Origin of the sequence: Pseudoalteromonas sp. SWXJZ94C, assembly GCF_015864385.1 — a bacterium.
GTDB lineage: Bacteria > Pseudomonadota > Gammaproteobacteria > Enterobacterales > Alteromonadaceae > Pseudoalteromonas.
Genome location: NZ_JADYXF010000032.1, coordinates 1 through 57,671, shown reverse-complemented (window position 1 = coordinate 57,671; position 57,671 = coordinate 1). Strand labels below are relative to the sequence as shown.

Sequence of the window (57,671 nt, the reverse complement as noted above, 5' to 3'; positions counted from 1 at the left end):
ACCTATTGATGACAACAGTATTCCATTTGAAGAGGCAGCTGCTGTTAAAAATAGTTGCTTTGACTTTACACAGGCTAAACCAGTGGGTGGTGCACTGTCACAAAATCATCCACAGTTAGACGCAGGTTTTGGGTTTGATCATTGTTATGTATACAAAAATGACAACAAACTTAAGGCAATGGCTAAATTAACATCTACACTTACCAATATTAATTTAGCACTGTTTAGTACCCAGCCTGGTATGCAGCTTTACACGGCTAATTTTGTTGATTTACCTTTTAAAGCACGCCAAGCGCTATGCTTAGAAGCGCAAAATTGGCCTGATGCTCCAAACCGTGAAAATTTTCCAAAAGCTAATTTATTACCTGATGAAGTATATAACCAGACTATTATTTACGCATTTTCATAACAAACTCAATGTTTTGATGTTAATTTAAAGAAAACAAAAAGAAAAAATATAGTAATTAAAAGCTACTCAAACTTGAGTAAAAGGTTGCACTTTTTATCAATTTAAAGTATTTATAATATAAATAGTATTTGAAGCTATTTACACCACACAACGACACAATGACTACACACAATCAGGAGTTTTTAAAAATGATAATTAACAATACGTTATCGTTCAACAAGAAAACCGTACTCAGTATTGCTATCACCGGCATATTGGCAAGCGGGAGCGTTGCAGCCCAAGGAGCTGAAGGCGACACACCTACAGTAGTAAATGAAGATGTTGAAGTTATCGCAGTAACGGGTATCCGCAGCAGTTTACGTTCGTCAATGTTAGATAAAAAAGCGTCTAATGTTGTAACCGACGGGATAAAAGCAGAGGACCTTGGTAAATTTCCTGATTTAAATGTAGCAGAATCACTACAGCGTATTACGGGTGTTGCAATTGACCGTAGTGGTGGTGAAGGGCAAGCCGTAACTATTCGTGGTTTTGGTCCACAATTTAATACTGTATTAGTGAATGGTCGTCAATTAGCGACTGATAGTTCAGGTCGTGAATTTAATTTTGATGTATTAGCAGCCGACCAAATTACCGGTGCTGATATTTATAAAAGTAATAGCGCAAAATTACAAGAAGGCGGTATTGGCGGTACGGTTAACGTAACCACAGCACGACCTTTTGATTTTAGTGGCTTACATGTAATTGGTTCTGTTAAGGGAATGTATGAAACCTTATCTGAAGAAACCTCTCCATCAGCTTCGTTTTTAATTAGTAATACATTTAATGAAGATAAGCTGGGCGTACTTTTTGCTATTACGAATCAACAACGCAAACTACAAAACAACCAAATATTGACAGCAGGTTGGCGTGGTGGTCAAACAATTTCAAACTCTCGTGATGGTGTATTGTTTGAAGACGCTTATATCCCTCGTAACTGGGATCAAGTAGTTGATGAGCAAGACCGTGAACGTACTAACGCAAGTTTAGTATTGCAATACGCACCATCTGAAGACGTAACAGTAACTGTTGATGGTCTAATTTCTAAATTTGAAGTTGACTCAACAGTACGCGATTTAGCATCTTGGTTTGAACCAGATCGTGTTGGTAGCGCAACGATTGACCCAGAAACAGGCACTCTTTTATCGTTCACACAAGAAATTGGTTTAAGTTCAGGTAGTGGCGATCCGGCATCTGACTTTGTATCGCATACACGTAATTCACGCGATGTAACTAATAAAGCGTACGGTATCAATGTTGATTGGCAAGTAAATGAATCGCTAAAAGCAGTTTTAGATGTATCGCATTCTACAGCTGAAAATAACCGTGCGGGTCAAGACCGCTTCAACGTAGTTGGCATTATTAATAGCTATAGTTTTGATGGGACAGGAAGTGTACCTTCAGTAATACATGATGGTTTTGAAAATGGTTCATTGCCAGATCCGAGTCTTGCGCGTCTTCACTATAACGAAATTGGTAATCAATTTACTGACGAAGATGAAATTACAGAATTTAAAGCTGATTTTGTATACGTACCAGACAGAGGACCACTTGAGGCAATAAACTTTGGTGCATACCGTCAAGAACGTGAAAAAGCGAGCTTTCAAGTATTTGGTAGCCAATGTCAATTTTGTGGTTACGGAACAGAAGCACCACTTGATGCAATTGATTTTGAAGCCTATACAGCAAGTAACTATTTTCCAGGTTTAATTGATACATTTTACAGCTACGATGGCGATAAAATGCTTGATTACCTAGCGGATCAAGGCTTCCCTGTTGAGCCAACTCTGCAAAATAACCGTTATAAAATTAACGAAGACGTTACTAGTTTATACATGGACTTTACGCTGGGCTTTGACTTAGCCGATATGCCTGTAACAATTAACTTTGGTGCGCGTTACTCTGAAACTGATATTGAAGTAGCGGCAGTACAAAGTTTTATCTCTGATATTGTTCCAACATCTGATGCAACATTATTTGCAAACGTATTTGGCCCGGCTACAGATATTGCTGAGGGAACTAGCTACTCTAATTTACTTCCTTCAATGAATGTTAAATTTGAACTACAAGATAATATGATTTTACGCTTTGCTGCGTACGATAGTATTACTCGTCCAACGATGTCTCAGTTATCGCCAGCAACTAACTTTAACGAACCTCGCCGTCAAAACTTAACAGCAAGTGGTGGTAATCCAAACCTTAAGCCGTTCCAATCAGAAAACTGGGATATCTCTTATGAGTGGTATTACAACGACGCTAACTTGTTTAGCTTTGCTGTATTTAGTAAAGAAGTTGACGACTTTATTGTGACGTTAACGAACGACGAAACATACAATATTACTGATAGAACAGGTCCAGATTTTAACTGTAGCACTGCAAACTCAGATTTATGTTCAAGCGATGTGGTTGCTTCAACTGATGAGCTAAATGGTAGTTCAGAAGTATATAACGTAACACGCCCTCAAAATGGTGAATCAGCTAAGGTTACTGGTTACGAAATTGGTGTAACGCATATCTTTGATAATGGCTTTGGTATTATTGCTAATGCAACTGTAGTTGATAGTGACATTAGTATTTCTGAAGATTCTACAGAAACATTTGCACTTGAAGGTTTAGGCGACTCACAAAACTTAATTTTGTTTTATGAGCAAGATACCTGGCAAGCACGTATCGCATTTAACAACCGAGAAGGCTTTTTACGCTTAGTTGATAATGGTTTTAATGGTGAACCAGTGAACGTTGATACATACGGTCAATGGGATATTAGTGCAAGTTACGATATTAACGAGAACTTTACGGTTTTTGCTGAAGGTATCAATATTACCGAAGAAGAGTTAGTGCAAACTGGACGCTTCGATAATCAAATTTACTCAGTAGAAGATAACGGTTCACGTTACGCATTTGGTATTCGCGGAACGTTTTAATTGATAAAAAGAGGTTAGGGCATGTTTATCTTTCGAGATTAAATTTGCGGATGCGTGTTTTGCTTTTAGGCAAAACACGCCCTAGTTAGCCTTTTAGTTTTCATTGCAGTCCTCATGAGGTACTGCTACTAATAAGGTTGCTCTCACATTAAGTGTGTAGTTAATTAAATTTGTTTTAATGAAAGCTATTTTAGCAAGTGCCCAAAAGGGCACTTGTTACATAAAATATTATCAATAAATACTCAAAGAGTAGCGCACTATGAATAAAGCAGTAAAAACAGTAGCAGTAATAGGTGGTGGCACAGCTGGTTGGTTAAGTGCTGCTATTATTGCTTCTTATCACCAAAGCCAATCTGGTGAAGGTTTAAAGGTAATGCTAGTTGAGTCTTCTGATATTCCAACTATTGGAGTAGGCGAGGGCACATGGCCAACAATGAAAAATACACTTCAGCAAATTGGTTTGCGCGAAGTTGATGTATTTAAAGCCTGTAACGCAACTTTTAAGCAAGGTGGTAAATTTGTAAATTGGACTCATGGAAATGATGACTTTTATTACCACCCATTTACTGTACCGCTAGGCTATGGCCGAATAGATTTAGCCCCTTATTTAGATAATGTTGAAAACTTTGCACAGCAAACCAACTTTCAGCATGACATTTGCGAATCCAGCTTAGCTCCTCGTGGAATTACTCAGGGTGAATATCAAGGTAATTGTAATTACGCATATCATTTAGATGCAGGCGCTTTTGCTGAAATGCTTAAACAGCATTGTAAAAGTAAGCTTGGCGTAGAGCATATTATTGGCACTGTTGATCACGTTAAGCTTGATGACGATGGCGCTATAAATCACCTTACCTTAAAAGATCAAACTCACATTATAAACGCCGATTTATTTATAGACTGCACCGGCTTTTCATCTTTGTTATTGGGTCAAGCGCTCAACGTACCATTTAAAAAAATGGACCACGTGCTATTTAACGACAGCGCACTCGCTATGCAAGTTCCTTACGATGAAAACGAGCGTACACTTGCCAGTCATACCATTGCAACGGCGCAAAATGCAGGTTGGATTTGGGATATTGGTTTAACTCACCGCCGTGGCGTAGGGCATGTATATTCAAGCAAGTTCTTATCAGATGACGAAGCTGAGCAAAACCTACGACATTACTTAGGCGATGCTGCAAAAGGTTTAACTGCGCGAAAAATCAGTTTTGAATCAGGGTACCGTGAAAAGTTTTGGCATAAAAACTGTGTTGCTATAGGTATGTCGGCAGGATTTGTTGAGCCACTTGAAGCGACGGCTATTATGCTTGTTGAAATTTCAGCGCGCTTTGTTGCAGAGCATATGCCAGCCGATACACAAGTAATGCCTATTGTTGCTAAACGCTTTAACGAGCAAATGGGTTACCGTTGGCAGCGTATTATTGATTTTTTAAAGCTGCATTACATGCTAACTAAGCGTTCAGAACCTTATTGGCAAGCACATGTTAAACCCGACACTATTCCACAAAGCTTACAAGAAGACCTGTTGGTTTGGGGGAGTCGCGGTCCACTTATTCAAGACTTTCATGGCGCATTAGAGTTATTTCCCGCCGCTAGTTATCAATATGTTTTATACGGCATGGGCTTTAAGCCAGATTTTACTAAGCAAGCGTATTTACATACACAGCATACGCAAGCAAAACAAATTATTGAACGTAACAGCCAGCTAACACAGCAGATGTTGCAAACTTTGCCGCCGCACCGCGCTTATATAGAGCAGTGGTTGGCAGCTAACCCAGTTTAAGGATGTGTGAAGATGGCAATTAAAGAATTATCAAACACAGAGCACAAAGCATTAAAAATTAGTCCCGATGCGGCAGCTATTTACGCTTCAACTCAGCATTTACTTAATTTAAGAGCAACTGAAGTAGCTAAAATGACGTGCGACCTCCCTGTATTTTTTGCACGTAATGCACAAAATGGTAGCTACACACTGTCGGCGCTAACTAGTTTTAATGCAAATCAAAATTTATTGGTAAATAACACAAAATGGCAGGCACTTTACACACCAGTGTGCATGCAATCCTACCCACTTTATTTATTAACGCGCGAAGCTAATAGCAGTGATTACTTTGTTGCTATAGATGAGCAAAGCTCAGTAGTAAATACAACTCAAGGTGAAGCGTTATTTGATGGAAACGCAAACCCAAGTTTATTTTTAAGCGCACAACAAAAGCTACTTGAGGGCGATTTAAAAAATGACTACCTCACTTATCAATTTACACAAGAGTTAGCACGTTTAGGACTCATAAAAAATATTGATATTGTTTTGCAGTTTGAACAAGGCGAAACCCAAACTATTCAAGGTTTGAGCACTGTTGACGAAGACAAACTGCAAACGCTCGATAACGACACTATTGTTAGCTTACAAAAGCAAGGTTACTTAAATGTGCTAAATAGCATGTTAATTTCACTTTTTCAGCTCAATGCCTTAGTAAAACTTCATAATCTGCATCCAGAACTTAAGCCTTTAAAGCAAATTAAATTAGAACTAAGTCGGGATGCGCACGCGCTATAGCGTGTCTATTTTCACACACATATAAGAGACACACACATGTCAGATAACATTTTACAGTTGGTGGTTTTTGTTTTTGTCACCGCTTTAATTGGTGGCCTTACTTATTGGAAATGCCGAGGCCAAAATCGTAATAACGGACAAAGCCAAACCAAAGAGTATTTTTTAGCAGGCGGTGGCCTTACTTGGATGTTTGTTGCAGGTTCAATCACATTAACTAATTTAAGTACTGACCAACTTGTAGGTATGAATGGTAACCAAATGGCTTTGCTTGTTTGGTGGGAGCTTGCAGCAATTATAGGTTTGATTATTTTAGCCAAAGTGTTCATTCCTGTTTATTACAAATACAACTGTACAACCACCACGGAGCTTTTAGAAAAGCGCTATAACAACAAACATATTCGCGCTGTTATTGGGGGGTTATTCTTTTTAGGTAATGCGCTTATTTATATGCCGGCTGTAATTTATTCTGGTGCGCTATTTATGCAAACCATGTTTAAGGTGGATATTCCGCTAATGTACATTGCCACTGCATTTGCCATTGTTGGTGCTGTTTATGCGTTTTTTGGTGGTTTACGTGCAGTTGCAGTGTCTGATACTTACAACGGCTTGCTTGTACTCGGTATGGCAGTTTTAGTGGTGTTTTTGGCACTTAATGCCATTGATTATGACTTTACGGGTATACCACAGGAACGTTTAACATTAATTGGCGATGCTGATTCACCTATTCCGTGGCCAACACTTTTAACCGGCATGATCTTTATTCAAATGTATTACTGGGGTACTAACCAAACAATTACACAACGAGCAATGGCTGCACCTAATGTTAAAGAAGCGCAAAAAGGTATATTTGCAGCAGCGGGCATTCGCTTTTTAATCGTACCTGCAATTGTAGTATTACCGGGTATTATTTCTTTTAAACTTTATGGCGATATTGGTGACGCTGCTTATGGTCGAATTGTTGGTGACGTAATGCCAACATGGTTGACTGGTGTATTTGCAGCAGCAATGGCAGCAGCTGTTCTATCTACTTACAACAGCTTATTAAACTCAGCAACGGCATTGTATGTGTGTGATATTCACGAAGCTTACTTTAATAAAGAGCCAAGTGTTGTAAAGCTAAGTGGTTACGTAACATTGCTACTAACAAGCTTAACGCTTGTACTTGTGCCAATTTACCAGCAAGCCGATAGTATTATTAACTTACTACAACAATTAAATGGCTTATTAAGTATGCCGATATTCTCTATTTTTGTAGTGGGCTTATTATTTAAAAATGTTGATGCGCGTGCGGGTATTGCAGCGGTAATTTTAGGTGTGGCTATGTACGGTATGCTTACGTTTGCAAATTCACCACTACATACTGATATTCATTACATTCACTTAATGCCAATTACCCTCATTGTATGTGTGGCTTTTGCATTAATAGTAAATAAAGTGGTGTTTGGTTTAAACGCGCAGTGGGCAGGTAAAACACCGGAGCTAGATAGCGCAGCGCAAGTACAAAAATAGATTAAAGATAATTTAAGCTGACAAAATCGGTCATAGGAATTCCTTGGCCGATTTTTTATATATATCAAAAAGCAGTAACTGTACTTTTGAGTTAAGGTTAATTTAATACTTTTTATTGCAGTGGTACTTCCAGTGAGTTTATCTGACTATTTGTGATGTAAAGACTATTAAAACCTAATTTATATGATATATACTATTATTATTGAAAGTCACTGTCTGACCGATCGTGTCTCAAGCAATAATAAATGAGTTTACACACAAAATCACTGACTCACACACTCGCATTATTTAACTCGTAATAGATTAAGAGGATAGGAGAATTATGGCCGACATTAAACCATTCTTTCGATTAGACAGCGCTAACAGCACCGTTATTTTCGACTGCCAGAGCAAAACACCGGCGTTACTGTATTTTGGTAAGCGCCTATCTGAGCAAACAACAGAAGCAATGCTAACTCAGCTTGCTACTCGCCAAGAAGTTAAATGTGCAGTTGTTGAAGAGGCACCTATTTCTCTTTCTCCATTATTGGGCGAAGGCTTTACTGGCGCACCAGGTCTTGAACTAGTAAATGACTCAATCGCATGGTCAGCAGGTCCAACGCTTAAAGAAGTTCGCCAACCTACCAGCTCAACTGTTGAGTTTGTAAGTGTTGATGAGTTACGTGGTATTGAACTTGTGCATAGCATTACACTCGACTACAACAGCGATGTACTGAGTGCGCATACGGTATTAACTAACTTAAGCGATTTACCGCTACAAGTTAATTACTGTGCAGCACCTACTTTTCAGTTACCAGATAGCGTAAGCAAAATAGTGAGCTTTGAAGGTCGTTGGTCAAACGAGTTTCAACGTCAATCGGTTGATTTATTTTTAGGAAGTTTTGTACGCGAAAACCGTAAAGGCAAAACATCACACGATGTATTCCCTGGCTTATTAGTGCATAACGAAAATGCAGGCGAGCAGCACGGCGAGTGTTATGGTTTTCACTTTGGTTGGAGCGGCAATAATAAACTACGCGCAGAGCTTTTAGCTGAAGGTCGTCGTTACGTGCAAATGGGCGAGTTATTATTACCTGGTGAGCTTACGCTTGCTAAAGGTCAAACATATCAAAGCCCAAGTATTTATGGCTCGTTTTCGAGCGAGGGTTTTAGTGCGCTTTCTCGTAATTTTCATCGTTTTGTTAAAGCTAATTTACTTAGCCAAGCGCAACGTGAAAAAACACGCCCTGTGCATTACAACACGTGGGAAGGCATATACTTTGATCACGACGTAGACACGCTTAAGCAACTAGCCGACAAAGTAGCCCCGTTAGGTATTGAGCGTTTTGTACTTGATGATGGTTGGTTTAAGGGTCGTCGTGGCGACAATGCGGGGCTGGGTGATTGGACAGTAGATTATGAAATTTACCCCGATGGTTTATCACCAATTATTGACCATGTAAATAGCTTGGGTATGGAGTTTGGTATTTGGTTTGAACCAGAAATGGTCAACCCTGATAGCGATTTATACCGTGCGCATCCAGATTGGGTTTTAGGCTCTGAAAACAACGAACAATTGAGCTTTAGAAATCAGTTAGTACTTGATTTAACTCGCTCTGAGGTTGTTGAGTACTTATACAAAGCAATTGACGATATTTTAGTTGAATATCCAACTATTAAGTACATTAAGTGGGATATGAACCGTGATATTAACCATGCAGGAAACTTTGCAGGTAAACCAGCGGTGCACCAGCAAACATTGGCGCTTTATCGTTTAATTGACCGCATTAAAGCCGCGCACCCAGGGCTTGAAATAGAAAGCTGTTCGTCTGGTGGTGCGCGCGTAGATTATGGTGTACTGGCACACACAGACCGTGTATGGACGTCAGATTCTAATGATGCGCTAGATCGCCTTGAAATACAGCGTGGGTGTTCGTTCTTTTTCCCATCGTCGGTAATGGGCGCTCACGTAGGTCCGCGAGATTGTCATATTACAGGGCGTAACGTCAGTATTGAAATGCGTGCTGCGGTATCACTGTTTGGTCATATGGGGATAGAAATGGACCCACGTGAACTGAACGATCACGAATACAATGCACTTAAAGCGGCAATAGCACTTCACAAAGAGCATCGCGACTTTATTCATAGCGCCGATTTATACCGCCTTGATAGCGACGATTTATCAATTAACTTTGGTTTAATTGATGAGCAAAAAACAAAAGCGTTATTTGCGTATAACAGTGTTCGTGAAACACCGCGTACAGCGCCTAATAAATTGCGTTTTGTTGGTTTGGATACTGATGCGCAGTACACACTCAATTTAGTGTGGCCGGTAAAATTTGAAGAATATCGTCCCTCTTCTATGACTGCGGTAAATGGTCAAACGTTTACAGGTGAAGCGCTAATGCAGTTTGGTTTACAAATGCCAATCTCATTCCCACAAACATCACTTATTTTTGAACTTACAAAAGCTTAGTTTTTAACGTAGGCAGCAAAAAGGGAGCTAATTAGCTCCCTTTTTTAATCTGTTAAAAGTAACTTTTTACTACACCAGCTTTGATTCAATAAGCTCAAGTGCTTCTTCTAAAATAGTTTCTACCGCTTTTTTTGCACGCTCAGGATTACGCGATTTAATTGTATCTAAAATATCAGCATGTTTTGCTACATCAGCACCTGGCACACCTTTAATATGGTTAGTGTAGCGAATACTTACGCGTAATGCGGTGCTAATAAATTCAGTTAATTGTACAAAAAAGCGATTGTTACTTGCCACTAATATGCTGGTATGAAAAGCAATATCTGCTTCAAGAGGATCGTCTAATCCTTCATCGGCATCAGCCATGCGTGCAAGGGCGTTATCAATTTCAGCTAATTGCTCTTCAGTTGCGGTCATTGCAGCAAGCGCTGCGGCTTGTGGCTCTAAAGCAACACGGACCTGAGTAAATTCTTTTAATAATGAAAGTGACGGTTTGCTGCTTAAAATCCAACGCAGTACGTCGGTATCAAACATGTTCCAGCTGCTTTCTGGCAATACGCGAATACCTTGCTTAGGGCGTGATGAAATTAACCCTTTAGCAGAGAGCATTTTTACAGCTTCGCGAGTGGCGCTGCGGCTCACATCGTATTTAATACATAAGTCAGCCTCTGATGGCAGACCTTCACTTACAGGATAAACGCCACGCACAATAGCAAAACCCAAATCGTGGGTTAGTTGGTGTGTTAAGTTTTGGCGAGGTTGGCTTTTCATTGTGCGAATTTCCGAGTTCATTATTGCTTGGTTATATATCATATATCATATTAATGTACGTAAGGATATGATATAAACTTTTTATTAGCTAAATATTTTAACACAGCAATAACAACTTAGTTTGGCTCTTTATACTGTAAATGTAAGTTTATAAAGAGTTTAAATAAAATTGAAAATGCGCTGTATGGAGAGTTGAATTTGAACACCCTAGCTCAATATCATAGTCTTTCTGGTAAAGTTATTTTTATTACTGGTGGTGCTTCTGGCATCGGAAGAGCAATGGTCGAATCATTTGCTAAGCAAAAGGCTAAAGTTGCTTTTATTGATATCGACGATGATTCTGCGCAGGCGCTCATTAACGATCTCCCAAATGCTAACATATGGTACAGGCAAGTAGATGTAACCGACTCTCATGCTTTGCAGCAATCATTAGTTGATGCGTGTGCAGCCCTTGGAAGCGTAAATGTATTAGTTAACAACGTAGCTAACGATCGTCGCCAAGCAAGTGAAGACGTTACCGTTCAAGATTGGGATCAGTGCCTGAAAATTAATTTAAATCCAGCTTTTTTTGCCTCGCAAGTTGCTATGTCGTTTATGCAGCAAGAAGGTGCCGGTAGCATAATAAACTTTAGCTCTATTAATGCCATTATGGGGCAGCCTCAAATGGCGGGTTATGTAACGGCTAAAGCTGGGCTTATAGGTATGACCAAAGCATTAGCACGTGATTATGGCGAATTTGGTATTAGGGTAAATGCTATTTTACCTGGTTGGGTTGCCACCGACCGCCAATTAGCAAGCTGGTTTACCCAAGCCGAGCAGGTTAAATGGATGGAAGCCATGGCACTTAAAAAGCTCGTTACTCCAGAAGATGTTGCTAACTTAGCGATGTTTTTAGCGGCGGATGAAAGCAGTATGATCACCGGGCAAAGTATTAAAATTGACGGTGGGAGACTCTAAAGTTTGACTACTTCATCTCTTTTTATAGCCGTAGATTGGGGGACCAGTCATTTGCGCGCCTATTTGTGCCGTGTTAACGCACAACAACCACTCATGTTGCTTGAGCAACGAGACGGACCTGGTGTTGTAAAATCTAGCCAAAATTTTGAGCAAACTCTCCTCAATACTATTGAGCCTTGGAGTGAGCAATACGGAAAAGTACCTGTTTACATTGCAGGGCAAATTACCTCAAGTATAGGTTGGCATGAAACGCCTTATTTAGAATGCCCTATTAATCCAGAAAGCTTACTTGATGCTGCTATTAGCTTTGATTGTGCAGGGCATACTATTAAAGCGTTACCGGGCACAAAATGCACCTTACAAAATACGTTGTTTGATGTAATGCGCGGTGAAGAGCTGCAAATATTAGGGTTTTTAAAACAAAATCCAGAGTATCAACAGGGTAAAATATTACTGTGTTTACCAGGTACACATACTAAGTGGGTACTTATAAACCATGGTGAAATAATCTGCTTTAAAACCGCAATGACGGGCGAGTTATACGATTTACTGTGCCATCAAAGTGTTTTAATACCAAGCGACTGTGAAGAAGGCTGTTTTGATTGGAGAGCATTTGAACAAGGCTGCGAGCTTACTCTTGGTAGTGATAGCGGTAATTTAGCGCATGGTATTTTTAGTGTGCGTACTCGTCAGCTTTCAAAAGAGTTAACACCGGTGCAAGCTAAAGCTTATTTATCGGGCGTGTTAATTGGCAGCGACGTACGAGCAGCTCGCCATGCAAGCGAGTGGCAGCTACTAAGTGATACCCAAGTTGTAGTAGTGGGGACTAAACAGCTCAATAAATGTTTTTCTACTGCGCTTAATCAAATAGGCGTTAAGTGTGCTGAGTTTGATATTAAAGCAGCCACATTGAGCGGTTTTAACTTTTTATATAACCGAGAAAATAAAACCCCTTTATAACGCTTAAGCTATAAAGGGGTTTTACGGGAAGTTATTAAAAATTATTAAAGATTATTAAGCGCTTTTAGCTGCTTTGCTTTGTTCAATATAATTATTAAGCGATGCAGTTTGGGCTTCATTAAAGCGCAAACCTAACTTTGTACGGCGCCATAATATGTTATATGCGTTTTCTGCCCATTCTTCGTTTAATAAAAAATCGACCTCTGCTGCAAATAAATTATGACCAAAGTCTTGCCCTAAATCGCTTAATTGCTTTGCGTTACCTAAAACATTTTCAGCTCGTGTACCGTAAGTACGTAAAAAGCGGTTTAACAGTATTTGTGGTAACCAATTATAGCGGGTTTGCAATTGAGCTTTGAGTGCTTTTACCGAGCTAAAATCGCCACCTGGTAAAGCGCTATGCTTAGTCCATGCTTCGCTCATTTGTGGGTAAAAATCTTCAAGCTTATTAACCGCAGCTTCTGCAAGTTTACGATAAGTGGTAATTTTTCCGCCAAATACGCTTAGTAATGGCGTGTGTTTACCTTCGCTAGAAAGCTCTAGTTTATAGTCGCGAGTAACTGCTTGTGCATTAACTGATTCGTCATCAAGTAATGGGCGTACACCCGAAAAAGTATGCACTATGTCTTGGCGTTTAATTGGCGTTTTAAAGTAGTTATTAGTGATATCGATAAGGTAATCAATTTCTTCTTCACTAATTTTTACATCCTGTGGGGCACCTTTGTGCTCAACATCGGTTGTGCCAATAAGTGAGAAGTCATCTTCAAACGGAATAACAAATACAATACGCTGATCTTTGTTTTGTAAAATATAAGCTTGTGGCTCGTCGTGAATGCGCGGTACTACTATGTGGCTACCTTTTACAAGGCGAATATTTTGTGGCGACTTTTCTTCAAGTGCTTCATCAAATAATTTAGCAACCCAAGGACCCGCCGCATTTACAATACCTTTAGCCGAAATAGCATAGCGAGATTGAGTACTTTGTTGCTCAAGAGTTACTTGCCATTTGTTTTCTTCGCGATGCGCTTTTACACACTTGGTTTGCGTGGCAATTACAGCACCTTTTTGTTGCGCTGCTAGTGCATTTAAAATAACTAAACGAGAGTCATCAACCCAACCATCTGCGTATTCAAACCCTTTAGTAATTGAAGGCTCTAACACGCTATGCTCACCAAATTTTATACTTTTAGATGCTGGTAAGGTAACGCGTTTAGCTAAATTGTCGTACATAAACAAGCCAATACGAATCATCCAAGCTGGGCGTAAATGCTTTTGATGTGGCAATCTAAATGTAAGCGGCCACATAATGTGTGGAGCGTTTTTTAAAAGTACTTCACGCTCAGCTAGCGCTTCTTTTACTAATCTAAATTCGTAGTGCTCAAGGTAGCGCAGACCGCCGTGAATAAGCTTAGAGCTATTTGAAGACGTTGCACACGCTAGGTCTGACTGTTCGCACAAAAGTACTTTAAGTCCTCTCCCTGCAGCATCTGCAGCTATGCCTGTGCCGTTTACGCCGCCACCGATGACTAGTAAGTCATATTCGTTATCTGCTAATTTCACCGAGCACCCTTTTTTATTTGTAATATAAATAATACATATAGCATCATAAAGCCGCTGTTTTCATTTGACAATAGAAAACTCAGTTTTTTATTAGTTAACTTTTGCGCTGATCCATTTGTAATTTAGGGCAGTAAAACACGCCTTTTTAACCTAATATTTAACGAGGTTAAAAAGGCAAAATGACTAAAAATGTAGCTTTAGCCATTTGGATTTACTGCGGGCAGTTTTTATTTGTTAAACACACTTGGGCTACGCAATGCTGCCATTTTGCATATAAATCGTTGCGCTCGTCGGCGCTCATGGTTGGTTCAAAACGACGGTCACATGTCCACATTTTAGATAGCTGCTCAGTTGACTCGTAAACACCTGTTTGTAAGCCTGCTAAATAAGCAACACCTAAGGAGGTTGTTTCGGTTACTGTAGGGCGCTCAACAGTGGCACCTAAAATGTTTGATAAAAAGGTCATTACCCAATTATTTTTAACCATACCGCCATCTACGCGAAGCACACTTGGGCGCAAACCGTCACGTTCCATCGCTTTTTGTAAATCTTTGGTTTGATAGCCAACCGATTGCAGCGCTGCAGCAACTATGGTGCTAATACCTGAGTCACGCGTAAGACCCAAAATAGCGCCGCGTGCATTAGGGTCCCAGTAAGGAGCGCCTAAACCAGTAAACGAGGGAACTAAAAACACACCATGATCGAGCGGTACATCTTTTACCATCGACTCACTTTCGCCAGCATGACTAAGTAACTTTAAGCCTTCAACAATCCACTGCATGGTTGCACCCGCCATAAAAATACTGCCCTCAATGGCGTAGGTTGGTTTTCCATTTAAACGATAGGCAACGGTAGTTAGTAAGCGGTTTTCAGAAGTAAGCGCTTTTTCGCCGGTGTTAAGCATTAAAAAGCAGCCCGTACCATACGTACTTTTTGCCATGCCTTGCTCAAAACATGCATGACCAACAAGTGCTGCTTGTTGATCGCCTGCTATACCACATACGCGAATTGGTGCACCAAAAATATCAGCGCTCGTTGAGCCAAACTCATCAGCTGAGTCCATCACTTCTGGCAGCATCGACTCTGGAATATCGAATAATTCTAGAAGTTCTTGATCCCATTGCTGCGTATGAATATTAAATAACATAGTGCGCGATGCATTGGTTGCATCGGTACGATGTTCTTTTCCGTCAGTTAGCTGCCAAAGTAGGTAGGTATCAACTGTACCAAACGCAAGTTCGCCAGCAAGCGCTTGTTCGCGTGCGCCCTCAACATTATCTAAAATCCAACGGATTTTAGTGGCTGAAAAATACGGGTCGAGCAATAAGCCTGTTTTATCGCTTATAGTTTGGCAAAGCTCATCGGTAGTTAAGCTTTCGCAGTAGTCGCTGGTGCGTCTATCTTGCCAAACAATCGCGTTATAAATAGTTTTGCCTGTTTTTTTATTCCACACTAAAGTGGTTTCGCGTTGGTTAGTGATACCAATAGCGATAATTTCTTCAGGTTTTACATCATTTTTAGCGAGTACTTCGCGGCTGGTGCTAAGCACTGTTTGCCAAATATCGTTAGGATCGTGTTCAACCCAGCCATTTTGTGGAAAATGCTGAGGAAATTCTTGTTGTGCTGTACCAAAAACGTCTGCATCTTTTGTAAACAAGATGGCACGAGAGCTTGTGGTTCCTTGATCAATTGAGAGTATGTATTTGGACATATTTATTAATATTATTTATCTTATATATAGCTAGATTGCCTTTAACTGTGACTAATGGCAATGGTTTTTTCTTAAAATATCTGACTAAAAAGTAAACGTACTTGTTTTTACTAATAACTGTTTAGTAAAAGATGTTTTACTTTAGATAATTTTAAGTGCGAGCACGGCTATTTAAAAAAATAGCCGTGTTGGTTAAGTTACTTAGCGTGTGGTTTAGCTTGCTGCCAATCCATGCCGGTAGAAAAGCGATTATCAAACCCGCGCCACTGTGGCAGTGGCTTAGCGTCAACTACAGCTTGGTCGCCGTTTTGTGGCAAGTCTAAATATTCACATTGGCTGGTTATACCTTTTACATGGCAGTCCATCATTGCAAGTACAAAGTGCTTGTTGGTTTCGTTAATTGTACGCATAGACCACGATGGCTCGTAGTAATGACCTATATCTAATTCACTACTGCTTTTTGCAATAGCGGGAGCAGGGTGAGGTGCAATATTGTGGCGGGCATTTTTGTAAGTAAGCATATACTTATCTTGGCTGCCTGTTTGGTTATATAGGCTTTTAATGCCCTCATAACCCGAAATGTCATCTAAGTTACCAGCTACATAAAGTGAAGGTACTTTAATATTCTGCATAGCTTTGGCATCAAATATAGCGTACTGTCCGCCCCATGGTGCAAAGGCAACCATTGCTTTTATACGTGGGTCTACTTTTGGATTTTGATATTGCCCACCAGCGCAGCTGTTTAGTAATTGTTGTACTTTTTGAATTTGAGCAGGGTCTTTCATACCAGTAAACATTGCCGTTGTTTGCTCATTAAATGCATAACATCCACCAATGGTATTTACTGCACCATAGCCACCCATTGAATAGCCAATTACACCAGCGCTTTTGTTATCTACTTGCTTACTTGCAAAGTTGTTTTGTTCGTTAAAGTAATTAATAACAAACTGCTGATCGCGTGAGCGATTTATAAGGGTGCTGAAAAAGCCTGAGAACGGCGCGCTTTTAAAATCAACATCAGCGTTAGTTGAATCAGTATGATCAATCGCTGCAACAATGTAGCCGTGAGACGCTAAGTGCTCGCCTAAGTAGTACATAATTGTGCGGTAACCGGTATAACCGTGGGAAAGCACTATAACAGGGTAGTGCTCTTTATTATTAATTGCGACATCGCGCATGGCGTCGGCTTGCAGGGTAAACTTTTTACCGGTACGAGTTATATCGCTGTAGCTTGTAAGCTCAGTATTGGCTGTATTTGCAGCCGGATACCACACTTCTATTTTTAAAGGGCGGTCTTTTTGAGTTTGTGTAGCAGGATCAAATTGCGCAGGGTTAACTAAATCAAGTGTCTGCACGCCTACTTTGTAACTTCCTTTAGCTGCAAGCTCTGGCAATACTTCGCTAGTGATTGGCGGATATAGTTGCTCAGGCTCATTAGATGCAGCAACAGCTACACTCGCAGATAGACTGCACGTAGCTAACAATATGGCTTTTGAAAGCCCTTTTAATTTGTGTGTAGTTGTCATTGTGTATCCTTGTTGTGTATTTTTATTTTTTAATTTTGAGCTCTGCTGATTCTACGTTACGGCTGTATTGCAGCTGCCATTGGGCTCTTAAAGAGTCCATTATGTTCATCACGCGCAAACTTGTAGAAAGCCCAAGTACGCTACTTTGAGTTTGTTTTTGTAGTATGCATTGTGTGACATGCGCAATTTCAAACTTAAAGTTTTCATCATCGTTAAAGTCAAAATCAAACTGTTGTGCAGCTTGGCTGTTAATGTATAGCTCTATACGCTTAGCACTTACAAATTCAGGTAAACGAATAAAACCATGCTCACCATAAATTAATGCATCGGTTGGGCCGCTTTGCTGTAGTGCACTTGATAGCTGGGCAAATTGTCCGTTACCGTAATCAATAATAGCAACACTTCGCTCATCAACACCGGTTACGCTTTTATGTACTAATGATTTAATTTGCTCAGGGGCTTTGTTAAACACCACGTCAGCAATCGAAATAGGGTAAATACCTAAATCGAGTAGGGCGCCACCAGCCGTTGCAGGATTCATTAAGCGGTGCGTATCAACAAAGCTACCAGGTAAACTAAGGTTAGCATTAACGCTGTGTACTTTACCTATTATGCCTTCGCTTAATAGCTGTTGTAGCTTTATTATTGCCGGTAAAAAGCGCATCCACACGCCTTCCATTAAAAAGCAGTTTTGTTGCTTTGCAAGTTCACTGAGGTTTTGTAATTGCTTGGCGTTAACGGTAATTGGTTTTTCGCTCAGCACGTGCTTATTGTGTGTTAAGCACAGTGCAATAGCATTAAAGTGTTGGTCGTGGGTGTTAGCAATATATATAGCGTCAATGTTTGGGCATTGCGCAAGAGCTTGGTAGCTCTCATAGCCGGTAGCATCGTATTGAGCTGCAAATGAAGTAGCGCGATCGCTATTAGTTGATGCCACGCCAATAAGTTGTGCATCACTGCAATGCGCAATGCTTTTAGCAAAGGTGTGGGCAATATTGCCACATCCAATAATTCCCCAATTAACCTTTGCCATATTTATTGCCTTTTTATTTTAGTTTTAAAAAGAAGTAATTTGTAACCCTGAGCCCGCTGAACATACGTAAATATCAGCATTTAAGTTAAAGCGTGCGTGGTAGTGCTGTTTAACTGCAGCTTTAATAAGTGGCACTTCAGTATCGCGACATAAACATACTATTGCGCCACCAAAACCACCACCAGTCATACGTACTGCTCCGCGCTCACCCATAGCTTCTTTGCAAATTTCTACTAGACCATCGGTTGCTGGTACGGTTACTTCAAAATCGTGTTTAAGCGATTGATGCGATGCAGCCATTAATTCGCGAAGCGCATCCATATCGTTATTTTGTAGTGCAGTTGTTGCTGCTATTACACGATCGTTTTCGCTAATAACATGATGCGCACGTTTATATTCGTTTTCGCTTAATGTTACTTTAGCAGCTTGCAGCTTTTGCATTGTTGCTTGGCGAAGTGTTTTAACACCCATTTTTTCTGCGGCTTGTTCGCAGTCAATACGGCGTTGGTTATATTCGCTATCAACCAATTTACGCGGGTAATTTGAGTTAACAATAACAATGTTTAAATCATCAGGTACTTTAATCGATTTGGTTGCTAGGTTTTCACAGTCGATTAAAAGTGCATGCCCATTCTCGCCTTTAGCTGAAATAAGCTGATCCATAATGCCACACTGGCAATGCATAAAGTCATTTTCGGCTTCTTGACCAAGCAGGGCTATTTGCTCTTCTTTTAAACCTAATTGTGCAATATGGTTAAACATGCCGCCAACAGCAACTTCTAATGCGGCAGATGACGATAAGCCACTGCCTTGCGGTAAGTTACTATCAATAAGTAGGTCAGCACCACGTAATGTATGGCTTGCTCGTTTAAGCACAAAAGCCACAGCACGAATATAGTTACCCCATTGCGATTGACCTTCGCTGATAGCCTCATCAATACTGAAGCTGTCTTGCTCACCAGGGTAATTTAAAGAGCGCACTGTAATTGTGTTGTCGTCGCGCTGTTTAAACATAACTTGGGTGCGAAACTCCAACGAACACGGTAAAACAAAGCCGTCGTTGTAATCGGTAAATTCACCAATTAGGTTTACACGACCAGGAGCGGCAGCAATACCTTGCGCAGGCGCACCGTACAGTGACAAAAATTGTTGTTGGAATTCGTTAAGCTTCATCTGTGTGTCCTGCTGTATCTTTATAATGTGTGGTACTCGCTGCTTGTAAAATAGAGGCAGCAGTTTCTGCGCTTAAATCGCGCTGGCTTTCGCCTAGCATTTCGTAGCCTACCATGTGCTTTTTAACGGTTGCTGAGCGAAGTAGCGGCGGGTAAAAGTGTGCATGCAAACACCAATGTTGCTCATCAGAGCCTCTATTAGCCGGAGCATTATGCCATCCCATTGAGTATGGGAAGCTGCAATTAAATACGTTGTCGTACTTAGTTGTTAATACTTTTAATGCGTGGGCTAATGAATCAGTTTGTGCATCATTTAGCTGGCTAAAGTTTTGAATATTATCTTTAGTTACAAGCATTGTTTCAAACGGCCATGCAGCCCAAAATGGAACAACAACAAGCCAATGTTCGCTTTCGAATACAACGCGAGTTTTATCTGCTTGCTCTTTTTGCACGTAATCGGCAAGCATGGCTGTACCGTGCTTTTTATAATAGGCAAGCTGCTGGTTGTCTTCGGCTTCAATTTCGGTTGATAAATGCGAGTGAGCCCATACTTGCCCATGAGGGTGAGGCTGCGAGCAACCCATTATCTCACCTTTGTTTTCAAAAACTTGTACGCATTTATATTGCTCGGTAAGTTCTGTGTAATTTTGTTTCCAGGTTTTTACTATTTCATGCAGCGCGTTTTGGCTAAGCTCTGGTAGTGTTTTATTATGCTCTGGAGAAAAACAAATTACGCGGCATTCGCCACTGGCTTCGTCGGTAATAAATAAGTCGTTGTCTGACTCTGTGCTTTGTGGCTGCTTACTGGTATTAGGTGTTAATGCGCCAAAGTCATTTCTAAATACGTGTGTGTATTTATAATCTGGGTTGCTGTCGCCATTTGCACGGGTATTACTTGGGCAAAGCGGACAGTTTTCATCGTGTTTTGGTAATACGCTTTCGCTAACTGCTTCTGTTGCGCCTAACCATGGGCGGTTATTACGATGTGGTGAAACTAATACCCAACGACCCGTTAGCGGATTTTTACGTCTGTGAGTACTTTCTAATAAAGCCATATTAACTCTCCAACCCACTAGGGTAATTAGTTTGCCAGCGCCATGTATCGTCTGTCATGTCGTTAAGTGTTAGTTTTGCGTGCCAGTTAAGCGTATTTTGCGCTTTAGTTGCATCGGCATAGTTGCATGCAATATCGCCAGCACGGCGTGGTGCACTTTGATAAGGAATGTTTTTACCCGCTGATGCGCTAAATGCCTTAATCATATCAAGTACAGAATAACCTTGCCCCGTACCTAAGTTATAAGCATGAAAGGCGGTATCTGTTTTATGCTGCATAAATGCTGCTACATGACCTTTAGCTAAATCTAAAACGTGAATATAGTCGCGCACGCCGGTGCCATCTTCAGTGTCGTAATCGTCACCAAAAATATTAACTACCTCTCGTTTGCCTACCGCCGTTTGTGCAATAAAAGGCATTAAGTTATTAGGAATGCCATTAGGGCTTTCTCCTAGTAAACCACTTGGGTGTGCGCCTACAGGGTTAAAGTAACGCAGTGCAATGCCCATAAATTTGCTGTTGGCATTACATACATCTTGCATGGCTTGTTCAACCATAACTTTAGTCCAACCATATGGGTTAGTTGCGCGTATAGGGTGCTTTTCGTCAATAGGTAAGTAGTCGGGCTCGCCGTACACAGTGGCCGATGAGCTAAATATAATGTGATTAACGTCTGCTTCTTGCATGCTTTGTAACATACTTAATGTGCCCGACACATTATTTTGATAATAACGAAGCGGTTGCTCAGTTGATTCCCCAACCGCTTTTAAAGCAGCAAAGTGAAATACAGCTTCGGCTTTAGTGTGCTTTAGCGCGAGTTTAAATTGTTGTTCGTCTTGAATGTCACCCAAAATAAACTCAAATCGGGTGCCTGTAATCTTTTCGAGTTGATCAAGTACACGAGGGCTCGCATTAGATAAGTTATCGTAAATAACAGGCGTAATGCCTGCTTCATGTAATGCAATACATGTGTGACTACCTATGTAACCCATACCGCCTGTGACTAAAACCTTCATGTTTTTTCTCGAAAGAGTATTTATATGATAAATACTACTATTAAGGGGGTGTAAAAACAATAGTAATGATCTGAGCTAAATTCAAATAAAAGAATAAAAAACATTCGCTCATTGGCTCTTAGCATTATCAATTAATTATATAAAGTGATTCAACTGTGCGGCTAATTATCAGTGTTGTGCAAGGGTGTTACGATAGCTACATAATTTACTTTAAGATTGTAGTTAGGCTTTTTACTACCTTAACGCTGCACAGATAGGGCATATAAATGAAAAAAACTATTTTAATTACAGGTGCAACAGACGGCATTGGTTTAGAAACTGCAAAAATGCTACTAGCCCAAGGTCATACTGTATTGCTACATGGTCGTAATCAAGAAAAGCTTAATAATGTACAAGCAATGCTAAACGAGCAATACCCGCAGGCAAGTACTCAAATTTATGTGAGTGATTTTAGCGAAATGACACAGGTACGTTATTTGGCAGGGCAGGTAAGTGCTGATCATAAACAACTCGACGTACTTATTAATAACGCTGGTGTATACAAGCTTGAAAACATAACTACACCTGATGGGTTAGATGCGCGCTTTGCTGTAAATACATTTGCACCATATTTACTAACTAAATTACTTTTGCCGCTATTAAATAAAAATGCACGCGTAGTTAACGTGTCATCTGCTGCGCAATCAAGTGTTAACTTTGATGCGCTTATTGGCAATAAAGCGATTTCAGATAACGCTGCTTATGCACAAAGTAAGTTGGCTATTACCATGTGGTCGCGTTATTTAGGGCTTAAATTAAAAGAGACAGGTCCGCTAGTTGTATCAGTAAATCCAAAGTCACTACTGGGTAGTAAAATGGTTAAGGATGCGTACGGGTTAGATGGTGGCGATTTAAAATTAGGTGCCGATATTTTTTGCCGAGCTGCGCTTAGTGATGAATTTAATAATGCCGCAGGTTTATATTTTGATAACGATGCGGAGTGTTTTGCACCACCACATTTGGATGCATTAAACGAGACTAAAAACCAACAACTCGTTGATACATTAGATAGCGTTTTAGCACAGCTTAAATTAGGTGAATTATAATGAATACTGATATTACGTGGACTGTTGAAGGTACTATTAAAGCTGGTAAAAAAGATCAATTTTTAGTGGTTATGCAGCAATTAATAGCGGCAGCAAAAAATGAAGTAGGTACCATAATGTATGAATGGACGCTAAGCGACGATGAATCAAGCGTACATATATACGAGCGTTATATAAATGAAGATGCAGCTAAAGCTCATTTAGCGCAGTGGGATACTAACGGACCACTGTTTTTAGATGTTGTCGACGTGACTAGAATAACAGTATTTAGTGAACTTAATGACGATTTTAAAGCTGCTCTTGCAGGTCCAAATACTGTGTTTATGAATCCAGTTGGTGGTTTTACTAAGTAACCGGAGCTTTGGTTAGGTAATACTCATTTTTGATTTAATACGAGTAAGGGCTCACTGTTTGCAGTGAGCCCTTATTTATAAAAGTTACTTTAGCTTTATACTTTAACTTTATTCTGCTTGTAATAAGCGCTGGTATAGCCAGTCTTTTAATTCTGAGCGGTCATATTTTAGTTGATGCATTTGCTCATCGCTAATTGGCGCATCCTTGAGTTCTAATACTCTAATTTCTTTATCTAGCTTATCGTATTTATCCGCTTTTTTAGCAAACTCAGTGTCGCTTTCATTTAGCTCTGCAATGGTATTTAAGTGATCTGGAAAATCATTAGTTAATGAGTGTTCTTCGCCTAACATATTCGCTCCTTAATAGGATATAAATGAACTCACAAGTAAGTGAGTTGTTTAAGTGAATTACTACTTATTCATATAATATACTGGGGTTCGTATAATCATAAATCAACCACCTGGCTTTTTATTTCCTTCATATACTTTTACAAATCACTGACACTTATACATGCTTGAGTTAGAATGCATTGTGCGGAAATACCCGCGATAAATAACTACTTTGAGTGCTTTATTACATGCTTTTAATGATCGATAACTACGATTCGTTTACTTATAACTTAGTGCAGTATTTTCAGCGATTAGATCAAGACGTATTAGTTAAGCGTAATGACGAGCTAAGCATTGCACAAATTAAACAGTTAAATCCGCAGCACATAGTTTTATCACCTGGACCATGCACACCTAACGAAGCCGGTATTTCGTTAAATGTAGTTGAGCAACTAAAAGGGTTGTATCCCATATTAGGGATCTGTTTAGGGCATCAAACTATTGCGCAGGCACTGGGTGGTGATGTGGTTCGAGCAAAAAAAGTAATGCATGGTAAAACTTCACCAATAATTCATATTAATAAAGGTGTGTTTAACGGTTTAGTTAATCCGTTAACGGTTTGTCGCTACCATTCTTTAGCTGTTAAAGCACAAACGTTACCTAAAGAGCTAGAAGTAACCGCATGGACTCAAACTGAGCAAGGTGAGTTTGACGAAATAATGGGTTTATTACATAAAGAGCTAGCTATTGAAGGGGTGCAGTTTCATCCTGAGGCTATTTTAACGCAACACGGTTTAAAACTGCTTGATAACTTTTTAACTCGCTTCTAAAGTTATAATACTTGAGTGCATTTTATACTTACTAATGACTGGATGTAATGACCGAACTCGTATCGCAACAACGTACTGCAAAAATGCTCGACCAACGAGCCCACGATTTATTGTTGGGTCATAGTTTTGCACACCAGCAAATTGGCTTTATTAATACATTAGATATTGATTACGGCGAACCAATGAAGCAACGTACCTTATTAGAGGTAGAGATTGCAGCGCAAAATGTACGCCAACAAAGTAGTACAGCTCATCACAAATACCGTGCTCAAGCGAGCGAGCAGCTTCATAAAGTAATAGAAACTGCAATATATAAACAGCTTAACGACATAGATGCAGTTATTAAAAGTACAATCGGAATTGAAGACAGTGTTGCTACTATAATTGATATTTTAGCTGTTAAATCAGCTTCTGTAGGGCGTTTAGAGCCGCTGGTTAATGATTTAAGTTGGCTTGGTCGAGAATTAGTAACGCTAGTTAACTTACCGTATTATCGAAACCAGCGTAGTAAAAACACCTCAGTAAAGGTGGACAGCCCCGCGTTAGCGCTACGTTATATTGGTTTAGATAATTTACAGTTAGTAATCCCTACTTTTGCAGTACGCCATTGGATGCCACATAGCACAGAGCCATTTTCATTATTAAAGCGCAGGTTACGAGACAGTGCCATGGCAAATGCGATTGCGGCACAAAAGATTGCACAAATAAATAATGTAAACGATATTCATGCGTTTACTCTCGGTATGCTTTTAGATGTGGGTCGAATTGCGTTAGTGCGTTTGTATTTAAAAACGTTTGATCAAGTATGGAAGCGTAAAATACAAATTGCTCGTGAAGAAAATCAAAAAAATCTACATACAGCATTATTAGAGTTACAGCCTGATCCGCTTTTTTTAACCAACTTGCTTAGCAATAAATCGATAGCAGTAAGTGCCAAAGTAATAGATAAAATGGCTTTTAAATATTTACCGTTTAAAGGTGTAATGCAACAGTTAGAAAACGGGGTCGATAAGGGTGATACATTACTGCCTTTAACTGAGGTAATGTTAAAGGCGCGTTGTTACGCTCAATATTTAAATTTAAAAGAGCATCAGCTTATTGAGCCCGACGAATTAGCAACGTGGTTTTCGTACTTTAAGTTCACTAAAACGGAACTAAAAACCCTCGAAACAAGCAATTTTACCAATCTAGCTATTCAAATTGACTAAAAAATTGAAATTTTTGTTAATTAATTAGCGACTAATCATTCATTCTAATCCTATTGTTATATCGCATATTTAATGCTTAAACCGCATGCGCCTCAGTGCCCATGCGGTTAGTTACTTAAAACTGGTCATAATTAACTATGCAAATAGTTATTCACTATCTATGAAATAATATCTTTAGCCCTTTATTTTAAAGGGATACATGAAAGTTTTTAACGAGACAGATATCAGTAATTCTGAAATAATGTGCGTCTGAAAATTGAACCACAAAGCAATTTTGCGCAATTATCAGAGTACTGATCTTGCCTATAAAGTTGGTTACAAATATTAACCAAACACCTATTTTGATGTTTTGTGTTGCTCACAATTAAGAGGAAATAAAATGACAGTCAATCGCGAATTATTTGATCACGTAATGGTTCCTAACTACGCACCTTCAAGCGTAATTCCTGTTCGAGGCGAAGGCTCTCGCGTATGGGATCAAGAAGGTCGAGAGTTTATCGACTTTGCTGGTGGTATTGCAGTTAACTGTCTTGGCCATTGCCACCCTGCATTAGTAGGCGCATTAAAAGAGCAAGGCGAAAAAATCTGGCATCTATCAAATGTAATGACCAATGAGCCGGCACTTCGCCTAGCTAAAAAAATGGTTGATGCTACATTTGCTGAAAAAGTTTACTTTGCTAACTCAGGCGCAGAAGCAAACGAAGCCGCGCTTAAATTAGCGCGTCGTTTTGCACTTGATAAATACAGCGCAGAAAAATCACAAATCATCGCGTTCAACAAAGGTTTCCACGGTCGTACATTCTTTACCGTAACTGTTGGCGGTCAAGCTGCATATTCAGATGGTTTTGGTCCTAAGCCTGGCGACATTGTACATTGTGATTACAACGACCTAGCTGCTTTTGAAGCGCTTATCAGCGACAAAACATGTGCCGTAATGATGGAACCTCTACAAGGTGAAGGCGGTATTGTTTCACCAACTGACGAGTTTGCTCAAGGCGTTCGTGATTTATGTACTAAACATAACGCACTGCTTATTTTTGATGAAGTACAAACAGGTGTTGGTCGTACTGGCGATTTATACGCATACCAAGGCTTAAACGTAGTACCTGATATTTTAACTTCAGCTAAAGCACTTGGCGGCGGTTTTCCAATTGGCGCTATGATCACAACAACTGAGATTGCACAGCACCTTAAAGTAGGTACTCATGGTTCTACTTATGGCGGCAACCCGCTTGCGTGTGCTGTTGCAGAAGCAGCATTTGATACAGTAAATACACCAGAAGTACTTGCTGGCGTAAAAGCTAAAGCAGCATTATTTAACGAGCTAATTACTGCGGTTAACGAAAAATACAACGTATTTAGCGAAATCCGTGGCCAAGGTTTATTAATTGGCGCGGTAGTTAACGAGCAATACAAAGGTCGTGCAAAAGAGTTTTTAGTTGCAGGTACTGAGCAAGGCCTTATGTCATTAGTTGCTGGTGCAGACGTAGTACGTTTTACTCCATCTTTAGTAATTCCTGATGCGGACATTCGCGAAGGTATGGCACGCTTTGAAAAAGCAGTTGCAAGCGTAGTAAACGCATAAGCGACTTAAGCCAACCAATTAAGGGCAAGCACTGCTTGCCCTGCAATTCCTATTTACCGTTATTTATAAGGGAGCAAGCGGACTCATGATGATCCTTCGCCCAATCCAGCAAAATGATTATTCAGCATTACTGAAAATTGCCCACGAATCTGGGCATGGTTTTACATCTTTGCCATTAAACGAAGAACTATTGCAAAAGAAATTAGACCATTCTGTAAGTTCATTTGCTAAGCAAACGTCACAACCCGGTGACGAAGGCTACCTGTTTGTTCTTGAAGATAGCGAAACCGGTGAAGTTGTAGGAACGTCTGCAATTGAAGCTGCGGTAGGGCTTGATGATGCGTTTTATCATTATCACTTAAGTAAAGTGATTCACTCTTCGCGTACATTAAATGTATACAAAGCCGTTGATATTTTAACGTTATGCAACGACTACACAGGCGCTACAGAGCTTTGCACACTGTTTTTAAAAGATGGCTATCGTAAAAATTGTAACGGTAAACTGCTTTCAAAAGCGCGCTTTATGTTTATAAAGCAACATCAAGAGCGTTTTGCGCAAACAGTAATTGCAGAAATGCGCGGTGTGTCTGACGAAAATGGCAGCAGCCCTTTTTGGCAGTGGCTAGAAGAGCACTTTTTCTCAATGGATTTTCCTACAGCCGATTACCTAACAGGTATTGGGCAAAAGGTTTTTATTGCCGAATTAATGCCTAAATACCCAATTTACGTAAACTTGCTAAGTAAAGATGCGCAAGCTGTAATAGGTAAAGTACACGACAACACACGCCCAGCAATCGAATTATTAAAAAGCGAAGGCTTTACGTTTAATGGCTACGTAGATATTTTTGACGGCGGCCCAACGGTTGAAGCAAAAGTAGATAACATTGCGACTATTCGTAATGCAAATCACTTTAACGTTGAAATTGGCGAAATGACTGGCGACACCATGGTGTTACTAGCCAACGAAAAGCTTGAAGATTTTAGAGCAACCGTTGCGCCAATGACATTTGACGAGCGAGCAAAAAGTCTTATTTTATCGCAAGAAATAGCAGATGCATTGCATTTGCAAGTTGGCGATATTGTTAGTGCAACCACGATTTAATTTAGGAGAAAGTATATGACTCATCCTGCACAATTTATAAATGGTCAATGGTCACAAGGCCAAGGCACAGAATTTAATTCAGTAAACCCTGCAAATAACGACGTTATTTGGCAGGCCTCATCAGCAACTGCGGCGCAAGTAGATACCGCAGTAAATGCAGCGCGCGAAGCGTTTTATGCATGGGCTGATAAAAGCTTTACTGAGCGTTTAGAAATAGTTAAAGCATTCGCAGCGCAATTAAAAGAAAACAGCGAAGAGCTCGCTATTACTATCGCACAAGAAACAGGTAAGCCACTGTGGGAAACTCGCACAGAAGCGGGTGCTATGGTTGGTAAAATTGCTATTTCTGAAAAAGCATTTTTAGATCGCACCGGCGACGTAGAAAACGCAATGCCACTTGGGCGCGCGATGATCCGTCATAAGCCACATGGTGTTGTAGCCGTATTTGGCCCGTATAACTTTCCGGGTCACTTACCTAATGGCCACATTGTGCCAGCGCTTTTAGCAGGTAACACGGTTGTATTTAAACCATCTGAGCTTACTCCTAAAGTGGCTGAGCTTACGCTTAAACTGTGGGAAAAAGCAGGTTTACCAGCAGGTGTAATTAACCTTGTACAAGGTGAAGTAGAAACGGGTAAGGCCCTTGCTGCTCATAAAGGTATTGATGGCTTGTTCTTTACGGGTTCTTCTCGTACTGGTCATATTTTACATGAACAGTTTGCGGGTCAGCCTGGTAAAATTTTAGCGTTAGAAATGGGTGGTAATAACCCACTTATTATTACTGACGTTGAAGATACTAAAGCGGTTGTTCACGATATTATTCAATCTGCGTTTATTTCAAGTGGTCAACGTTGTACGTGTGCACGTAAACTATTTTTACCAGCAGGTAGCAAAGGCGATGTGATACTTGAGCGTTTAATCACAGCAACTAAAGCGATTAAAGTAGGTAACTATGACGATGCAGACCAGCCGTTTATGGGCTCTATGATCTCATCAGCTGCAGCCTCAGGTATGGTTAAAGCGCAAAACGAACTTGTTGAGCTTGGCGGTCAAGTATTAGTAGAGCTTGAGCACACAGCCAATACTGGCTTTGTAACACCAGGTATTATTGAGTGTACAAATATTAGTGACTTCCCAGATGAAGAGCATTTTGGACCACTTTTAAAAGTATTTCGCTTTGACGACTTTGACCAAGCAATTGATAAAGCAAACGATACAACCTTTGGTTTATCGGCTGGTTTATTAAGTGATAGTGCAGCAGATTACGACCACTTTTTACGTCGTATTCGTGCAGGTATTGTTAACTGGAACCGACCAATTACTGGCGCATCAAGCGCAGCACCATTTGGTGGTATTGGCGCTTCGGGCAATCACAGAGCAAGCGCGTATTACGCAGCCGACTACTGTGCATACCCAGTTGCTTCAGTAGAGCTTGAAAAAGTAGCTATGCCAGCAACATTAAGCCCTGGCTTAAAAATAGATTAAGTACTACTTAATTACTATAAAAGCAGCTTCGGCTGCTTTTTTTGTATTGCTACCGTGCAAAGCTAGTAATCAACAGAGCTTTCTGCTTAAATCAACATAATTAATTATTTAAAGGCGGTAAAAAAATGGTTTTAGATAGGCCAGGATACAACGACTTGATCATGTATCTAACTCAAAATTTAGCATTGTTTGAGAAACCAGGCGAAATAAAACCAGGTGCACCAACGGTTATGGAATTAATCGAAGATGTTATTGCACATAATGTAATGCTAATTTGCCAACAGCATACAAGCCTCAATATAGAACAGCGTAGCCTTATTGTTCGTGAAGTTGACGGCATAGTTTACGATTTAGAAGAAGTCCTCAGCAGCATCACCTCACAGCCTGTCACAGTCGAACAGCATGCATTTATAGATGAGTTTGCCGGTTTAGTTAAAAACTTATTCGATAATGCGGTTACACAAGGCTCTTAACTCTTTATATAGCCGTGCAGTATATTTTAATTTGCAACTACGGCTAACTTGCTTACAATCAAGAAAATATTTTTTTGAGATATAACAATGCAAGCAAATGTAAAATGGGTTGAAGGCGATACATTTATTGGTCGTTCGAATTCTAATCATAATGTTGTTTTTGATGGCGGCAGTGATAGCGCAGCACCAAGCCCAATGGAAATGGTTTTAATGTCGGTTGGTTGTTGCTCGTCAGTTGATGTTGTAAGCATTTTAAAAAAAGCTAAACAAGATTTTTCAGATGTACAAGTACAACTAAGTGCAGAGCGCGCCGAAACCGCTCCCCGTGTGTTTACTAAAATCAACTTACACTTTGTTGTTAAAGGCAATAATGTATCTGAAAAGCACCTTGCACGCGCCGTTTCACTCTCTGCTGAAAAGTATTGTTCGGTCGCATTAATGCTTGATAAAACAGTAGAAATTACGCATAGCCACGAAGTTGTGCAAGATCAAGGAAAATAACGCTTTTTCCATGAGGAAAATTCGTATAAAATCCGCGAACTTTTCATTCTGCAGGTGCAGAACCCACTAATTTATAGGTTGGTTTATTATGAACAAACCCTTCGATAAACTTAAACTTCATGGCTTTAATAATTTAACCAAAAGTTTAAGCTTTAGTATTTACGATATTTGCTATGCAAAAACCGAGCAGCAACGTAAAGAATATATTGAATATATCGATGAGCAGTACAGTGCAGATAGACTAACCGACATTTTAGGTGAAGTTGTTGATATTATTGGTGCTAACATTTTAAATGTAGCGCGCCAAGATTATGAACCGCAAGGTGCTAGTGTAACAATTTTGGTTTCAGAAGAGCCGGTAGAAGAACAGCAAAATTATGATGCTGACGAAGCGCCGGGTCCGTTACCTGATTCAGTAGTTGCGCACCTAGATAAAAGTCATATTTGTGTACACACATACCCAGAAGCTCACCCTGATGATGGTATTTGTACATTCCGTGCTGATATTGAAGTTTCTACTTGTGGCATTATTTCGCCTCTTAAAGCGTTAAACTTCTTAATCCATAGTCTTGAGTCAGACGTAGTGACGATTGACTACCGTGTACGTGGTTTTACCCGCGATATTAACGGTGTTAAGCATTACATTGATCATGCTATTAGCTCGATTCAAAACTTTATGACAGAAGATACAAAAGAAGCGTACCAAATGATGGACGTGAACGTGTATCAAGAAAATCTGTTTCACACAAAAATGATGTTAAAAGAAACCGACTTAAACACGTATTTATTCGGTCTTTCTACTGATGATTTGTCTGAGGGTGAAGAAGAGCAAATTCGCTCTAAACTGACTCGTGAAATGCAAGAAATATTCTATGGTCGTAACTTGCCAGATACAGAATAATAGCAACGAATTAAATTAAAAATGGCGCTCAATGAGCGCCATTTTTTTATTTAAAAAATATTACTTAAGCATACTGTATAAAAGTGCAAACACTGCGAGTAAGCCAACCGCTAATATAAATAGCGTGCTAAAGCGATTACGATACTTATTAAGTGCAGGCACTTTATAAACCGCAATCATTGGCATAATAAATAAAATCATCGCAATAATAGGGCCTGATAATTGATCCATCATATCTAAAATACTTGGGTTTTTAACAGCGCAAAACCAAATAGCTAAAAACATAATAAACACGCCAATTTTATCGGCAACCTTAGCACTCAAGCTTGTTTGTTTTGTCACTAATCCTGTAAAGCTTTCGCGTGCACCTAAAAAATGACCCAAAAACGATGACGTAATCGCAATAAAAGCAACAAGCGGCCCAAGTGTGGCAATAAACGAGTTATCAGTAATGTTAGCAAGGTAGGATAAAACCGATACGTTAGCCGCTTTAGCTGCTGCCATTTGCTCGCCTGTAAGCGACAGCACACAAGAAAATACAAATAACAGTACAAACGTAATAAGTAGCAAGCTAGTACGCTTTAAAATCGCCTCAGACTTACGTGTAGCCTGATCCCCATAATGACCGCGTTGCACGTTTACAAAACTTGAAATAGCCGCTGCATGGCTAAACGAAAACACAATTATAGGAATCGACAACCACAGTGTTTTACCAAAGCTGCCTATTTCAGGCACACTCACATTTGGCATTTGCCAGCTAGGAATTAAATAAAGCGATAAAAAGAATAATATACCCACAAGCGGATACACTAAAATAGCAAAGGCACGCAGCATTAAACGCTCGCCACCCATCATTAAACTAATCATACCGGCTACCAGTACGCCCGAAAGCAGAACACGAGATGGCGATTCTAGCCCCATCTGGTTAACCATAAAACTATCAACAGTATTGGTTAGACCCACACCGTAGATAAGCAAAATTGGGAATATAGATAAAAAGTACAACAAGGAAATTAATCGACCCGCAGTCACACCAAAGTGTTCTTCAACGACATCGGTAAAGTCGGCATCTTTGTTTTTTGACGACAATACAAAACGTGCTAATCCACGGTGAGCAAAAAAGGTCATTGGGAACGCTAAACACGCCATAATAATTAACGGCCAAAAACCGCCAATACCAATGTTAATAGGCAAAAATAAAATACCCGCGCCAACGGCGGTACCAAATAAACTTAATGTCCACTGCGTATCGTGCAGGTTCCATTTAGTTTTTGTGTTTGAACTTGAGTTTGTGTGTGTGTTTGTTGATGCATTTAAAAGCGTTGCATCTTGAGATGTTGTCATGTGTGTGTGTTCATCCATTATTTAAATAATAACTGCGCCGAAGGGTATAGTTTTTAGTTAAAAATTTCATGCTTTGAGGGTGTTTGTAGACTAATTAATTAGACCCAATAGCAGGACAAGTGTCATGAATACTAAACAGCGGTGTAAAAGTGAACAAACCCCTTAAATGGCAACACCACATTACAATTTACTGTAGGTTGGGTAGAGCGAAGCGAAACCCAACACGCCACGCCAGCAGCAAAGCCAAGATAGGCGATTTCCATAACGTGAAAATAGGGAAGGTCATTTTTATTGGTTTTCATTTAAAAATCATAATCAGCTCCCAAAAGCTGCTAAGTAGTTGCCATTGATCAGAACTTCATAAGAGATTTTTATTAAACTCCGTTATACTTCCTGCAATTGAATATGCCAAACGAAGTAAATAGGCCACTAACTGCAATGAGCAAAGACATTCTTTTCCATACTATTTTTCCACACGAAACCAGTAAAACATGGGTTGTATTTGTCCATGGAGCAGGTGGTAGTTCGGCAATCTGGTTTCGTCAGCTTAAAGCCTATAAAAAAGAATATAATGTGTTGTTGCTAGATCTTCGTGGTCATGGAAAATCGAATAACTTAGTACAAAACTTTGTTGATAATAATTATTCATTTAATAATGTCTCAAAAGACATTATCGACGTGTTAGACCATAACAATATCACCAGCGCACACTTTGTTGGTATTTCATTAGGTACAATTATTATTCGAAATATTGCTGAAATTGCGCCGCACTATGTTTCTAGCATGGTGCTAGGTGGAGCGGTTACTCGTTTTAATACTCGCAGTAATACATTGGTTTATTTAGGTAATACTTTTAAACACTTCTTGCCTTATATGTGGCTGTATCGCTTATTTGCTTTTATTATGATGCCGAAGAAGCGTCATAAAGAATCTCGACTTTTGTTTGTTCGTGAAGCAAAACGCTTGTGCCAAAAAGAGTTTATAAAATGGTTTAAATTAGCCATGGACGTAAATCCCTTAATGCAATATTTCAAAGAAAAAGACATTGATATTCCCATTCTGTACATTATGGGTAAGGAAGATCATATGTTCCTTGGTCCTGTTAAAGAAATGGTTAAGCGTCATAAAAATAGCGTACTGCAAACTATTCACCATTGTGGCCATGTCTGTAATGTGGAACGTCCTGACTTATTCAATAAGCACTCGCTTGCTTTTATCGCCCAGCAAAATCGTTAAGAGTTGTCGCTTTTAAAAAGCGTTCAATTAATGACACGCCCTAGAAAAAACTTATAACAGCCATCATTAGTTAATTGGATCAGGTCATTCTTTTTGGCTTTCGTCTTAAATTAAAAACAAGACCTGCCCCCTGAAGAAATAAAACTCAACTTATGAAGCGTAGGTTGGGTAGAGCGAAGCGAAACCCAACATGTCATAGCGCCATGCGAGTGTGAAGCGAAGAGAGGCGGTTTTATTTATTAAACTTGCTTATTCAATAATGTTCAATTGATATACACTGGCAAGGTAACGTATTGATAAGGATATTAAGTTGTCACAAGTTAAAAAACTCCGCATTACAGCCACACGTTGGCTTTCTCTTTTATTGTGCGCAATTACCGCCTCCACAATTACTGTATTTTTAAGCAAAGTCGGTTTTGTGCAAGAGTCCTATGCAGGCTGGGGCACTATTTTAAATCCTAATCCGGTTTTATATTACAGCAGCGCTTTTTTAGCGGGTATTGGCATAAAGCTGTTGCTTGATAAGTTTTATATATCGCATCCTAAACGCAGTATTGGGTTTAACTGGCGATACCCGCCAGTGACAATTGCTGTATTAGCGTCATTCTTTCTGACTGCTTTTTACATGCTAAGCACAGCACCAAAATTTGATGAAGCTGCATTATACGCACAAAGTTTTATGAGCTTAAAGTACCTAGCACTTACGTTTATTGGCATGCTAATAACCGTCATTTATCAGACAAAGCTTTATACCCAAAAGCCAATTTTTACTGCTGTATTGGTTGGTCTTAGTTTAATTTACATAGTTTTTGCTATCAGCCTGGGCGATATAGCGCCTGCCTTTAATGTCTTTATGTACCTAGCTGCTAGTTATTTTATATTGGCGGCTTACTTGTTATTTGATGAGTATAGGCAAAGTAAACAGCCAAGCATCACTATTGAAAATGAAGATGTAACCATTCAGGTAAACCCAGAGCTGAATAGCTTAGAAGATTTTCGAAAATGGTTTAAAGACGATTCGACTATTAAAAGCACAGAGGAATTAGAACCCGATTTACAGGTTTACGCCACGCGCATTACCGAGCGGCTACAAAATGGCGGTGATAAAGATGAAAAGGATTTAGCGCAGCACATAGCTTTATGTGGGCCTTATGGTTGCGGAAAAAGCAGTATCGTCGAAAGTATTGTGAATGATTTGGCAAAAAAGTCTGAAAAAGCGAGAGTCTGGATACACAGCGATATATCTACTTGGGGCGCAGCCACCGGCAGTGTTGCCCATGTTGTACTGAGCAATATTATTGATGATATAAGCCAGTACATTGATATGTGCGCTTTCCGTGCCTTACCTAAACATTATACCGAAGCGCTGAAATCAGGGGGGAGCGTATTTCAATTCGCTTCAACGTTACTTGCTGGCCCTGTTGATATTGAGGGCAGCTTTTTAAAGCTCAACGCAGTATTAAAAGTTACAAATCATAAATTACTGATTACTTTGCAAGATGTAGATCGTGGGACCGGCGATGAAAACGAAAAGCGCTTAAATGATATTGCTGCACTTTTGGATAGGTTAAAAAATCGGGATTTAAGTCATATTAATTTCATTATTGTAATGGGTAATGAAAATGAGATTGCAACAGTGATAATATCAAAAGGAACTGATTATAGGGAAGATGTTCTCAACGTTGATTTATCGTTATCAATAACTTCCTTTATTCAAGAGGGCCTCAAAGAGGCGTTGCACCTTAATAAGGTTATTATTTTATCTAATAACATGCCTACAGTCGAACTGAACCCTAATAGGATAGAAGATAGCTTTTCGGTACATGTATTTTGCAAACGTTCGGAATTTATGGAAGCTTTGAGAAAGAGAAATAACTTATTTATTGATGAGGTTAATGCTTTAAAAGCTGTAATTGTTTCAATTAGACAACTTAAAAAAATATTACGGCGAGTCAGTCAGTCTTGGAATTCTGAACGCTTAATGGGTGAGGTAAACCTACTTTCTTTATTAATGGTTTGTACTTTAAGAGAGGTTAAACCAGCTTATTTTACAGCACTTGAGAGTAACTATGACTTCCTTGTAAAACTAGGTACAGCAAATGTTACTCCAATAATTAAAAATATGATGAAGACAAATGATCCAACATATATTAAGTTTTTTATAACTATGTTAGGTCTAGTTCCTAGGGACTGTATTGAGCAAAAAAATGATACAGAATTAGCTAATGATATTGAGGTGCAAAAGTTAGATGCACTAAATCGAATAGCTGATAGTTTTGAAGATAAAGGTAAGGATGAATTAAGCCAATACCATTTAACTTTTAATAGGGCTTTGATGTCCACTCAGAGCTTAGGCGTTAATGATCCTAATGTTAATTATCTACAGAAAATTATAAAAGAGTCGCCTTTAAGAGAAGAGATAAATGAACAAACTATATTTTCAAGAATTCGTGATGGAAACGAACTTGAAGCATTAGCAAAAGAGTTATGTTGTGATGAGCAGTATCAATTGGTTTTACTGCGCTTCAAAGATGTTTTATTTAAAAGGTCATCGTCATTTACAAATAAAAATTTAAATAAAGTACTTTTTGACTATGTTGCGACTGAAGTTAAAAAAAATAAATATCAAAATGCTGAGAACTTTAAAGAACTTTTTACAAGGCTAGTAATAAAGATATTGAATAAAGATAACTTTCAGAGCGTGATTAAAGAGGTCGCTACTATTAATGATATTTATTTACTTTCAGCTATATTTACAGAAATAAAAAGAGAAGCAGAAAGAGCTAAATCGTCTGAGTTTGTAGAAGTTTTAAAGAAACAAAATTTTTCACTTATCGCTATGGACTTACTAGAACATGAAGTTACTTACGAAATACTGTGTATTATATCCCAAATAGGAAATGGAGCTGCAGGAAAACTAGGTAAGAGATATTTCGGTGGTCCAAAATATGAGTTTATTTTAGATCTTTTAAAAGATAAAGAAGATGACCAATCGCTAAAGATATTAATAGAAGTATTGTCTACAGATTTTAATGTAGATAAGTCCAACATATTTACTGCGGTAAGCTCACTAAATCAAGAGACGAAGTTAATATTTATCAATAGGTTGCATGGGTTAGAAAATACAGGTTTCAATGAGGATAAAAGAGTTAAGGCGATAAACATTTTAAGTTGAGAAACATTAGATTAGTTTATCTGCAGATAGGGGGCTATTTTTACTTGTGGTAATGCAAAGTGTCTATGTCTACGAATTAAAATGATGGGAAAATATATAAGTTGGGTTTCGTTCCACTCAACCCAACCTACGGTGTTTAGATCGACATAGAGCTGCTTTGGCTTAAGGCTCGCAGCTCTAGGCCCTTACTCTTCTATCGCACTCACCACAAAATACGGGTTTAAGTATTCATCTTTGGTGTTATAAATTAGCGGGCTGCCATCAAGTTGGGTGACTTTAGCACCGGCTATTTCGGCAATAGCATGGCCTGCACCGGTATCCCATTCGCAGGTTGGACCTAAGCGCGGGTAAATATCGGCGCTACCTTCGGCGACTAAACATAGTTTTAGTGAGCTGCCTTTTGACACCATTTCAACATCGTCAAAGCGTTTTACAAACTCGGCTAAATCGGGTGATGGGTGCGAGCGACTGCCTACAACACGTATTAACCCTTTGTTAGGCTTGGTCGTTACCTTAAGCTCTATTCGCTCATCGCCTTTATCTTTAAATGCACCAATAGCCTCTGCGGCTATGTACGATACGCCAAGAGCGGGAGCATCAACTACGGCTAAGATAGGAATACCGTTTTCGATTAAAGCTATATTTACGGTAAATTCACCATTCTTTTTAATAAACTCCTTAGTGCCGTCGATTGGGTCGACTAACCAGTAGCTTTTCCATGTTTGGCGTACATCCCAGCTTATATCAGCACTTTCTTCACTTAATACAGGAATGTCGGGAGTGAGCTGATGCAGCCCAGCAATAATTATTTTATGAGCTGCTAAATCGGCGTCGGTTACAGGGCTTTCATCAGCTTTGTATTCAACGTTAAAATCTTTTTCGTAAATACCCATTATGGCTTGGCCTGCTTTGCGGGCAAGTATTAGGGTTTCTTCTAGCAGTTCGGTTTGGTTCATGGGGTTAACCTATATTATGTGCTTTTGTTTTAGATACGTTATCAGTTGAGTAAGCGATTGGTCTAGCTGGTTTTACTTCTATCTAAATTATTTTTAGTTATTTTATATGCAGGTTTGTCTTTTTAATGAATGGAACTGCTATTTTGCTGTTTAATTAATCTGAACTTTGCTTAATTGGTTTATTATTCAAAGTTCAGATTAAAAGTGTTTTAGCGTATTTTTTGATTAGGTACTGGTTAGGTATTTGATACATCAGTTAGTGGTTGTGCAAAGCTACTTGTTTGCTCGTTTTGCCCAAACCAAGCTAATTGCGAGTGTAGGGCGGCTACTTCACCAATAATAAGTAATGCTGGCGATATAATATTGTTGCGTTCAATTAAGTCAGCAAGTTCACCTAAATGGCCTGTTACTACGCGTTGATTTTTACGTGTGCCATTTTCAATAACCGCTACGGGTGTATCGGCTTTGCGACCATGCTTTAAAAGCTCAGCTTGTATATGTGGCGATTTAATTACGCCCATATAAATAGCAAGCGTTTGATTGGCTTTAGCCAGTGACTGCCAATCAAGTTCTTGACCGTCTTTTTTACAGTGACCAGTTACAAACTGAATAGCTTGTGCGTGGTCGCGATGCGTTAGCGGAATACCCGCGTAAGCGCTACAACCAGCGGCAGCTGTTATACCTGGCACAATTTGATAATTTACATTGTTGGCTGCTAATACTTGTACTTCTTCACCGCCACGACCATAAATAAATGGGTCGCCGCCTTTAATTCGACATACTTTTTTGCCTTGTTTGGCAAGGTCGACCAGCATTTGGTTGGTATCTTCTTGGACAACGCTATGATCGCCCAAACGTTTGCCTACGCAAATAAGATCGGCGTCACGGCGTACCAGTTCCATTATTTCGTCAGACACTAAAAAATCATAAACGACTACGTCGGCTTGCTGCATAAGTTGCAAGGCTTTAAGTGTTAAAAGCTCTGGGTCGCCAGGACCCGCACCAACAACATACACTTCGCCTTCTGGCTCAGCTTTAGCATCTAGCATTTGCTCAAGTTGTTGCTCTGCGGCTTTTGTATCGCCTGTTTGTACTTTACTTACAACGGATGAGTCGAAAACGCCTTCCCAAAATTGACGACGGTCTGAAAAATGTTTAAAGCGTTGTTTTACTTTATTTCTAAACCCGCCAACTAACGTAGCAAGTGGACCTATATGTTGTGGAATAAGGGTTTCAAGTTTTTCACGTAAGCGGCGTGCCAGTACCGGCGCGGTGCCTGCGCTCGATATAGCAATAGTAATTGGGTCGCGGTCAACAATTGAAGGGAATATAAACGTACATTTAGGTTGATCATCAACCACGTTTACAAACACATTACGCGCGTTGGCAAGTTCAAACACATTGTTGTTTACCTCATCGCGGTCAGTTGCGGCAATAACCAGCATTTTACCGTCGAGATGTGATTCATCGAAGTAGGCATCAATAAGTGTGACTTCATTATTGTGTGCGTGTTCTTTTAGTTCATCACAAAACCAAGGTGCGACTAAAGTTACGTTTGCACGGGCTTTTAAAAACGCGCGACATTTGCGTAATGCGACCTCTCCACCGCCAACAACCAATACTGGTTTGTTGTCGAGTTTGGTAAAGATAGGTAAATACTGCACGTTTATAACACCCCTAAACAAATTCAAATAAAAAAACACGTTAACCTAGTAAGCAGAATATAGTGGCTATCAATAAGTAAAAAATAATTAAAACCAAGTTAATATAACCAAAGGTTATAACTGCTGCTATTTTTAGACCTAAGGCTTATTTAATAAGGCTTTACACATAATTGCAAGTGAATAGTAAGCTTATAGTGTTTGGTTATGAGCTATAGCGAGTTTATTTTAATTTGTTAATATGGGGCTATGTAACTTTGCACATAGTAAATGATGGAGTTTAAATGTCTGAACAACAAAAAAATGCGGTTTTAACGGTCACGTTAATGGATTTAACCAGTTTAAATGACGACGATAGCAAAGCAACTATTGAGGCTTTAGTTAACAGCATTGATCCAGTATTGGGCACTCCTGCTGCTGTATGTGTTTATAGTGGTTTTGTTGATGACGCTAAAATTGCATTAGCGGCACGAGAACTAAGCCATGTAAAAGTTGCCACGGTTACTAATTTCCCGTTAGGGGATGCTCCTTTAAGTGATGTAATTAACGAAACGCTTATAGCAATAGAGCGTGGTGCTGATGAAATAGACTTAGTAATTCCATATAAAGCATTAATTGCTGGCGATGAGCGCATGGTGCTTGAATACGTTAGCGAGAGTAAAAAGGCATGTGGTACACGTGCACGGCTTAAGGTAATTATAGAAAGTGGCGAGCTCAAAACACAGACACTAATAGCGCAAGCAACTGCCTTGGCAATTAAAGGTGGTGCTGACTTTGTTAAAACGAGTACGGGTAAAGTTGCTATTAATGCGACCCTTGAGTCGACAAAAATAATGCTAAATACAATTAAAAAATCAGGTAAGTTAATTGGTTTTAAAGCAGCGGGAGGGGTTAAAACAGTTGCTGATGCAACAGACTATCTAGCACTTACGCGTTCAATAATGGGCAATGATTACTTACACGCTGATACCTTTAGATTTGGTGCATCAAGCTTATTAAGTGACGTATATAAAACACTAAAGAGCAAATAGAGAACGAATAATGAGAATGAGAAATTCAGGAACACAAACACTGTTTAATAATTTATTTAAAGGTGTTTTAGTAATTGCTGTGGTTGGCTTTAGCTTAACGGCATGCACTAACCCAAGTACTCCTGCGGGAGAGGAAGGCTACGTATTCGAAAAGCCGCGTGTATTTGGTGAGGGCGGTTATCAAGGAACAATGAAAGGTCCATCTAATTATGGTATGTCGCTATTGCGTAATGAAGTAGTGAACATAGATATGCGACCTAATACATACACCGAGACATTTAGAATACTTGCTAATGATGATTTAAATATTAAATTTGATTTTCATGCAGTAATTGCGATTGAAAGTGGGTCAGTTAGAACTGTTGTGGAAGAATATGGCGCCGAAAATTGGTATAAGCGTTTTGTACGTGAAACATTTAGAACATATGTGCGTGATACAGTACAAAAATACGATAGTGGCGAGCTTAAAACAAATCGCGAGAAAATAGCAAAAGAAGTGACTCTGCGCCTGCAAGGTTATTTATCGACCACTCCATTTAAGCTAGCAAATGTTGTCGTTGGTAATATTAATTACCCCGATATTGTTGCTAATGCAGTTGAGAAAAAACTAGCCGCTCAGCAGTTATTGGCAGAAAAAGAAACACAAAAAGAAATAGCCCGAAAAGACGCTGAAATTAGGGTAGAAGAAGCTAAAGGTATTGCTCAAGCTCAAAAAATAATTAATGCGACGCTAACGGCTAATTATATTCAACATGAAGCGATTAATGCACAAATAATAATGGCATCGTCACCTAATCATACAACAGTGTATATTCCGGTTGGAAACAACGGCGTGCCAATTGTTAAAGGGGCCAATTAAGGCTTTTTAATATCAAGCTCTTAATTGTTTACAGAGATTTTGCATTACGGGTACCTTTTAGGCTTGTGTTAATGGCTTGCGTAAGTATAATAGGCATCCACTTTGCAGGGGCGTAGTTCCAATTGGTAGAACAGCGGTCTCCAAAACCGATGGTTGGGAGTTCGAGTCTCTCCGCCCCTGCCAGTTTTACTTAGAATTTGAGTAGTCTGAGATTAAAAACCGGTTTAAATTAAGTCTGTTTTTAAGTTTAGATTTTAATGGATTAACCCTGCCGTAGTGTAGGGTTGTTGTGTCTGTAGTTAAGGTAATAATATTATGAGCACGAATGTAGAAACACCATCAAGTGCGATGGAGTCAGTAAAGTGGTTAGTAGCAATCGCGCTACTTGCAGGCGCAGTTGTTGGTAATCATATGTATGCAGATCAGTCTGTATTGCTACGTGCTATCGGCGTTGTTGTTGCAATAGCGGCTGGATTAGCAATTGCCTCGCAAACCTTTAAGGGACGTAACTTTCTTGCTTTTGCTAAAGAAGCTCGAATTGAAGTACGCAAAGTTATTTGGCCAACGCGTCAAGAAACTACCCACACGACATTAATTGTAATGGTTGCAACGGTGATTATGGCACTTATCCTTTGGGGATTAGATGGCATTTTATTTCGCGCTGTTGGCTTTTTAACTGGATTGGAGATCTGATCCCATGTCGGATGAGAATAACGAAATTAAATTACGCTGGTATGTAGTACAAGCTTTTTCTGGTTACGAAAAGCGTGTAGCACAAACATTAGTCGAACATATCAAAATCGAAGGTCTTGAAGCGAGCTTTGGTGAGATACTAGTACCAACTGAAGAAGTTGTTGAGATGCGCGCTGGTCAAAAGCGTAAATCTGAGCGTAAATTCTTCCCAGGTTATGTATTAGTACAAATGGATATGAACGATAAGAGCTGGCACTTAGTGAACAGCACTGAACGCGTAATGGGCTTTATTGGTGGTACGTCTGATCGTCCTGCTCCAATTAGCCCTAAAGAAGCAGAACGTATTCTTAACCGTCTACAAGAAAATGCTGAAGCGCCTAAACCTGCTACATTGTTTGAACCAGGTGAAGTTGTACGTGTTACAGATGGACCATTTGCAGACTTTAGTGGCGTAGTTGAAGAAGTTGACTACGAAAAGAGCCGCGTAAAAGTATCTGTACTTATTTTTGGTCGTTCTACACCAGTTGAACTTGAATTTGGTCAAGTTGAGCAAGATAAGTAATTGATTAAAAAAGCTTCGCTAATATTTTAGTAAATATTGGCATGAAGCTTGAAAAAGGCCGTTGATTATCTTATAATCAACGGCCTTTTTGTATTAAGGTAAATTTATTTTTACTTTACAAAAAGTACGAAACCAATTTTTAAACTGGGAAGCCGCTAGAGTACGCGTCCTCGCGCGCACAAGGCTAAGACCCACCTAATGAGGTATTTATAATGGCTAAAAAAGTTGAAGCTCTAATAAAGCTACAAGTTGCCGCTGGTATGGCTAATCCTAGTCCTCCAGTTGGTCCAGCACTAGGACAACACGGTGTAAACATCATGGAATTCTGTAAAGCGTTTAACGCACGTACAGAATCTATCGAAAAAGGCGCTCCAGTTCCTGTAGTGATCTCTGTTTACGGCGACCGTTCTTTTACGTTCGATATGAAAACACCACCTGCAGCTTACTTACTTAAGAAAGCAGCTGGTATCAAATCAGGCTCAGGCCGTCCTAACACTGATAAAGTAGGCACAGTAACTCGTGCTCAACTTGAAGAGATTGTTGAGACAAAACGAGCTGACCTTACAGCGGCTGATATGGACGCTGCGGTTCGCACTATCGCAGGTTCTGCGCGTGCGATGGGCTTGAACGTAGAGGACTAAGAAATGGCTAAATTAACTAAACGTATGCGTACTATCCGCGAAAAAGTGGAAGTAACAAAAGATTACGAGATCAATGAAGCAATTGCTCTTTTAAAAGAGTTAGCGACAGCTAAATTCGTAGAAAGTGTTGACGTTGCTGTTAACCTTGGTATCGATGCTCGTAAATCTGATCAAAACGTTCGTGGTGCTACTGTACTACCTAACGGTACTGGTCGTGACGTTCGTGTTGCTGTATTCACTCAAGGCGCTAATGCAGAAGCTGCAAAAGAAGCCGGTGCTGAATTAGTAGGCATGGAAGATCTTGCTGAGCTAGTTAAAAAAGGCGAGATGAATTTTGACGTTGTTGTTGCATCACCAGACGCTATGCGTGTTGTTGGTCAACTAGGTCAAATCTTAGGTCCACGTGGTCTAATGCCAAACCCTAAAACTGGTACTGTAACGCCTAACGTTGCAGAAGCAGTTAAAAATGCTAAAGCTGGTCAAGTACGTTACCGTAATGACAAGAATGGCATCATCCATACTACTATTGGTAAGGTTGATTTCACAGCTGAGCAGCTTCAACAAAATCTTGAGTCACTAATTGTTGCACTTAAGAAGGCTAAGCCTTCTCAAGCTAAAGGTATTTACTTGAAGAAAGTAACTATCTCTACAACAATGGGCGCAGGTGTTTCTGTTGACCAAGGCACTTTAAGCACAACTGTAGCTTAATTTAGTGTTTACATGGCGTGAAATTTGTACTATAATTTCGCGCCATTTTGTTGATTAATTTATTAATTGGCAAAGTAAAGAATTCGGGTTGAAGTCTATAATTTCGTTGCACCTTAGGGTAAAACGATAAATTAGGCTTCCGTCCAAGACCGTAGGTGGCTTCGGCCTTAATATTCACCTACGTAGACGGTGTAGACCCCAGATAGATTTTTCCTAATCCTTCTGGCTCTCGCCGTAAAAAGCATCTCTACCTTGTTTGGTAGGGAAGAGTAGAACCGGGGAAACCGATAATCGGTACCCCCATTAAACCAGGAGTAACACCCATGGCTTTAAATCTTCAAGGCAAAAAAGCAATAGTTGCTGAAGTCAACGAAGCAGCCAATGGTGCTCTATCTGCAGTTGTTGCAGATTCTCGTGGTGTAACAGTTGGCGCAATTACTGCCCTTCGTAAAGAAGCTCGTGCAAATGGTGTTTGGATGAAAGTTGTCCGTAACACTCTAGCAAAACGTGCTCTTGAAGGAACAGATTTTGAGTGTCTTTCTGATTCATTTGTTGGTCCAAGCTTAATCGCTTTCTCATCAGAGCATCCAGGTGCTGCTGCGCGTATCTTTTCAGATTTCGCGAAAAAGAATGAGAAATTCGAGCTTAAAACGGCCGCTTTTGAAGGAAATGTTGTTGATGCAGCAATGCTTGCTACATTACCTACATACGATGAAGCTGTTGCACGCTTAATGAGTGCTATGAAAGAAGCGTCTGCTGGCAAATTGTGTAAAACAATTGAAGCAGTACGTCTACAGAAAGAAGAGCAAGCTGCTTAATTTTAAGCTGTTTAATCACTTTCGGTGTAAAATTTATTTGGACTTAAAGTCCGTTAATTATTAGGAAATTTGTAATGTCTGTATCTAAAGACCAAATCCTTGACGCAATTGCTGAAATGTCAGTAATGGACGTTGTTGCTCTTATTGAAGCAATGGAAGAAAAATTCGGCGTAACAGCTGCAGCTGCAATGGTAGCTGGTCCAGCTGCTGAAGCTGCTGAAGAGAAAACAGAATTTGACGTAATCCTTACTGGCGCTGGCGCTAACAAGGTTTCTGCAATCAAAGCTGTTCGTAGCGCAACTGGCCTTGGCCTTAAAGAAGCGAAAGCTCTTGTTGAAGCTGCTCCTACACCTGTTAAAGAAGGTGTATCTAAAGAAGAAGCTGAAGCACTTGCAAAAGATCTTACTGAAGCTGGTGCTGAAGTTGAGGTTAAGTAATTTAGCTTTTGCTAAGTTCGCTGCCTGAGAAATCAGGCAAGGGCTGGTGATTATTTAATCACCGGCCTTTTTGCGCTATAGAGTGATCCACTCTTTTAGCGCAAATAAAATCTGATTTTTTTCTTTACTTTCAACGCTTTATAGTTTGCTAGTGTTAAAGTGAGAGCTAAATTAGAGCAACAATTGAATGTTGTAAAATCTTGGCATAGCTGCCAGTTAAGTCTGTTCTTACAAGAACAGGTCGGGTCAAAGATCAGCAAGCTGAGGAACCCCATGGCTTACTCTTATTCTGAAAAGAAACGTATCCGTAAGGATTTTGGTAAACGTCCACAAGTTTTAGATATACCTTTTTTACTGTCTACACAGTTAGAATCGTTTAAAAAATTCTTAGTGCCGGACGCTGATGGCGATCATGGTTTGGAAGCTGCCTTCCGTTCTGTGTTCCCAATTAAAAGCTACTCGGGAAATTCTGAGCTTCAATACGTAAGTTACCGTATTGGCGAGCCAGTTTTCGATGTAAAAGAATGTCAAATTCGCGGTGTGACTTATTCTGCTCCACTTCGCGTGAAACTTCGCCTTATCGTTATGGACAAAGAAGCTCCAGGCACAGTTAAAGACATTAAAGAGCAAGAAGTTTACATGGGCGAAATTCCGCTCATGACAGATACCGGTACCTTTGTAATCAATGGTACAGAGCGTGTTATCGTTTCTCAGCTACACCGTAGCCCTGGTGTATTCTTTGATAACGACCGCGGTAAAACTCATTCATCAGGTAAAGTATTATATAACGCACGCGTTATTCCTTACCGTGGTTCATGGTTAGACTTCGAATTTGATGCAAAAGATAACTTATATGTACGTATAGATCGTCGTCGTAAATTACCGGCGTCTATCATCCTACGTGCACTTGAGTACTCTAGTGAACAAATCCTAGAAATCTTCTTCGATAATACTACGTTTGAAGTAGCGGACGGTAAAGTTCTTATGGAACTTGTGCCTTCACGTTTACGTGGTGAAACTGCCGCTTTTGATATCAAGAGCGAAGACGGTGAAGTATTTGTTGAAAGCGGTCGTCGTGTTACGGCTCGCCACATCAAGAGCATCGAGAAGAAAGGCATTAACCGATTAGAAGTGCCACATGAGTATGTTATTGGCCGTGTTATAGCTAAAAACTACGTTGACGAGTCAACGGGTGAAGTTATTGCTAACGCGAATGACGAATTAACTCTTGAGCTAATGGCTGAATTGGTTAAAGCAGGTCACACTAAAATTGATACGTTATATATCAATGAAGTGGACAGCGGTGCTTACATGTCAAATACATTGAACATTGACTCTTCAAGCAGCCGTTTAGAAGCACTAGTAGAAATTTACCGCATGATGCGCCCAGGCGAGCCACCGACGAAAGACGCGGCTGAAGCCTTATTCCAGAACCTGTTCTTCTCTGAAGAACGTTATGACTTATCTACTGTAGGTCGTATGAAGTTCAATAGCCGTGTTGGTTACGATACAGACACAGGCCCAGGCACATTAAGCAAAGAAGACATCGTGTCTGTTATGAAAGTATTAATTGCTATTCGTAACGGTCAAGGCGATGTTGATGATATCGATCACTTAGGCAACCGTCGTATACGTAGTGTTGGCGAAATGGCTGAGAACCAATTCCGTGTTGGTCTAGTACGTGTAGAACGTGCTGTACGTGAGCGTTTAAGCTTAGGTGACCTTGACGCAATAATGCCACAAGATCTTATTAACGCTAAGCCTATATCGGCAGCTGTTAAAGAGTTCTTCGGCTCGTCTCAGTTATCACAGTTTATGGACCAAAATAACCCGCTATCAGAAGTTACGCATAAACGTCGTATCTCTGCATTAGGTCCGGGCGGTCTAACTCGTGAACGCGCAGGCTTTGAAGTACGTGACGTTCACGTAACTCACTATGGTCGCGTATGTCCAATCGAGACTCCTGAGGGTCCAAACATCGGTCTAATTAACTCGTTGTCTACGTACGCACGTACAAATGACTACGGTTTCTTAGAAACACCTTACCGCAAAGTGGTAGACGGTGTTGTAACTGATGAAGTTGATTATTTATCAGCCATTGAAGAAGGTCAGTTTGTTATCGCACAGGCGAATTCAAACTTAACTGAAACCAATGAGTTTGTTGATGAACTTATTCCATGTCGTCACAAAGGTGAATCTACCTTTATGGGTCGTATGGATCAGCAATATATGGATGTATCACCACAACAGGTGATCTCTGTAGCGGCAGCACTTATCCCGTTCTTAGAACACGATGATGCTAACCGTGCATTGATGGGTTCAAACATGCAACGTCAAGCAGTACCAACATTGAAAGCGGACAAACCGTTAGTAGGTACTGGTATTGAGTTAACACTAGCGAAAGATTCTGGTGTAACTATCGTTGCTAAACGTGGTGGTGAAGTAATGTATGCTGACGCAAGTCGCATCGTTGTTAATGTACATGAAGAAGAACGCATTCCTGGTGAAGCGGGCATCGACATTTACAACTTAACCAAATACACACGTTCTAACCAAAATACATGTATTAACCAAAAACCAACTTGTATGGTTGGCGAACCGGTTACTCGTGGTGACGTGTTAGCAGATGGTCCTTCGACTGACTTAGGTGATTTAGCCCTTGGTCAAAACCTGCGCGTGGCATTCATGCCATGGAACGGTTACAACTTCGAAGATTCAATCTTGCTATCAGAGCGCGTAGTTGAAGAAGATCGTCTAACGACTATCCATATTCAAGAGCTACAGTGTGTTGCCCGTGATACTAAATTAGGTCCAGAAGAGATTACTGCAGATATCCCGAATGTGGGTGAATCTGCGCTAGGCAAGCTTGATGAATCAGGTGTTGTTTATATTGGTGCTGAAGTTAAGAGCGGCGATATTCTAGTAGGTAAAGTAACTCCTAAAGGCGAAACACAGTTAACACCTGAAGAGAAGCTTCTGCGAGCTATCTTCGGCGAAAAAGCGTCTGATGTTAAAGACAGCTCTTTACGTGTACCAAACTCTGTAACTGGTACTGTAATTGACGTACAAGTTTTCACCCGTGATGGTGTTGAAAAAGACAAACGTGCGTTAGAAGTTGAAGACATGCAGCTTCGCGAAGCGAAGAAAGACTTCAATGAAGAGTTCCGTATTTTAGAAGCTGGCGTTTTAGGACGTGCTCGCAAGTTACTTGTTGATGCAGGCTTCGAAGAAGACAAATTAACATCGCTGAATGCTGAGAAACTACTTACTCAAAGCCTTGCTGAAGAAGATAAGCAAGCTGAACTTGAGCAATTAGCTGCACAGTACGATGAGCTTAAAGCTGAATACGATAAAAAGTTTGAAAACAAACGTCGTAAAATTACCCAAGGTGATGACTTAGCACCAGGCGTACTTAAGATTGTTAAAGTATACCTAGCTGTTAGACGTCGTATCCAACCGGGTGACAAAATGGCGGGTCGTCATGGTAACAAAGGTGTTATCTCGACTATCGTACCAGTAGAAGATATGCCTTACGATGACAAAGGTCGTACGGTAGATATCGTATTGAATCCACTAGGTGTACCATCGCGTATGAACATCGGTCAGATCCTTGAAACACATATGGGTCTAGCTGCACGTGGTATCGGTGAACGCATTGAAGAAATGATGAAAGAGCAACGTGAGCTTCATGAGCTACGTGACTTCATCAAGCAAGCATACGAAATTGGTGAATCTCGCCAAGTTGTAGACATTGCTAGCTTCACAGATGACGAAATTCGTCGTTTGGCTGAAAACTTAAAAGGTGGTTTACCAATAGCTACTCCTGCATTTGATGGCGCGAAAGAAAGCGAAATTAAAGACATGCTTGAGCTTGCGGGCTACCCACGTAGTGGTCAGGTTACACTTTATGATGGCCGTACTGGTGATCAGTTTGAACGTCAAGTAACTGTTGGTTACATGTACATGCTTAAATTGAATCACTTAGTTGATGATAAAATGCATGCACGTTCTACTGGTTCTTACAGCCTTGTTACTCAGCAGCCGCTGGGTGGTAAAGCACAGTTCGGTGGCCAGCGTTTTGGTGAGATGGAAGTATGGGCACTTGAAGCTTACGGTGCTGCTTACACTCTACAAGAAATGCTAACAGTGAAATCGGATGACGTGAACGGTCGTACTAAGATGTATAAAAACATCGTTGATGGTAACCATAAAATGGAACCAGGTATGCCAGAATCGTTCAACGTATTGTTGAAAGAAATCCGCTCACTGGGTATCAACATCGAGTTGGAAGAAAATTAAGCCAATTAGATGCTGCAGTTAACGCTGCAGCATCTGTTACGGCCGAATAGAATGTAGGGACGAGAATACCCGTCCTCAAGATTAACTCCGACAGGAGAGCTAAGGTGAAAGACTTACTTAAGTTTCTGAAGCAACAAAATAAGACCGAAGAATTCGATGCAATTCGCATTGGTCTTGCTTCACCAGACATGGTTCGTTCATGGTCATACGGTGAAGTAAAGAAACCTGAGACTATTAACTACCGTACTTTCAAGCCTGAGCGTGATGGCTTATTCTGTGCCCGTATTTTCGGTCCAGTGAAAGATTATGAATGCTTATGTGGTAAATATAAGCGTCTTAAACACCGTGGTGTGATCTGTGAAAAGTGTGGCGTTGAAGTAACACTCACTAAAGTGCGACGCGATCGTATGGGTCATATTGACCTTGCGAGCCCAGTTGCACACATATGGTTTTTAAAATCATTACCGTCACGTATCGGCTTAATGCTAGATATGACGCTTCGTGATATTGAACGTGTTCTTTACTTCGAATCATTCGTAGTAACTGAGCCGGGTATGACAACGCTTGAGCGTGGTCAATTACTTGGTGAAGAAGAATACCTAGATGCACTAGAAGAGCATGGTGATGAGTTTGAAGCTAAGATGGGTGCTGAAGCAGTTTTAGACTTGCTTCGTGAACTCGATCTTGCTCAATTAATTGCTGAAATGCGTGAAGAGTTACCAACAATTAACTCTGAAACTAAGCGTAAAAAAATCACTAAACGTCTTAAGTTAATGGAATCGTTCCACCAATCAGGTAATAACCCTGAGTGGATGATCATGACAGTACTTCCAGTATTGCCACCTGATCTACGCCCATTAGTACCTCTAGACGGTGGTCGTTTTGCGACGTCTGATCTAAATGACCTTTACCGTCGTGTTATTAACCGTAATAACCGTCTTAAGCGTCTACTAGATTTAGCAGCACCAGACATTATTGTACGCAACGAAAAACGTATGTTACAAGAAGCGGTAGATGCGCTACTTGATAACGGTCGTCGTGGTCGTGCAATTACAGGTTCTAATAAACGTCCTCTTAAATCTCTTGCTGATATGATCAAGGGTAAGCAAGGTCGTTTCCGTCAGAACTTACTTGGTAAGCGTGTAGATTATTCAGGCCGTTCTGTAATCACAGTTGGTCCTACACTTAAGCTTCACCAATGTGGTCTTCCTAAGAAGATGGCGCTAGAGCTATTCAAACCATTCATCTATGGCAAACTAGAACGTCGCGGCATGGCTACGACAATCAAAGCTGCTAAGAAGATGGTTGAACGTGAAGTTCCGGAAGTATGGGATGTACTTGACGAAGTAATTCGTGAACATCCAGTATTACTTAACCGTGCACCAACACTTCACCGTTTGGGTATCCAAGCGTTTGAGCCTGTGCTTATCGAAGGTAAAGCGATTCATTTGCATCCATTAGTATGTGCGGCGTACAACGCCGATTTCGATGGTGACCAAATGGCGGTACACGTACCGTTAACAATCGAAGCGCAGCTTGAAGCTCGTGCATTGATGATGTCAACAAACAACATTCTATCTCCTGCGAATGGTGAGCCAATCATCGTTCCTTCACAGGATGTTGTATTGGGTCTTTATTACATGACTCGTGACCGCATTAACGCTAAAGGCGAAGGCGCGATATTTAAAGATCCAAAAGAAGCAGAAAAAGCATACCGTAGTGGTAATGCAGACCTTCACGCAATCGTGAAAGTACGTATTAGCCAATCAGTTAAAAACGAAGACGGCGTAGTAGAAGATACTATTACTGTTATCGATACAACTGTTGGTCGTGCGATTCTGTCTCTAATTTTACCTAAAGGCATGCCGTTTGCGTCAATCAACCAGCCGCTAGGTAAAAAGCAGATTTCTGGCTTATTGAATGAGTGTTACCGTCGTCTAGGTCTTAAAGATACAGTTATCTTTGCTGACCAAGTTATGTACACCGGTTTCCATTATGCAATGAAGTCAGGTGTTTCTATCGGTATTGATGACTTAGTTATCCCACCGGTTAAAGCACAGATAATTGAATCAGCTGAAGCTGAAGTTACTGAAATCAACCAACAATTCCAATCAGGTCTTGTAACGGCTGGTGAAAAGTACAACAAAGTTATCGATATCTGGTCACGCGTAAACGAAAACTTATCACGTGAAATGATGTCTAACTTGTCGAAAGACACAGTTATCAATGCACAAGGTGAAGAAGTAGAGCAACCGTCATTTAACTCAGTGTTTATGATGGCCGACTCAGGTGCTCGTGGTAGTGCTGCACAGATTCGTCAGTTGGCGGGTATGCGTGGTCTAATGGCACGTCCAGATGGTTCAATCATCGAGACGCCAATCACAGCTAACTTCCGTGAAGGTCTAAACGTACTTCAGTACTTCATCTCAACGCATGGTGCGCGTAAAGGTCTTGCCGATACAGCACTTAAAACAGCTAACTCGGGTTACCTAACGCGTCGTCTAGTAGACGTTGCACAAGATTTGGTAATCAATGAAGATGACTGTGGCACAGAAGATGGCTTAACAATGAAACCGCTTATTGAAGGTGGTGATGTTGTAGAAGCACTTCGTGAACGTGTTCTAGGTCGTGTTGTTGCTGAAGATATTGTGATTCCAGGTACTAATACAGTACTTGTTGAACGTAATATCATGCTTGACGAAAAGCTGTGTGACCTTTTAGAAGAGCATTCAGTAGATGAAGTTCGCGTACGTTCTGTTATCACTTGTGATAATGACTTTGGTGTTTGTGCTAACTGTTATGGTCGTGACCTAGCACGTGGTCATATCATCAACGCGGGTGAATCAGTTGGTGTTATAGCAGCACAGTCAATCGGTGAGCCAGGTACACAGTTAACAATGCGTACTTTCCACATCGGTGGTGCGGCATCTAGAGCGTCTGCAGAAAATAATGTACAAGTTAAAACTAACGGTACATTAAAACTTCATAACTCTAAGTATGTACTTAACACAGACGATAAGATTGTTATTACCTCTCGTTCAACGGAAATTACTATCATTGATAGTTATGGTCGTGAGAAAGAGCGTTATAAAGTGCCTTACGGTGCAGTATTAACAGTTAAAGACAATACGGAAGTTCAAGGTAACGACATCGTTGCTACTTGGGACCCGCATAGTCACCCAATCGTTCTTGAGCATAAATCAAAAGTATCGTTTAGCGATATCGATGATTCAAATACAGAAGCACAGACTGATGAACTAACCGGTTTAACCCGTGTAGTTGTAAAAGACCTTGCTAAAGTAAATACGAAAGAACCAAAGCTTATCATCGAAAGTGAAGAGCGCGGTCTGCAAGAAACACGTCTACCTTCATATACTACAATTGAAGTGATTGACGGCGTTACAGCAAACCCTGGTGACGTGCTTGCACGTATACCACAAGAAGGTTCGAAAACTCGTGATATCACGGGTGGTCTACCACGCGTAGCCGACTTATTTGAAGCTCGTAAGCCAAAAGATCCAGCTATCTTAGCTGAAATCACAGGTACAATTAGCTTCGGTAAAGAGACTAAAGGTAAGAAGCGTTTAGTTATTACTCCACCAGAAGGTGATCATTACGAAGAGATGATCCACAAGTGGCGTCAACTTAACGTGTTTGAAGGTGAGCAAGTGTCTAAAGGTGAAGTTATCGCCGATGGTCCTGAATCACCGCATGACATCTTACGCCTACGTGGTGTGACTCATGTTGCTAACTACATCGTTAACGAAGTGCAAGAGGTTTACCGTTTGCAAGGCGTTAAGATCAATGACAAGCACATTGAAACAATTATCCGTCAAATGTTACGTAAATGTACCATTATGCACGGCGGTGATACTGACTTCTTAGCCGGTGAACAAATCGAAGTGGCGCGCGTTAATATCGCAAACCGTGACCTTGAAAAACAAGGTAAGATACCAGCTAAGTTTGAAATCCAGTTAATGGGTATCACAAAAGCATCACTAGCAACAGAATCTTTCATCTCTGCAGCGTCTTTCCAAGAGACAACACGTGTTCTTACAGATGCGGCAGTGAATGGTAAGAGCGATGAACTTCGCGGTCTTAAAGAAAACGTAATTGTGGGTCGTTTGATCCCAGCCGGTACCGGTTTTGCGTATCATCAAGAACGTATGGCTCGCCGTAAACAAAGCAAAGTAGTAGTAGAAGAGCAAACTGTAAGTGCAGAAGAGGCAACTCAAGCACTAACTGACGCTCTAAATGCTGATTTGTCTGGAAATCAATAAACTGTTCTTAATCAATAGATTAAGTGATAGTAAGGCAGATATCTTCTGTCTTACTATTAGTTTAGGTTGACAGGTTAAACTTTGCTCATTAAAATTCCGCCACCCATTTACTTGTGTGCTTAATGCAGGCTCGTAAATAAAGGGCGGATTTTTTATTTTTTTCAGTAGTAATTTTAATTTCAGGAGCTATTTAAATGGCAACTATTAACCAGCTAGTGCGTAAGCCACGCCGTAGCAAGGTTACGAAAAGTAACTCAGCTGCACTAAAAGCGTGTCCGCAAAAGCGCGGTGTATGTACTCGCGTATATACAACTACACCTAAGAAACCTAACTCGGCGTTACGTAAAGTAGCTCGTGTACGTTTAACTAACGGTTTCGAAGTAACTTCATACATTGGTGGTGAAGGTCATAACCTTCAAGAGCATAGTGTAATCCTAATCCGTGGTGGTCGTGTTAAAGATTTACCAGGTGTGCGTTTTCACACTGTTCGTGGTGCACTTGACTGTGCAGGCGTTAGCGACCGTCGTCAAGCTCGTTCTAAATACGGTACTAAACGCCCTAAAGGCTAATGTTTTCCGTTAGTAAGGCCAAGCACTAAATATTTATAATTATTGTTTTGGGTGATTGACTCGAAAGAGCAAACCTGAATAAACCGGAGATACAAAATGCCTAGAAGACGCGTAATCGGTCAACGTAAAATTCTTCCAGATCCTAAGTTCGGATCGGAACTTCTTGCTAAATTCGTTAACATCGTGATGTTAGACGGCAAGAAATCTACTGCTGAAAAAATTGTTTATGGTGCGCTAGACGTGGCTGCTGAGAAATCAGGCAAGTCGCACCTAGAAATCTTTGAAACTGCACTTGATAACATCCGCCCACAGGTAGAAGTTAAATCTCGCCGTGTTGGTGGTTCAACTTATCAAGTACCAGTTGAAGTACGTCCAGTTCGTCGTAACGCATTAGGTATGCGTTGGTTAGTAGACGCTGCACGTAAGCGTGGCGAAAAATCTATGGGCTTACGTTTAGCTCAAGAAATCGTTGACGCTGCTGACAACAAAGGCACTGCGGTTAAGAAACGTGAAGACGTTCACCGTATGGCTGAAGCGAATAAAGCATTCGCTCATTACCGTTGGTAATCTGTCTTTAACCTTTAAGAGGATCATATGGCACGTACAACTCCACTTGAGCGCTATCGTAATATAGGTATTGTTGCTCACGTAGATGCAGGCAAAACCACCACAACAGAACGAGTTCTGTTCTACACGGGTCTTTCTCATAAGATCGGTGAAGTACATGATGGCGCTGCAACTATGGATTGGATGGAGCAGGAACAAGAGCGTGGTATCACAATCACTTCTGCTGCAACAACGTGTTTTTGGAAAGGGATGGACGCTCAATTTGACGCCCATCGTATCAATATTATTGATACTCCAGGACACGTAGATTTCACTATCGAAGTAGAGCGTTCTTTACGCGTACTTGATGGTGCGGTAGTTGTTCTTTGTGCTTCATCTGGTGTACAGCCGCAAACTGAGACAGTTTGGCGTCAAGCGAACAAATACGAAGTTCCGAGAATGATCTTCGTAAATAAAATGGATCGCACGGGCGCTGACTTCTTAGCGGTGGTTAGCCAGGTGAAATCTCGTCTTGGAGCAACGCCTGTTCCAATTCAGTTGCCTGTAGGCGCTGAGGACGACTTTAAAGGTGTTATTGACCTCATAAAAATGAAAATGATTAACTGGAACGAAGCGGACCAGGGTATGACTTTTTCATATGAGGCAATACCGGCAGATCTTCTGGAATTAGCTGAAGAATGGCGCTCTCATTTAGTTGAAAGCGCTGCTGAAGCAACAGATGAACTAATGGATAAATACTTAGAAGGTGAAGAGTTAAGCGAAGCAGAAATCAAAAATGCTTTGCGTCAACGAACATTAGCGAATGAGATTGTTCCAGTTACTTGTGGTAGTGCATTTAAAAACAAAGGTGTTCAAGCTGTGCTTGATTGCGTTGTTGAATATATGCCCTCACCAGAGCAAGTGAAACAAATCCAAGGTATCTTAGAAAATGGTACTGAGGAAGAACGTCCTGCTAATGATAAAGCGCCGTTTGCTGCACTCGCATTTAAGATTGCAACAGACCCGTTTGTTGGCACCTTGACCTTTTTCCGTGTTTACTCTGGTACTGTTAAACAGGGTGACACGGTATATAATCCAGTAAAAAGTAAGCGTGAGCGACTTGGCCGTATCGTACAGATGCATTCAAACTCTCGTGAAGAGATCAAAGAAGTTTTCGCAGGCGACATCGCGGCAGCTATTGGTCTTAAAGACGTAACAACAGGTGAAACACTGTGTGATCCGAGTTCTATTATTACGCTTGAGCGTATGGAATTCCCTGAACCAGTAATCTCTATTGCGGTTGAGCCTCGCACTATAGCTGACCAAGATAAGATGGGTATTGCGCTAGGTAAACTAGCTGCTGAAGATCCTTCTTTTCGCGTACAAACTGACGAAGAATCAGGCCAGATTATAATCTCTGGTATGGGTGAACTTCACCTTGATATCATCGTCGACCGTATGAAACGTGAATTCAGTGTTGAATGTAACGTTGGTAAGCCGCAGGTCTCATACCGAGAAGCTATTCGTTCAACTGTTAAAGTTGAAGGGAAGTTTATACGTCAGTCAGGTGGTCGTGGTCAATATGGTCACGTTTGGATTAAACTTGAACCGATGGATATTACGGATGATGAGTCACCAATTTACGAGTTCGTTAACGAAACCGTAGGTGGTTCTGTTCCTAAAGAATTCGTCCCTGCGGTAGACAAAGGTATCCAAGAGCAAATGTCTCAAGGTGTACTGGCAGGCTACCCATTACTTGGCGTTAGAGCGACTTTATATGATGGTTCATTCCATGATGTAGATTCGAATGAAATGGCATTTAAAATAGCAGGTTCACTGGCAATGAGAGATGGGGCGCTTAAAGCTAACCCTGTACTTTTAGAGCCAGTAATGAAGGTTGAAGTACTCACTCCTGATTCAAATATGGGTGATGTAGTTGGCGACTTAAACCGTCGCCGCGGCATAATCGAAGGCATGGAAGATGCATTAGGTGGACTTAAGCAAATTAATGCGCAAGTTCCTCTTTCTGAAATGTTTGGTTATGCGACTGCTTTACGATCTGCAACACAAGGCCGTGCCTCATACTCTATGGAGTTTGTGAAGTATGCTGAAGCCTCTAAAAATGTTGCAGATACAATAATTTCAGCTCGCGCTGTTATATAATTTTAGCTTGTCTGGCTCAATAGTGAGTCAGGCTTTAATTTCTTTATTAGGAATTTTTTAAGATGGCAAAAGAAAAGTTTGAACGCGTAAAACCGCACGTAAACGTTGGTACAATCGGCCACGTTGACCACGGTAAAACTACACTAACTGCAGCAATCACTAACGTACTTGCAAAAGTATACGGCGG

47 protein-coding genes and 1 tRNA gene (1 of these 48 running past the window's edge) are annotated in these 57,671 nt (G+C 40.3%); 35 read left to right on the top strand and 13 right to left on the bottom strand.

Annotation, left to right across the window (positions count from 1 at the left end):
- The 6 genes from I6F65_RS14390 to I6F65_RS14365 all read left to right on the top strand — a co-directional run.
- Window positions 1–409, top strand: the end of a protein-coding gene (locus tag I6F65_RS14390) for an aldose epimerase family protein (protein WP_197113517.1). It extends 563 nt beyond the left edge of the window; only the last 409 of its 972 coding nucleotides appear in the window; the start codon falls outside the window, past its left edge; it ends in the stop codon at window positions 407–409.
- A 188-nt stretch (window positions 410–597) separates the two neighbouring features.
- Window positions 598–3,369, top strand: coding sequence for a TonB-dependent receptor (locus I6F65_RS14385; protein ID WP_166109363.1), 2,772 nt, complete (start codon window positions 598–600; stop codon window positions 3,367–3,369).
- A 259-nt stretch (window positions 3,370–3,628) separates the two neighbouring features.
- Window positions 3,629–5,155, top strand: coding sequence for a tryptophan halogenase family protein (locus tag I6F65_RS14380; protein ID WP_024610410.1), 1,527 nt, complete (start codon window positions 3,629–3,631; stop codon window positions 5,153–5,155).
- Window positions 5,156–5,167: 12 nt separating this feature from the next.
- A complete protein-coding gene (locus I6F65_RS14375; RefSeq protein ID WP_166109361.1) occupies window positions 5,168–5,929 on the top strand; it encodes a SapC family protein in 762 nt (253 codons plus the stop codon).
- A gap of 36 nt (window positions 5,930–5,965) precedes the next feature.
- Window positions 5,966–7,438 (top strand): SLC5 family protein, encoded by a 1,473-nt coding sequence (locus I6F65_RS14370; RefSeq protein ID WP_024610412.1) that lies wholly within the window; start codon window positions 5,966–5,968, stop codon window positions 7,436–7,438.
- Between the two features lie 322 nt (window positions 7,439–7,760).
- The gene (locus I6F65_RS14365; RefSeq protein ID WP_024610413.1) at window positions 7,761–9,893 is read left to right on the top strand and encodes an alpha-galactosidase; all 2,133 of its coding nucleotides are present in this window, start codon (window positions 7,761–7,763) and stop codon (window positions 9,891–9,893) included.
- 69 nt (window positions 9,894–9,962) lie between these two features.
- Here the strand turns inward: I6F65_RS14365 and I6F65_RS14360 are convergent, their stop codons facing one another.
- A complete protein-coding gene (locus tag I6F65_RS14360) occupies window positions 9,963–10,664 on the bottom strand; it encodes a FadR/GntR family transcriptional regulator (protein ID WP_024610414.1) in 702 nt (233 codons plus the stop codon).
- A gap of 198 nt (window positions 10,665–10,862) precedes the next feature.
- On the opposite strand from I6F65_RS14360, the gene I6F65_RS14355 reads away from it, so the two are divergent.
- Window positions 10,863–11,621 carry an SDR family NAD(P)-dependent oxidoreductase gene (locus tag I6F65_RS14355; protein ID WP_197113514.1) on the top strand — a complete coding sequence of 253 codons (759 nt, stop codon included), beginning with the start codon at window positions 10,863–10,865 and terminating at the stop codon, window positions 11,619–11,621.
- 3 nt (window positions 11,622–11,624) lie between these two features.
- On the top strand, window positions 11,625–12,581 hold the full coding sequence (locus I6F65_RS14350) for a 2-dehydro-3-deoxygalactonokinase (RefSeq protein ID WP_024610416.1): 957 nt from the start codon (window positions 11,625–11,627) through the stop codon (window positions 12,579–12,581).
- 54 nt (window positions 12,582–12,635) lie between these two features.
- Here the strand turns inward: I6F65_RS14350 and glpD are convergent, their stop codons facing one another.
- The 7 genes from glpD to galE all read right to left on the bottom strand — a co-directional run bounded on the left by glpD (window position 12,636) and on the right by galE (window position 21,653).
- Window positions 12,636–14,141 (bottom strand): glycerol-3-phosphate dehydrogenase, encoded by a 1,506-nt coding sequence (glpD, locus tag I6F65_RS14345; protein ID WP_024610417.1) that lies wholly within the window; start codon window positions 14,139–14,141, stop codon window positions 12,636–12,638.
- 211 nt (window positions 14,142–14,352) lie between these two features.
- Window positions 14,353–15,852, bottom strand: coding sequence for a glycerol kinase GlpK (gene glpK / locus I6F65_RS14340; protein WP_033024294.1), 1,500 nt, complete (start codon window positions 15,850–15,852; stop codon window positions 14,353–14,355).
- A 197-nt stretch (window positions 15,853–16,049) separates the two neighbouring features.
- Window positions 16,050–17,378, bottom strand: a complete 1,329-nt coding sequence (locus I6F65_RS14335; RefSeq protein ID WP_197113511.1) for a dienelactone hydrolase family protein — start codon at window positions 17,376–17,378, stop codon at window positions 16,050–16,052.
- Between the two features lie 22 nt (window positions 17,379–17,400).
- A complete protein-coding gene (locus I6F65_RS14330) occupies window positions 17,401–18,411 on the bottom strand; it encodes a Gfo/Idh/MocA family protein (RefSeq protein WP_197113508.1) in 1,011 nt (336 codons plus the stop codon).
- Window positions 18,412–18,435: 24 nt separating this feature from the next.
- Window positions 18,436–19,584, bottom strand: coding sequence for a galactokinase (gene galK / locus I6F65_RS14325; RefSeq protein WP_024610421.1), 1,149 nt, complete (start codon window positions 19,582–19,584; stop codon window positions 18,436–18,438).
- Window positions 19,574–20,638, bottom strand: a complete 1,065-nt coding sequence (locus I6F65_RS14320) for a UDP-glucose--hexose-1-phosphate uridylyltransferase (RefSeq protein WP_197113505.1) — start codon at window positions 20,636–20,638, stop codon at window positions 19,574–19,576. Before I6F65_RS14320 ends, galK begins: the two co-directional genes overlap by 11 nt.
- Before the next feature lies 1 nt (window position 20,639).
- On the bottom strand, window positions 20,640–21,653 hold the full coding sequence (gene galE / locus I6F65_RS14315; protein WP_197113502.1) for a UDP-glucose 4-epimerase GalE: 1,014 nt from the start codon (window positions 21,651–21,653) through the stop codon (window positions 20,640–20,642).
- Between the two features lie 266 nt (window positions 21,654–21,919).
- Between galE and I6F65_RS14310 the strand changes: the two genes are divergently transcribed.
- Window positions 21,920–22,738 carry an SDR family NAD(P)-dependent oxidoreductase gene (locus tag I6F65_RS14310; RefSeq protein ID WP_024610424.1) on the top strand — a complete coding sequence of 273 codons (819 nt, stop codon included), beginning with the start codon at window positions 21,920–21,922 and terminating at the stop codon, window positions 22,736–22,738.
- Window positions 22,738–23,091, top strand: a complete 354-nt coding sequence (locus I6F65_RS14305; RefSeq protein ID WP_166109354.1) for a putative quinol monooxygenase — start codon at window positions 22,738–22,740, stop codon at window positions 23,089–23,091. The genes I6F65_RS14310 and I6F65_RS14305 overlap by 1 nt, the downstream gene beginning before the upstream one ends.
- 108 nt (window positions 23,092–23,199) lie before the next feature.
- Here the strand turns inward: I6F65_RS14305 and I6F65_RS14300 are convergent, their stop codons facing one another.
- On the bottom strand, window positions 23,200–23,442 hold the full coding sequence (locus I6F65_RS14300) for a YdcH family protein (protein WP_024610426.1): 243 nt from the start codon (window positions 23,440–23,442) through the stop codon (window positions 23,200–23,202).
- Between the two features lie 227 nt (window positions 23,443–23,669).
- On the opposite strand from I6F65_RS14300, the gene I6F65_RS14295 reads away from it, so the two are divergent.
- From I6F65_RS14295 to speD, 8 genes are all read left to right on the top strand, one after another.
- On the top strand, window positions 23,670–24,251 hold the full coding sequence (locus I6F65_RS14295) for an aminodeoxychorismate/anthranilate synthase component II (RefSeq protein WP_197113499.1): 582 nt from the start codon (window positions 23,670–23,672) through the stop codon (window positions 24,249–24,251).
- A 47-nt stretch (window positions 24,252–24,298) separates the two neighbouring features.
- Window positions 24,299–25,459, top strand: coding sequence for an HDOD domain-containing protein (locus I6F65_RS14290; protein ID WP_166109352.1), 1,161 nt, complete (start codon window positions 24,299–24,301; stop codon window positions 25,457–25,459).
- A 379-nt stretch (window positions 25,460–25,838) separates the two neighbouring features.
- Window positions 25,839–27,044, top strand: coding sequence for an aspartate aminotransferase family protein (locus I6F65_RS14285; RefSeq protein WP_197113496.1), 1,206 nt, complete (start codon window positions 25,839–25,841; stop codon window positions 27,042–27,044).
- 85 nt (window positions 27,045–27,129) lie between these two features.
- On the top strand, window positions 27,130–28,146 hold the full coding sequence (gene astA, locus I6F65_RS14280; RefSeq protein WP_166109351.1) for an arginine N-succinyltransferase: 1,017 nt from the start codon (window positions 27,130–27,132) through the stop codon (window positions 28,144–28,146).
- Window positions 28,147–28,161: 15 nt separating this feature from the next.
- Window positions 28,162–29,631 (top strand): succinylglutamate-semialdehyde dehydrogenase, encoded by a 1,470-nt coding sequence (astD, locus tag I6F65_RS14275; RefSeq protein ID WP_024610431.1) that lies wholly within the window; start codon window positions 28,162–28,164, stop codon window positions 29,629–29,631.
- A gap of 125 nt (window positions 29,632–29,756) precedes the next feature.
- Entirely contained in the window at window positions 29,757–30,104 is a 348-nt protein-coding gene (locus I6F65_RS14270) for a DUF3802 family protein (RefSeq protein ID WP_166109350.1), read from the top strand.
- Between the two features lie 87 nt (window positions 30,105–30,191).
- The gene (locus I6F65_RS14265; RefSeq protein ID WP_024610433.1) at window positions 30,192–30,605 is read left to right on the top strand and encodes an OsmC family protein; all 414 of its coding nucleotides are present in this window, start codon (window positions 30,192–30,194) and stop codon (window positions 30,603–30,605) included.
- Window positions 30,606–30,693: 88 nt separating this feature from the next.
- A complete protein-coding gene (speD, locus tag I6F65_RS14260) occupies window positions 30,694–31,506 on the top strand; it encodes an adenosylmethionine decarboxylase (RefSeq protein ID WP_002958864.1) in 813 nt (270 codons plus the stop codon).
- A 60-nt stretch (window positions 31,507–31,566) separates the two neighbouring features.
- Here speD and I6F65_RS14255 read toward each other — a convergent pair whose 3' ends face one another.
- Window positions 31,567–32,850 (bottom strand): aromatic amino acid transport family protein, encoded by a 1,284-nt coding sequence (locus tag I6F65_RS14255; protein WP_197113493.1) that lies wholly within the window; start codon window positions 32,848–32,850, stop codon window positions 31,567–31,569.
- A 131-nt stretch (window positions 32,851–32,981) separates the two neighbouring features.
- Window positions 32,982–33,152 (bottom strand): hypothetical protein, encoded by a 171-nt coding sequence (locus I6F65_RS14250; protein ID WP_197113490.1) that lies wholly within the window; start codon window positions 33,150–33,152, stop codon window positions 32,982–32,984.
- Between the two features lie 136 nt (window positions 33,153–33,288).
- Between I6F65_RS14250 and I6F65_RS14245 the strand changes: the two genes are divergently transcribed.
- Together I6F65_RS14245 and I6F65_RS14240 are read left to right on the top strand one after the other, a co-directional pair.
- A complete protein-coding gene (locus I6F65_RS14245) occupies window positions 33,289–34,086 on the top strand; it encodes an alpha/beta fold hydrolase (RefSeq protein WP_197113523.1) in 798 nt (265 codons plus the stop codon).
- A gap of 310 nt (window positions 34,087–34,396) precedes the next feature.
- Window positions 34,397–37,261, top strand: a complete 2,865-nt coding sequence (locus tag I6F65_RS14240) for a hypothetical protein (RefSeq protein ID WP_197113487.1) — start codon at window positions 34,397–34,399, stop codon at window positions 37,259–37,261.
- Between the two features lie 185 nt (window positions 37,262–37,446).
- Here I6F65_RS14240 and cysQ read toward each other — a convergent pair whose 3' ends face one another.
- The gene (cysQ, locus tag I6F65_RS14235) at window positions 37,447–38,217 is read right to left on the bottom strand and encodes a 3'(2'),5'-bisphosphate nucleotidase CysQ (protein ID WP_166109345.1); all 771 of its coding nucleotides are present in this window, start codon (window positions 38,215–38,217) and stop codon (window positions 37,447–37,449) included.
- Between the two features lie 236 nt (window positions 38,218–38,453).
- A complete protein-coding gene (gene cysG, locus I6F65_RS14230; protein WP_197113484.1) occupies window positions 38,454–39,881 on the bottom strand; it encodes a siroheme synthase CysG in 1,428 nt (475 codons plus the stop codon).
- Window positions 39,882–40,162: 281 nt separating this feature from the next.
- Here cysG and deoC point away from each other — a divergent pair, with 281 nt between their 5' ends.
- From deoC to I6F65_RS14155, 15 genes are all read left to right on the top strand, one after another.
- Complete coding sequence (gene deoC / locus I6F65_RS14225; protein ID WP_197113480.1) at window positions 40,163–40,909, top strand: deoxyribose-phosphate aldolase; 747 nt, start codon at window positions 40,163–40,165, stop codon at window positions 40,907–40,909.
- A 10-nt stretch (window positions 40,910–40,919) separates the two neighbouring features.
- Window positions 40,920–41,768 carry an SPFH domain-containing protein gene (locus tag I6F65_RS14220; RefSeq protein WP_166109342.1) on the top strand — a complete coding sequence of 283 codons (849 nt, stop codon included), beginning with the start codon at window positions 40,920–40,922 and terminating at the stop codon, window positions 41,766–41,768.
- A 106-nt stretch (window positions 41,769–41,874) separates the two neighbouring features.
- Window positions 41,875–41,951: transfer RNA gene (locus tag I6F65_RS14215), tRNA-Trp, on the top strand.
- Window positions 41,952–42,083: 132 nt separating this feature from the next.
- Window positions 42,084–42,461 (top strand): preprotein translocase subunit SecE, encoded by a 378-nt coding sequence (gene secE / locus I6F65_RS14210; RefSeq protein WP_002958877.1) that lies wholly within the window; start codon window positions 42,084–42,086, stop codon window positions 42,459–42,461.
- A gap of 4 nt (window positions 42,462–42,465) precedes the next feature.
- Window positions 42,466–43,023 carry a transcription termination/antitermination protein NusG gene (gene nusG, locus I6F65_RS14205; RefSeq protein WP_024610772.1) on the top strand — a complete coding sequence of 186 codons (558 nt, stop codon included), beginning with the start codon at window positions 42,466–42,468 and terminating at the stop codon, window positions 43,021–43,023.
- Window positions 43,024–43,235: 212 nt separating this feature from the next.
- Entirely contained in the window at window positions 43,236–43,664 is a 429-nt protein-coding gene (gene rplK / locus I6F65_RS14200; RefSeq protein ID WP_024610771.1) for a 50S ribosomal protein L11, read from the top strand.
- A 3-nt stretch (window positions 43,665–43,667) separates the two neighbouring features.
- On the top strand, window positions 43,668–44,372 hold the full coding sequence (gene rplA / locus I6F65_RS14195; RefSeq protein WP_024610770.1) for a 50S ribosomal protein L1: 705 nt from the start codon (window positions 43,668–43,670) through the stop codon (window positions 44,370–44,372).
- Window positions 44,373–44,695: 323 nt separating this feature from the next.
- A complete protein-coding gene (gene rplJ / locus I6F65_RS14190) occupies window positions 44,696–45,190 on the top strand; it encodes a 50S ribosomal protein L10 (RefSeq protein WP_024610769.1) in 495 nt (164 codons plus the stop codon).
- 74 nt (window positions 45,191–45,264) lie between these two features.
- The gene (gene rplL / locus I6F65_RS14185) at window positions 45,265–45,627 is read left to right on the top strand and encodes a 50S ribosomal protein L7/L12 (RefSeq protein ID WP_002958882.1); all 363 of its coding nucleotides are present in this window, start codon (window positions 45,265–45,267) and stop codon (window positions 45,625–45,627) included.
- 273 nt (window positions 45,628–45,900) lie between these two features.
- Complete coding sequence (gene rpoB / locus I6F65_RS14180; RefSeq protein ID WP_024610768.1) at window positions 45,901–49,926, top strand: DNA-directed RNA polymerase subunit beta; 4,026 nt, start codon at window positions 45,901–45,903, stop codon at window positions 49,924–49,926.
- Between the two features lie 104 nt (window positions 49,927–50,030).
- Window positions 50,031–54,206, top strand: coding sequence for a DNA-directed RNA polymerase subunit beta' (rpoC, locus tag I6F65_RS14175; protein WP_166109340.1), 4,176 nt, complete (start codon window positions 50,031–50,033; stop codon window positions 54,204–54,206).
- Between the two features lie 194 nt (window positions 54,207–54,400).
- Window positions 54,401–54,775: a 30S ribosomal protein S12 gene (gene rpsL, locus I6F65_RS14170; protein WP_008165517.1), complete on the top strand. Its 375-nt coding sequence runs from the start codon at window positions 54,401–54,403 to the stop codon at window positions 54,773–54,775.
- A 96-nt stretch (window positions 54,776–54,871) separates the two neighbouring features.
- The gene (gene rpsG, locus I6F65_RS14165) at window positions 54,872–55,342 is read left to right on the top strand and encodes a 30S ribosomal protein S7 (protein ID WP_010392135.1); all 471 of its coding nucleotides are present in this window, start codon (window positions 54,872–54,874) and stop codon (window positions 55,340–55,342) included.
- Window positions 55,343–55,369: 27 nt separating this feature from the next.
- Window positions 55,370–57,484, top strand: coding sequence for an elongation factor G (gene fusA / locus I6F65_RS14160; protein WP_166109339.1), 2,115 nt, complete (start codon window positions 55,370–55,372; stop codon window positions 57,482–57,484).
- 62 nt (window positions 57,485–57,546) lie between these two features.
- A partial coding sequence (locus tag I6F65_RS14155; protein WP_033023824.1) for a GTP-binding protein occupies window positions 57,547–57,671 on the top strand: 125 nt, incomplete at its 3' end.

What these genes read in the sequence shown, in the direction of transcription:
- rplK (WP_024610771.1), top strand. Translation starts at nt 43,236, where the DNA reads ATGGCTAAAAAAGTTGAAGCTCTAATAAAGCTACAAGTTGCCGCTGGT.
- I6F65_RS14265 (WP_024610433.1), top strand. Translation starts at nt 30,192, where the DNA reads ATGCAAGCAAATGTAAAATGGGTTGAAGGCGATACATTTATTGGTCGT.
- rpsG (WP_010392135.1), top strand. Translation starts at nt 54,872, where the DNA reads ATGCCTAGAAGACGCGTAATCGGTCAACGTAAAATTCTTCCAGATCCT.
- I6F65_RS14245 (WP_197113523.1), top strand. Translation starts at nt 33,289, where the DNA reads ATGAGCAAAGACATTCTTTTCCATACTATTTTTCCACACGAAACCAGT.
- I6F65_RS14300 (WP_024610426.1), bottom strand. Translation starts at nt 23,442, where the DNA reads ATGTTAGGCGAAGAACACTCATTAACTAATGATTTTCCAGATCACTTA.
- I6F65_RS14255 (WP_197113493.1), bottom strand. Translation starts at nt 32,850, where the DNA reads ATGACAACATCTCAAGATGCAACGCTTTTAAATGCATCAACAAACACA.
- I6F65_RS14320 (WP_197113505.1), bottom strand. Translation starts at nt 20,638, where the DNA reads ATGGCTTTATTAGAAAGTACTCACAGACGTAAAAATCCGCTAACGGGT.
- secE (WP_002958877.1), top strand. Translation starts at nt 42,084, where the DNA reads ATGAGCACGAATGTAGAAACACCATCAAGTGCGATGGAGTCAGTAAAG.
- I6F65_RS14250 (WP_197113490.1), bottom strand. Translation starts at nt 33,152, where the DNA reads ATGAAAACCAATAAAAATGACCTTCCCTATTTTCACGTTATGGAAATC.
- deoC (WP_197113480.1), top strand. Translation starts at nt 40,163, where the DNA reads ATGTCTGAACAACAAAAAAATGCGGTTTTAACGGTCACGTTAATGGAT.
- I6F65_RS14360 (WP_024610414.1), bottom strand. Translation starts at nt 10,664, where the DNA reads ATGAAAAGCCAACCTCGCCAAAACTTAACACACCAACTAACCCACGAT.
- I6F65_RS14285 (WP_197113496.1), top strand. Translation starts at nt 25,839, where the DNA reads ATGACAGTCAATCGCGAATTATTTGATCACGTAATGGTTCCTAACTAC.
- speD (WP_002958864.1), top strand. Translation starts at nt 30,694, where the DNA reads ATGAACAAACCCTTCGATAAACTTAAACTTCATGGCTTTAATAATTTA.
- I6F65_RS14270 (WP_166109350.1), top strand. Translation starts at nt 29,757, where the DNA reads ATGGTTTTAGATAGGCCAGGATACAACGACTTGATCATGTATCTAACT.
- rpsL (WP_008165517.1), top strand. Translation starts at nt 54,401, where the DNA reads ATGGCAACTATTAACCAGCTAGTGCGTAAGCCACGCCGTAGCAAGGTT.
- I6F65_RS14330 (WP_197113508.1), bottom strand. Translation starts at nt 18,411, where the DNA reads ATGGCAAAGGTTAATTGGGGAATTATTGGATGTGGCAATATTGCCCAC.
- I6F65_RS14220 (WP_166109342.1), top strand. Translation starts at nt 40,920, where the DNA reads ATGAGAATGAGAAATTCAGGAACACAAACACTGTTTAATAATTTATTT.
- I6F65_RS14295 (WP_197113499.1), top strand. Translation starts at nt 23,670, where the DNA reads ATGCTTTTAATGATCGATAACTACGATTCGTTTACTTATAACTTAGTG.
- fusA (WP_166109339.1), top strand. Translation starts at nt 55,370, where the DNA reads ATGGCACGTACAACTCCACTTGAGCGCTATCGTAATATAGGTATTGTT.
- I6F65_RS14310 (WP_024610424.1), top strand. Translation starts at nt 21,920, where the DNA reads ATGAAAAAAACTATTTTAATTACAGGTGCAACAGACGGCATTGGTTTA.
- rplL (WP_002958882.1), top strand. Translation starts at nt 45,265, where the DNA reads ATGTCTGTATCTAAAGACCAAATCCTTGACGCAATTGCTGAAATGTCA.
- galE (WP_197113502.1), bottom strand. Translation starts at nt 21,653, where the DNA reads ATGAAGGTTTTAGTCACAGGCGGTATGGGTTACATAGGTAGTCACACA.
- galK (WP_024610421.1), bottom strand. Translation starts at nt 19,584, where the DNA reads ATGAAGCTTAACGAATTCCAACAACAATTTTTGTCACTGTACGGTGCG.
- I6F65_RS14370 (WP_024610412.1), top strand. Translation starts at nt 5,966, where the DNA reads ATGTCAGATAACATTTTACAGTTGGTGGTTTTTGTTTTTGTCACCGCT.
- I6F65_RS14375 (WP_166109361.1), top strand. Translation starts at nt 5,168, where the DNA reads ATGGCAATTAAAGAATTATCAAACACAGAGCACAAAGCATTAAAAATT.
- astA (WP_166109351.1), top strand. Translation starts at nt 27,130, where the DNA reads ATGATGATCCTTCGCCCAATCCAGCAAAATGATTATTCAGCATTACTG.
- I6F65_RS14335 (WP_197113511.1), bottom strand. Translation starts at nt 17,378, where the DNA reads ATGACAACTACACACAAATTAAAAGGGCTTTCAAAAGCCATATTGTTA.
- rplJ (WP_024610769.1), top strand. Translation starts at nt 44,696, where the DNA reads ATGGCTTTAAATCTTCAAGGCAAAAAAGCAATAGTTGCTGAAGTCAAC.
- I6F65_RS14365 (WP_024610413.1), top strand. Translation starts at nt 7,761, where the DNA reads ATGGCCGACATTAAACCATTCTTTCGATTAGACAGCGCTAACAGCACC.
- I6F65_RS14380 (WP_024610410.1), top strand. Translation starts at nt 3,629, where the DNA reads ATGAATAAAGCAGTAAAAACAGTAGCAGTAATAGGTGGTGGCACAGCT.
- nusG (WP_024610772.1), top strand. Translation starts at nt 42,466, where the DNA reads ATGTCGGATGAGAATAACGAAATTAAATTACGCTGGTATGTAGTACAA.
- astD (WP_024610431.1), top strand. Translation starts at nt 28,162, where the DNA reads ATGACTCATCCTGCACAATTTATAAATGGTCAATGGTCACAAGGCCAA.
- rplA (WP_024610770.1), top strand. Translation starts at nt 43,668, where the DNA reads ATGGCTAAATTAACTAAACGTATGCGTACTATCCGCGAAAAAGTGGAA.
- I6F65_RS14305 (WP_166109354.1), top strand. Translation starts at nt 22,738, where the DNA reads ATGAATACTGATATTACGTGGACTGTTGAAGGTACTATTAAAGCTGGT.
- cysQ (WP_166109345.1), bottom strand. Translation starts at nt 38,217, where the DNA reads ATGAACCAAACCGAACTGCTAGAAGAAACCCTAATACTTGCCCGCAAA.
- rpoB (WP_024610768.1), top strand. Translation starts at nt 45,901, where the DNA reads ATGGCTTACTCTTATTCTGAAAAGAAACGTATCCGTAAGGATTTTGGT.
- I6F65_RS14290 (WP_166109352.1), top strand. Translation starts at nt 24,299, where the DNA reads ATGACCGAACTCGTATCGCAACAACGTACTGCAAAAATGCTCGACCAA.
- glpK (WP_033024294.1), bottom strand. Translation starts at nt 15,852, where the DNA reads ATGTCCAAATACATACTCTCAATTGATCAAGGAACCACAAGCTCTCGT.
- I6F65_RS14385 (WP_166109363.1), top strand. Translation starts at nt 598, where the DNA reads ATGATAATTAACAATACGTTATCGTTCAACAAGAAAACCGTACTCAGT.